The sequence below is a fragment of the Flavobacterium panici genome (assembly GCF_903819335.1).
GTDB lineage: Bacteria > Bacteroidota > Bacteroidia > Flavobacteriales > Flavobacteriaceae > Flavobacterium > Flavobacterium panici.
Genome location: NZ_CAIJDE010000039.1, coordinates 1 through 49,638, shown reverse-complemented (window position 1 = coordinate 49,638; position 49,638 = coordinate 1). Strand labels below are relative to the sequence as shown.

The following is a 49,638-nucleotide window of genomic DNA, read 5'->3' as shown; positions in this document are numbered from 1 at the left end:
TCTAAAGGAGGAACGAGAAATCGCACTAGATATTCCACACAGTAATTCTCCAATCTTTGGCGAGTTTCGCGTGCGATTTCTCGTTCCTCGAAATGACAAACCAAGTCAACTTGAAACCTGAAACCTGAAACAAAAAAACTAAACCTTAGAAGGAGGCAACCCAAACTGTTTCTTAAAAGCAAACGAAAAATGCGATAAATCCTCAAAACCTACTTCTAAATAAACTTCCGAAGGTGTTTTTCCTTTTTCTTTAATTTGATAATACGCTTCCTGTAATCTTTTCTGAATGAGCCATCGACTTGGGGAAAGATCAAAAATACGCTGGAAATCTCTTTTAAAAGTAGCCAGACTTCTTCCCGTTAAATAAGCAAAACGATCTAATTGAACATTAAAATGAAAATTCTTTTTCATAAATGCCTCCAAATCAATTTTTCCGGGTTCGTTGAAATCAAATAAAATATCTTTTAATTCCGGATTGCATTGCAGTAAAATCGTAATGGCTTCATTTACTTTTAAAGTCTGAAGATCTTCGGTAATAAGATGATCTTCGTTGATATACGGAATCAGCGAATTCATAAAGCTTTTCAATAACGGCACTTCTTTTAATTGTAAAACCATTTCCGTTTCCGGACTTTTAATTAAACTTGTTTTCTGATTGTATTGTATAGAGTAATCACGAAGTGCTTCCTGAGTCAGATAAATAGAAATAGACTGAAAAGCCGTATTCGGATCAGGTTGTTTGATGAATTTAATGAGCTGATTTCTTCGGATAAATCTAAAATCGCCTGGGTTAAAAACATATTCTTTATTCCCGTTATTTAAAGTCAGAATTCCCGAAATCTGAAAACTCAAAACATGTTGTGCAGCAAATTGCTCGCCTTCGCGATTTTGTGTGTAATAACAGGAATACGCAATAGGCGAGGTTTTCTGATTTATTTTTGAATCGTTCATATCACAAATTTATAAAAATTAAAGTTGGAGAATATTTTAAACACATAGAAACATAGATTATATTCTAAATAAGAGATTTTTAAAAAATCTAGATTTTCACACATAGTTTTGTGTTTTAAACAAAAAACTTAAAATAATTTTTCCCGCAGATTTAGCAGATCAAGCAGATTTTTTTTTATTTAATCTGTGTAATCTGCAAAATCTGCGAGAGAGTATCAAACTATGTTTGTTCAAAACAAGTGAAACGCCTTTATAGACAAAGAAAAACTATGTCCCTATGTGTTTCATTAACCATTGATAATGCTTATTTCTTACCAGTATACCATTTTCCCTGAGCTGAATCAAAAAAACTTCCAGAATCTTCATGATCTGTAGACAAACTTACATTCATCCATTTCTCCATTTCTTCCGTTCTGTTTTTATCAGCATTTTGTAAAATTCCAATTGCTTCACTTCCCAAAACAAGATGTACAGGCGGATTTGGATGTGAAGCCAGATCAACCATCACTTTAGCCGCTTTTTCAGGATCTCCAACCGGAACAAAATTTCCACCTTTAAAGAAATCGGTACGTTGTTTCACCATTTCATAGCCTTCAATATCTTCGGCATACGTCATCGATGCGCCTGCCCAATCCGTGCGGAATCCGCCTGGTTCAACGCTCGTAACCAAAATTCCAAGCGGAGCAACTTCTTTGGCCAAAGCCTCAGTAAATCCGCCTAAACCAAATTTCGCAGCCTGATACATTGTTAAACCCGGATTCCCAACACGTCCGCCAACAGAACTGATTTGTAAAATTCGGCCAAAACCTTGTTTACGCATAAAAGGCAGAACGGCGCGTGTAATTTCAATAGGCGCATATAAATTAGTTTCTAACTGACTTCTAACTTGTTCACTTGTATACGCTTCTGCAGCACCAATAATTCCGAATCCGGCATTGTTAACCAATACATCGATTCTTCCGAAATGCTCAACAGCTTTATTTACGGCCTGATGAACTTCATCATAATTGGTAACATCTAATTTTAAAGGCAGAATCTGATCCTGAAATTTTTCTTTTAAATCTTTTAACTGATTAATGTCTCGTGCAGTTGCTGCTACTTTGTCTCCGCTTTCTAAAACTGCTTCAGTAAGATTACGTCCTAATCCTCGAGAGCTTCCTGTAATAAACCATATTTTGTTCATTGTAATTGTGTTTTTAAGTTCATTACAAATTTACGGCGGGAATGAAGGTTATTATTTTGTTGAAAAGCTCAAATTTATTTGTTTTAAGGCTCAAAGGTGTTTTGCCGCGAAGACACAAAGGCGCTAAGTTTTATTTTTGCCACAGATTAAAAGGATTAATGGGATTTTTTTCACGCAGATTTAAAAAGATTTAAGCAGATGTGAGCAGATATTTTTTTAATAATCTGTCCAATCTGCTTAATCTGCGTGAAATAAAACTTAATGCCTTTGTGTCTTTGTGACAAAAAAAATTAACGTGCTGTATAAGTTACACTATATAATCTTCTAAACATTATATAAGTAACACTTACCATCACAAAAGCAATAATAGCATCAATAGTTGCAGGGAAACCTAATACAACTAGTTTTGAAAAGAAAGCGAAAATAATGTCAAAAAATACTCCGGCAAATACCCATTCTTTTAATCGTAATAATTTATTCGGAATTAATAATGTGATGACGCCTGAAACTTTCATTACACCAAGGATGTAAATAAAATGAGCCGGATAACCTAGAAGCTGTGTAATTTCCCAAACCAATTTGTTGGTTGTCAATTCAAAAAATCCGCTGGCACCAAACCATAAAGAAGTTAAAATAATTCCTGTCCAATAAATAATTTTTGTTGTTTTTGCATTCATGATTTTAAATTTTAAGTTGTTAAACAGGACAAATTTGCGGCAACAGCAATTGATTTCATATTCAAATTTTGGTGAAACGGACAAATTCAAATCCGAAATAGACAATCAATAAGTTCATTTGATTTTATAACTTTACAAAAGATTTTCAAACCCAATAGTCACCATTTAAAATGGAAGCCAAAACACTTTTAAAAGAACATATCGCCAAAACAGTTTCGCTGACAGAGGAAGAGTTTGATTATTTCTTTTCGCATTTCAAATCCTTATCTTTTAAAAAGGGTCAAACAATTATCAGCGCAGGCGATAAAGTCGATTGTGAGTATTTTGTGATTTCGGGTTGTTTAAAGGCTTTTTATATTAATGATGAAATTAAAATGTACATTTTACAGTTTGCGATGCCAACTTGGTGGACATCTGATTATAATGCACTTTATAACCAAACTCCGGCTGCTATAAATGTGGATTGCATTACGGATGCCGAAGTTCTTTGCCTTTCTAACAGTGACCGCGAAAAACTCTGCGCCGAATTTCATCAGGTGGAACATTTTTTTCGTTGGAGAACTAATAAAGGTTATATCGCTTCTCAAAAAAGACTTTTATCTTTTATGAATAATAATGTCAAAATACGTTACGAAGAACTTTTGGCTTTATATCCTCAATTATACAATTTAGTTCCAAAACATTTAATTGCAGCTTATTTAGGAGTTTCGAGAGAAACTTTGAGCCGACTTTATAATTCTTAGTTTTTTTAGCCCACGGATTTTACGGTTTTTTTTTGTTTTGCGCAGATTTTGTTTCTCGCAGATTTTACAGATTAGCAGATTATTTTATTTGATTTTACCGCTGTAAAAACATAGCCTGTGGTTTCAACCACGGGGATTTAGATTGTGTTTATATATTGCGTCCCTGTGGTTGAAACCACAGGCTATGTTTTTATTCGGTCTCTATAGAAAAACCTTTGCACCTCTGAACCTTTGCCTCTTTGAACCTCCAAAATAAGAATGTGATCTACATCACGTAACCAATTTCCATAGTCGCCGTTCCTTTGTACTGTACTTTTAAATACAACAAAAAATGGAAACAATAAATTTTGAAATCGTAAGCTCAAACAGCAGCGTAGAATGGACTGGTAGAAAAGTTACTGGTGCACATAATGGTACAATTGGTATCAAAAATGGTAATTTCATCTTTAATGATGGAAAAATAAAAGGAGGAAATGTTGTTATCGACACCACTTCCATTAAAATTCTGGATGTAACAGATCCGGCAACGAACACACAATTTGCAGGACACCTTGCATCTGATGATTTTTTCTCTATCGAAAAATTCCCAACAGCGACATTAGATATTTTAAGTGTAAAAGAAATATCAGGCACAACGTATCATCTTGAAGGAAACCTGACTATAAAAGATATCACACATCTTGTTGGGTTTGAAGCACAAGTAAACAATGACAACAATACTCTTTCATTAGGAGGTAAATTGATCATCGATCGTACCAAATACGATATCAAATTCCGTTCAGGAAATTTCTTCAAAGATTTAGGAGACACACTAATCTACAACGACTTTGAGCTAGATTTCAATATCACTGCCGAAGCTGTTTTTACAGGAGAATCTAAAAACTAATTATCATGCCTTACGTAAAAATCGAATTGACCCGCGAAGGAGTAACCCGCGGGCAAAAACAAGAATTAATCAGCGGTATTACCAACCTGATTACAGAAGTATTAAATAAAGATCCGCATTTGACTCACGTTGTGATTCAGGAAATTGAATTAGACGATTGGGGTTATGCAGGAGAACAAGTATCAGTATTAAGAGAAAAAGGCATTACAGCCGATAAAAAATAACATCATGAAAAAACAAACAATAATCGTTACCGGAGCAGCTTCTGGTATCGGAAAAGGAATCGCTAAATATTTCTTGGACAGAGGCGATAATGTGGTTATAAACTCCGTTACAGCATCTTCATTAGAAAAAACATTCAATGAATTTGGCGCAGGCGAAAATCTTGCCCTATTTGCCGGAGATGTAAGCGATAAAAGAACAGGAGAACAACTGGTAAAAATTGCTTTAGAAAAATTTGGTTCTGTAGACGTATTGGTTAATAATGCAGGGATTTTTGCAAGCAAACCATTTTTAGAAGTTGATGAAGTATATTTAGATACATTTTTAAAAACCAATCTAAAAGGAACTTATTTCACTACACAATCTGTGCTTCCGCAAATGCTGAAACAACAAGGCGGTGTTGTAATTAATATCGGAACACCATTAGTAAATCATGGTTTAGGCGGATGGCCGGCTTCGGCTCCAATTGCCAGTAAAGGTGCAATTCATGCTTTAACAATTCAGTTAGCAGCAGAATTTGGAAAACAAAACATTCGTTTCAATACCGTTGCTCCGGGTGTAATTCGTACGCCAATGCACGGAGATAACGCAGATCAAAGTGCCGGTTTGCATTTATTAAACAGAGTAGGAGAGATCGATGATGTTTCTGAAATGGTCTACACAGTTGCTAAAAGCAATTTTATTACCGGATCAATCATAAATGTTGATGGCGGAAAAGGTGCAGGACACAATTTAAATTAAGGTGAAAACTATATTATTAACTGCTTTTATGCTCTGGAGTTTTCAGGGCATAAAAGCTCAAAATACTAGTAAAATGGAAAATCAAATAGAAATTCAGGCTATTACCGATGCAATAGAAAACTATTATTTTAAAGGCATTTATGAAGGTGATGAATTATTGCTTGGCAGTATTTTTCAACCCGGGACATTCCTCTTTGGAGATATAAACGGACAACCGTATTTTAAAACCGTTGATTTGTATTTAGACGGCGTTAAAAACAGACAAAGTCCAAAGGATTCAGGAAAACCTTTTAAAGGTGAAATTCTGCATATAAGCGTTGTAAATTCTATCGCTGTAGCGGAATTAAATGTTAAAATGTACGACTTTAATTATAGGGATTTTTTATCTTTCCATAAGATTAATGGCAAATGGCTTATCGTCAATAAAATGTTGACTGATACCAATAAATAACTTAAATTTTGAAGCTATGTGGTACAATACAAAAGCTAAGGAACTGTTAGGAATTGACTATCCAATTTTGCAAGGCCCTTTTGGGGCTAATTTATCAACGGTAGAATTAACAGCGACGGTTTCAAATCTTGGTGGATTAGGCGGTTACGGTGCATACACTTTAAGTCCACAGGAAATTTACGAAGTAGATAAACAAATAAAAGCAGCTACAGATAAACCATATAACATTAATCTTTGGGTTTCAGATCATGATATTCCGGATGGAGGTTTAACCAATGAACAATTTGAAAAAACAAAAGCCCTTTTTAAACCGTATTATGACGAAGTTGGAATTCCGTTACCGGAAAAACCAGCGCCGTTTCAATCAAGATTTGAAAACCAGTTACAAGTTATTTTAGATGTTAAACCAAAGGTTTTTAGCTTTATGTTTGGCGTTCCTTCAGATGATGTTTTAGAGCAGTTTAGAAGATTAGGAATTGTTACTGTTGGTGCTGCTACAACACTTGATGAAGCCATTTTTCTGGAAAGTAAAGGAGTTGATATGATTATCGCTTCGGGTTTTGAAGCAGGCGGACACCGTCCTTCTTTTTTAACCAATGCCGAAGCATCTGTAACCGGAACTTTTGTTTTACTACAATTAATTCGAGAAAAAATAAAAACACCAATCATCGCAGCTGGCGGAATTGCCGACGGAAAAGGAGTTGCCGCAGCCTTAACATTAGGTGCAAGCGCAGCCCAAATAGGAACCGCTTTTTTAGCTGTCGATGAATCGAATGCATTGCCAATTCACAGAAAAATGTTATTTTCTGATGCTGCAAAATATACAACGCTTTCACGCGCATACACCGGAAGATTAGGTCGAGGCATTACAAGCCGAATTGCAAAAGATATAATTGGAAAAGAATCGAACATTCTGCCTTTTCCATTACAGACTACTTTTATTTCTCCGTTGAGAAAAGCTGCACTCGATCAGCAAAAATGGGATATGATATTATTTTGGGGAGGACAAATTTCGCCAATCTTAAAACATACCAAAGCAAAAGAATTGATGTATTCTTTGATTGAAGAAACTACGGCGCATTTTAATGGATTAAAGTCATAGTTCCTCGGAATGACAAACGGTACGGTAATTTCTGTTTCAATACAAACTCATTTCAAAAACGGAATGAGTTTTTTTATGCTTTTTCTACAGTAAAAAAACAGAATTAGTCAATTTTATTCTATTAAACGTATGAATTTCCATTATAAAACAAGGAATTATTAAAAATTATATCCTGATTTAATTGTTTGAAAATCAATTATTTGTATTTTGTATAAAATGTTTTTCAAATAAAATTCAAAAAAAATAATTTTAAACACTACTAATTTGGTAGAATTAATATATATTTGTATCACAGAAAAATTCTGAATGATACTTATCCAGAAAGACTGAGGGAGTAGGCCCTATGAAGTCTTAGCAACCTGTTACCAAATAAGGTGCTAAATCCTTCCCGTCTTGCGGGACAGATAAGAAAGATTGTCGCAAATCTGAATAAGATCATCATTGTTGAAATTATTTATTTTTTAAAATGAAAACCAAACTACATTTTTTACACGACAGTGACGAACTTTTGAATTCAATCTTCGAAGAATATAGTCTTGCTGGTTTCCGAATGCGAAAGCATTAAATTCTCTCTCATTTCTTTTTAAAAATCATTTGCTAAAAGCCTTTATAAATTGGCTTAAAGGAATTCTTTTGTCCCAATATTAAACGATAATAAAAATCATATCATCACCTTAAAATCAAAATAAAATGAAAAAAATACTATTAGGTTTTGCCTTATTTCTTGGAGTTGCACAAACTCAGGCGCAAGAAAATAATTTACAGTTAAAAGGAACTGTTGTCGATACAGTTGCGCAATATGTGTATTTGCAAAAATTCCACAATAAAATGTTTACCACTATAGATTCGGTAAAAGTGAAAGACGGAAGTTTTAGTTTTAAAACTAAAGTTAAAACGCCAGAATTATACGGATTAAGTGTAAACACTGATGATTCGCCATTGTATATTTTCCTTGAAAAAACGCCAATTACAGTAAAATTAAGCCCGAAGAAATATTATACAAGTTCTGTAGTTGAAGGTTCTGAATCTCAGAATTTATTCGATGCCTATAAAAAATCAAAAGATGTAGAAATCAGTAAGTTCATTACAGAAAATCCTAAATCTATTGTTTCGGCTTATGTATTGTACAGAAACTGGTCGTATAGATTAACGCCGGAACAAATCACTCAAAACATTGCTTTGCTGGATAAAAGTCTGCAAAGTACCACTTACGTGAAAGAACTAAAAGAACTGGTTACTGTTTTAGACGGATTAGCGGTTGGTAAAAAAGCCCCAGATTTTACTGCTAATGATCCGCAAGGTAAACCAGTTCGTCTTTCAGAAAACTTAAATGGATATACTTTAGTTGATTTTTGGGCTTCATGGTGCGGGCCTTGCCGTAGAGAAAATCCAAATATTGTAGCGGTTTACAAAGAATATCATGACAAAGGATTTAACATCGTAGGCGTTTCTTTAGATAAAAAGAAAGAAAACTGGATAAAAGGAATTCAGGATGATAATTTGACCTGGACTCATGTTTCTGATTTACTTTTTTGGAACAGTGCCATTGCTAAATTATATGGTGTAAGAGCGATTCCCGGAAATTATTTAGTGGATTCAAAAGGAATAATCGTTGCGAAAAACCTTCACGGAGAAGAATTACAGACTACACTTAAATCACTTTTAGGACAGGCAAATTAATTTTTTTAAACACATAGAAACATAGATTATATTCTAAATAAGAGATTTAAAAAAATCTAGATTTTCACACATAGTCCCGATAGCTATCGGGATTAGTTAAAACAAGTGAAACGCCTTTTACCACAAAGAAAAACTATGTTCCTATGTGTTTAAAAAAAACAATCAATAATAAATTTAGTTAATTAAAATGATAAAGGAAATGAATGCTATTGAGACAACAACAGAACCAATTGAATTGGAGTGTTACTTCTCTAAATTTAGAGAAAATACAATAGGAGTAGATCACCGTTTTAAATCCGTTTACGGAAATCAAAACCTGCTTTATGCAGATTGGGTTGCCAGCGGAAGATTATACGCTCCAATTGAGGATATTATGCTCCATAAAATTGGTCCAATGATTGCCAATACGCATTCACTTTCTAGTCAGACAGGAAAGACTTCAACGCACGCTTATCAATATGCGAGAGATATAATTAAGAAATCAGTAAACGCAAATACTTCTGATGTTTTGGTGACTACGGGAAGCGGAATGACTGCCGCTTTATCAAAACTGCAAAGAATAATGGCTTTGCGAACGAATGATGAAAATGATAAACCAGTTGTTTTTATCACGCACATGGAACATCATTCGAATCAGGTTTCGTGGTATGAAACTAATGCCGATGTTGTGATTTTACCACCAGATGAAAATAATTTAGTTGATCCCAAAATTCTTTCGGAAGAAATTAAAAAATATGCTCACAGAAGCTTAAAAATAGGTTCGTTTACGGCTTGTTCAAATGTTACGGGAATTATTACGCCTTATCATGAATTGGCTAAAATTATGCATCAAAACGACGGACTTTGTTTTGTTGATTTTGCAGCTTCGGCACCGTATGTCAAAATCGATATGCACCCAAAAGATCCGGAACAACAGTTAGATGCTATTTTCTTTTCTCCGCATAAATTTTTAGGAGGGCCGGGAACCTGTGGTATTTTGGTTTTTAATGAGAAATTGTATAAATCTGAATTTCCGGATAATCCGGGCGGCGGAAATGTAAAATGGACCAATCCTTTAGGCAGATATTGTTATAGCGAGGTCATAGAAGTTAGAGAAGATGGCGGGACACCAGGCTTTCTACAAGTAATAAGAGCTGCTTTAGCTTTAGAATTAAAAGATAAAATGGGAGTGGCAAACATCAAAAACAGAGAAAAAGAACTACTTGCTCTTTGTTTTTCAAGACTCCAAAAAATAAAAGGTTTGTCAATTTTAGGAGATTTAAAAACAGAAAGAATCGGCTGTGTTTCTTTTATAATCGAAGATATTCACTATAATTTAATCGTAAGGCTTTTAAATGACCGTTTCGGGATTCAGGTTCGCGGAGGCTGGTCATGTGCAAGTACTTATGCGCATTATTTGTTTAATATAAACGAAAAGAAATCAGCACAAATTACAAACGAACTTCTGGAGAGAAACCAAAGCAATAAACCAGGCTGGGTGCGTTTGTCGCTGCATCCAATTATGACAAATGATGAACTTAATTTTATTTGCTATGCAATTGAACAAGTATCTTTACATTATAAAAAATGGAAGAAAGATTACGAATATAATTCAGTAACAAATGAATTTGAAAATCCTGAAATTAAAGAAACTATAGCTGAAGAAGTAAATGAATGGTTTAAGTTGGATTGATTTTTTTAAACACATAGAAACATAGATTTTTTTAGTTTTTATAAAAGTTGATAAAAAGAAACTAGTTTCTAACACATAGTTATGTTTGTTTAAACAAGTGAAACGCCTTTTACCACAAAGAAAAACTATGTTTCTATGTGTTTAAAAAATTAAACAGCTATACTTTTGTATAATAAAGCAATAAAAATGAAAGCAATTGTATTACAGGAAAACCGGGAATTTCAATTAGAAAATGTAGAAATTCCGCAGCCCGAAGAACATCAGATTCAGGTAAACATTAAAGCTTCAGGTTTTAATCCGATTGATTATCAAATGACGGAAGACGGATCTGAAAGAAAGCTTTTGCACTCTCCAATTCTGGGTCGGGAGTTTTCAGGGATTGTGTCTGCAATTGGTAAAAGTGTAACTGATTTTAAAATTGGTGATGCTGTTTTCTGCGGATCAGGAAGTATGGGTTTTAACGGAACTTACGCAGAATATATTTGCGTTCCCGAAGCAATTGCAGTGCATAAACCTGCGAATATTTCTTTTGAAGAAGCTGCTGCAATTCCATCAGCAGGATTAACAGCTTTGCAAGCCTTTAAACGTATAAATGCCAGCTTTTCTGATTCCATATTAATTACAGGCGCTGCTGGCGGAGTTGGGAATATGTTTGTGAAACTGCTTCTGGCAAATGGCTTTCAAAATTTTGTAGTTACAGCCGGAAATGAAAGTAGTATTAACGCATTAATTGACCTTGGTGTAAAACCAAAACAAATCATCAATTATAAAAAAGAGGAAATATACGAAGCTGCACTTTCCTTAAACGGAAATAAAAGCTTTGATATTGCAGTTGATTTGGTTGGAAACAACGTGGCAGAAATTGCTGCAAAACTTTTAAAAACCAATGGAACTTATGTTGATGTAACCAATTTTTCTACTCAGGAATCGCGAGGAATTCTTTTTAGTAAAGGTGCGTCAATTTTAAACATCTCCAATTATGCCTACGGACTTGAAAAACGTTATGACTATTACAAAAACGGATTGAATGAGCTAAGGTTACTTTTGGATCGAGAAAAAATTACGCCACCTGCTATTTTAGTAGTCGGAGAATTAGAAATAAATACAGTAGAAAACGCCCATAGAATACTTCGTGAGAATAAAACGGAAGGAAAAAAGTTAATCATGAAAATTTAGATTTTTTTTCACGCAGATTCTGCTGATGTTTAACCGCAAAGTTTTTTGCCTCCCGCAGATTCTACAGATTTGGCAGATTGATTAATTTTTTTTGCAATAAATTCAGAAAAATAATCTGCTCAAATCTGCCAAATCTGCGTGAAAAAATCTTTTTAGTCCTTTTAATCTGTGGCAAGACTGGCGATAATCTGTACGGAGTTTCTAGTGCGATTCCTCGTTCCTCGGAATGACAAATTGGTCGTTTACACCAAGCAGAGAAGCTTTAAATCAAAGCAATCGTTATAGTAATCTACTATTTTGATAGGTTAATAAAAGTTTTAATGGTTTTTATACTAAAATTAAAATTATCTGTTTAAATTTGCAGCAACAATGAGAAATAATGGCCAGAAAATGAATAATTATTATAGCTGCAGCATGATGTGCTGGGATGCTTTATGATTGTTTGGCTTATATATAAATGATATTATTTATTTCAAAAAGCCTTTCAAATAATTATGAAAGGCTTTTTTGTTTTTAAACCTGAATTGAACAAATGATTGAATTAAAAAACGTTACCAAAACTTTTCATCAAAAGGACAGAATCGTTTCTGCTTTAGATGATGTCTCGCTAAAGGTGCCGCCCGGGAAAATTTTTGGTGTTATTGGAACTTCCGGAGCTGGAAAAAGTACACTGATTCGTTGTGTAAACCTTTTAGAAAGACCAACTTCTGGAGAAATTATTGTAGATGGAAAAGCTTTGATGCAATTATCAAATGCTGAATTGGCTACAGAAAGAAGACAAATAGGGATGATTTTTCAACACTTTAACCTGCTTTCTTCGAGAACAGTTTTTGATAATGTTGCTTTCCCGCTTGAATTGGTGGGAACTCCAAAAGCAGCAATTAAAACCCGTGTTTTAGAATTATTGCAATTAGTTGGTTTAGCCGAAAAAGCAAATGATTATCCGGCAAGTCTTTCCGGCGGACAAAAACAAAGAGTTGCGATTGCAAGAACTTTGGCAAATAATCCTAAAGTTTTATTGTGTGATGAAGCTACAAGCGCATTAGATCCAGCAACAACACGTTCAATTTTGAATTTATTGAAAGACATTAACCGTCGTTTAAATATTACCGTTTTATTGATTACACATCAAATGGAAGTCGTAAAATCTATTTGTGATGAAGTTGCGGTAATCAGCCACGGAAAATTAATTGAGCAGGGAAGTGTAGGCGAAATTTTTGCTGATCCAAAACATGAATTAACAAAAGAGTTTATTGCTTCTTCACTTCATTTGGAAATTCCAGACGTTTATCAGGAGAAATTACAAAAGGCAGATAACGGAAGCTTAAATCCGTTATTAAAGCTTGAAATGACCGGAAAATCGGTAAATGAACCTGTAATTTCAGAAGTTTCAAGATTATTTGATACCAACTTCAAAATTGTAAGCGCCCAAATGGATCAGGCCGGAGATGTAAACTTTGGCGTTATGCTGATCGAATTATCAGGGAAACGTGAGAACTACGACGCTGCCATTCAATATTTTATTTCAAAACACATTAAAACAGAAATCATAGGTTATGTCTGATTCTATTATCGCTTTATTATTAAATGGAACCTGGGAAACTATTGTTATGACTTTTGTGTCTGGCTTTTTTGGTTTCCTAATCGGACTTCCAACGGGAGTTTTACTTTTTCTTACCCGAAAAAATCAAATACTGGATCAGCCGGTTTTAAACAGAACTTTATCGGTTATTGTAAACGTTTTTCGTTCCATTCCGTTCATTATTTTAATCGTTTGGATGATTCCGTTTACACGTGCTATTGTTGGAACTTCTATTGGAGTAAGTGCTGCTTTAGTTCCGTTAAGTATTGGCGCGGCACCGTTTATCGCCCGTTTGGTTGAAAACAGTTTATTAGGCCTGCCATCGGGATTAATTGAAGCTGCAAGAGCTTTAGGAGCAACGCCTTTACAGATTGTATATAAAGTATTACTTCCAGAAGCTTTGCCATCATTAATAAACGCAGCATCGATTACTTTAATCACTCTTGTAGGTTATTCTGCTATGGGTGGAGCAGTTGGAGCAGGCGGTTTAGGACAAGTTGGTTATCAATACGGATATATTGGTTATGATGCCGTAACAATGAATTCGGTTTTGGCATTATTAGTCATTTTGGTTTTCCTGATTCAGTTTATTGGAGACAGATTATCAAAACATTTTGACCACAGATAAGTATCAATTAAAAAATTAGGAATTAAAAATTAAAAATAGATTTGTCATGAAAATAAATTTCTTGAAAACAGCCGGAATTTTAGCTTTATCATTGGTTTTAGCTAATTGCGGAAAAAGTAAAAACAACGATCCGCATTTTATAAAAGTTGGTGTAGCTTCCGGGCCAGAATTAAAAGTTGCAGAAGCAGCTAAAAAAGTAGCCAAAGAAAAATTTGGACTTGAGGTTGAATTGGTTTCTTTCAACGATTATGTGATTCCAAATGAGGCTTTAAGCCAGGGCGATATTGATGCAAATGCTTTTCAGCATAAACCTTATTTAGATGAGCAGTCTAAACAACGTGGTTATAAATTGGCTATTATCGGAAATACATTTGTTTATCCGATTGCCGCTTATTCTAAAAAAATAAAAAACCTTTCTGAATTGAAAAATGAAAGTACTATTATTATCCCAAATGATCCAACAAATGGCGGACGTTCGTTATTGCTTTTACAGAAAAACGGTTTATTAAAATTGAAAGATGGCGTTGGTTTATTACCTAAAGTAACAGATATAGTAAATAATCCTAAAAACTTAAAAATATTAGAGTTAGAAGCTCCTCAATTGCCTCGTGCTTTAGACGACGCTAATGTTTCGATTGCAATTATCAACAACACTTTTGCTTCTGCAGCAGGATTGGTCCCGTCTCGTGATGCCTTGTTTGTTGAAGATAAAGATTCTCCTTATGTAAATTTGGTGGTAAGTCGTGAAGACAATAAAAATGAAGAGAAGGTAAAACAGTTTTTACAGGCTTTTCAATCTCCTGAGGTTGAAGCTGCAGCGGAACGTGAGTTTAAGGGCGGCGCTGTGAAAGGATGGTAATTAATTGTAAATTATGAGTTGTTAATTGTGAATTGAACTTTCACAACTAATTATTTGATATAAAAAAGGCAGATGAAATTGTTTCATCTGCCTTTTTTATTTTATTGTGTTTTTGTTGTGGCTTCAAATCTTTCTTTTGAAGCTTATATAAGGCCCAATTGTCTCGCTTTATTAATAAGCTCCGTATCGCCGCCTTTTTCTAATAATAAATGGCTTTTAATATTTGCTTTTCGCTTTTCAATTGAACTCATTGAAAGCGGAATATGATTTGGAATATTAACGGTTTTAACGCCTTGAGATAAAAGAATTAAAATCTGACTATCGTATTCATCCCAATTTAAGTTTCTGTGCGTTAATTTCTTTTGAGATTTGATAATCTCGTCGCTGTAAATTATTTCCCCTTTTAGAATTTTTTGGCAGATAGCCGGAAAAGATTCAAAATTAACTTCACTTTTTGATATAAATCCGTCGGGAGCAATAGTTTTTATAATTCTGTTTACGATGAAGGCTTCGGTATGCATTGTCAGCAATAAAATTTTGCAGGAAGGAAGTGCTTTTCTAATGGTTATTGCCAAGTCAATACCATTAGCAATATTGAATTCTTCATAAGGCGGAAGATTAACATCCAGAATAGCAAAATCCAGTCTGGTGTTTTGTTTTTCAAGCAGCATTATCCTTTTATAGGCAGTCTCGCAATTGTATTCTTTTAGGAAGATGGGTTCAACTGTATCAAAGCAATCGTCAGACAGAAGGTTGACATAACTGTCTACCGTCATAGGATGATCATCAACAATTAAAATATTAAGTGACATTATCGTAAAATTTAAACAAAATTAAACAATCTTACGGATTTTCCGTAAAATATGCAACTTTTTTGGATGTTTTTTTGCAAAAACATAAAAATAACACACCATGAAAAGTAAAGTAATTCGTATTCTTTTTGCATCAATTTTAATGATGAATTTATCTTGTACAACTGATGATCTTGACAACCAAGATTTTAATTCATCCGAAAAAAAAAAGCTTAATAACCAAATCAGCAAAGATGAAACTGTTAACTCCAAAACAATTGACTCTTTAAAAATCAGTTATAATTTACAAGTGAGCGCTCCAGATGGAGATCCGCTAAATCCAAAAATTAAATAAAACATGTTCGACTCTATTCGCTGAAGACTATAATACTGATATTGAAGTATTATAGTCTTCTTTATTTATAATATATTTGAATTTAATTTATAAAGTATCATTTTGAGATTGAAGTCGAAAATATATATTCCAATACTTCTATTAGTAATAGTAATTTTATTAGTGTTTTATCATAGGAGAGATGAATTAAAAATTAGAAATCAAAATCAAAATACTTTTGATGCAGAATACTTTAATAAAATTTCAGGAACTGCAAAAGAGAAATATTTAGATTCGCTTGTCAATAATTTAAAGCATCTAAAAAATGACTCAGTTGTTAGAAATTTATATTTAAAAGCAGGAGAGGAATATTATTATTTAAATAATATAAAAAAATCACATTCCTCAAGCGTAACAGCTTTGAAATTATCAAGAGAAGAAAACGATAGTTCCAGAATTGCAAAATCCCTTTATTTTATAGGCGACTGCTATGAAAGTTCCCAAAAAGACAGTGCCTACTATTATTATCTGCAGGCTCAAAAAATTTATTTAAAAATTCACGACTACGACAAGTTAGGGCAAATGTATTTTAATAAAGCCTATGTTCTTTTTTATGATGGAAATTATGTAGAATGTGAGGTAGAATTAACCAAAGGTCTTGAATACTTAAAAGATTCAGATAATATAAAATTGCTTTATTCCTGTAATACCTTAATGGGAAATTGCTTAGAAAAGCTGTTTATGTACGATCAGGCTTTAAAATATCATCAACTGGCGTTGAGAAATTTAAAAGCAATGAAAAAAAATAATACAGATAGTGATGAAGTCAATAATTTCAATATTTCATCTGTAATTAATATTTGTAATTTATATGATTTAAAAGGCGATTATTCTAAATCAATTAAAGAATTAAAGCCTTTGCTGACTAAACATTTAAGAAAGAACTGGCCTCGGTTTTATGCTATTGTTTTATCTAACCTGGCTTATTCTAAAATGAAAAATAAAGAATATAAAAATGTTGAATCAATGTTTTTAGAGTCTTTAAAAATTGTTGACAGCTTAGGGTATACTTCTGACGTCATGTATAAAAAAATTCATTTAGGAGAATTTTACCTGACACAAAATGATTCTTTAAAATCCTTAAAAACTTTGCAGGAAGCTTATACCGTTTCTATCAAATTAAAAAATACCAACGAAACTTTAAACACATTAAAACTGCTAACCCGAATAGACAGCAGAAAGAGATTGTTTTATGCCAATCAATATATTGCTATAAGTGACAGCATTAACAGTATTCAAAGCAGAACCAAGAATAAATATGCCAGAATTGAATATGAAACAGTTAAGGTCGAAGATGAGAATAAAGTTTTGACTAAAAAGAACTTTTATATTTTAATTTTTTCTTTTGCCTTGTTTTTAGTCTTGTCGGCAATTTCGGTAGCTATTTATTTAAAGTATAAAAACAAAGAATTAAGATTTGTAAAACAGCAGCAAAGTGACAGCGATGAAATCTACCAGCTTTTGAGCGAACAGCAAAATATAATTAACGCCGCAAAAGAAGAAGAAAAGAATAAAATTGCAAGAGAACTTCACGACGGTGTAATGAATAAGGTATATGGTGTAAGAATGAATTTAGGATTTTTTAATTCTAAATCAGACGAAAAAACGATAGAAAAAAGAAAGCAGTATATATTTGAATTGCAGAATATCGAAAATGAAATCAGAACCATTTCGCATGATTTAAATCAGGACTCTTTTTTAGAAAGCAATGATTTCAATACGCTTTTATCCAATTTAATTAAAAGCCAAAATGAGATTAGTAAAACGCAGTTTAATTATTTTGTAGATGAGAGATTTGAGTGGGAGCAGGTTCAGAATATTTATAAAATAAACTTTTACCGCATTATTCAGGAAGCGCTTTTAAATATTCAAAAATATGCTCAAGCCTCAAAGGTTGATGTTAAAATAGATTTAATTGATAAAGATGTTTTGCAGTTATCCATTATAGATGACGGTGTTGGCTTTGATATCAATACAGTAAAAAGAGGAATTGGCTTATCTAATATAAAAGAGAGAACCAACTCTTTAAAAGGAAACTTCGAAGTAAAATCTAAACTGGGCGAAGGAACCGAAATCATAGTAACTTTTACTATTTAACTGAAAAATAGAGAGATAGAAAAATAAATCTTATTTTGTTGCTCTTCAGACTTTTAGGTGTGCTTTTTTGATTTATTGCAGACTAATTTTGCTTTGTTAATTTGACTAAAACAAATTAATGAAATTTTAGACTTTGCATTAAATTAAAAATATTTGTCATGAAAATATACAGCTTAATCTTTTTATTTTTTACAATTAGTTTTTTTGGAAATCCTGTAGAAATTAAAAATGATACTCCGCCGTTGAGTCCGGAAATGGAAAGACTTAATACTGAGCTTTTGGATGTGAAAGCGATGATTAAAAAAAATGCGGCTTATAATACAAAAATAGCCTTCTTTATTGATATGAGAATTAAATCGGGTAAAAACAGATTCTTTGTTTACGATTTAGAAAAAGATGAAATTGTAGACCAGGGTCTTGTAGCAAACGGTTTTGGTTCCGAAACGACAACCAGAGGGGAATTAAAATTTAGTAATGAACCCAATTCAAAATGTACATCTCTAGGAAAATATATTGTTGGTAAATCCTATAGAGGAATGTTTGGAAAATCTTATAAATTATCTGGTTTAGACGAAACAAACAGCAACGCAGCAAAAAGAGCTATTGTGCTGCATTCCTATTCAGCAGTTCCTAATGAAGAACAAGACTATTATATAGCAAACAGTCATGGCTGTCCAATGGTAAGCGAAGCCTTTTTTAAAAAATTAGAAAAGATAATAGACAGCTCTAAACCTAATATTATTTTACATATTTATTATTAATTAAAACATATTTAAATGGTTGAAAATTAGTCCGAATACGATTATATATTGAAAAGAGACAGCTTAAGACAGCTGTCTCTTTTTTGTTTATTATCATCTAAATTTTAACATAATTTCATGTTGTTTTTATTTGATTATTTGTTTTTAACATAATATGTTAAATTTTTTCTTTCTTCCGTTTTAGTAATTCTTTTCCCAACATCCAAATTAAAATCCTATATTTGTTTAAGAACAAATCCAAATTTAATCCTCATGCAAAATAACTTATTGAGTGGCTTAAAAGAGCACGAAAACAAATTACTAACCATATGGTCTCAACTTTTAATCGATGGTGGATCTGATGACGGAGCAGTAGAAGAAGAAGAGTCAAAAGAATTTGCTTCTCTGTTTTTAAAAGCTGCCGCTGCTGCTGAAGGTAAAATTCAGGATTCTCAGGAGTTTGAAAAAGTCGAGGATCTTATAGTTGGAATAGCTTCATCACGAGGAAAACGTGGATTTTCGCCAAGAGAAAATGCACAATATTTAATCACATTCAAAGAAGCAGCTTCTAAAATACTATCTGAATTAATAAAAGACCCGGAACAGCTTTTTGATGCAAACCTGCAGCTAAATGCAGCTTTGGATAATATGACTATTTTGACTTTTGAAGCTTTTATGCGAGGAAGAGAAGATATAATATCCAGACAAGTGGATGAAATCAGTGAAATCTCGACTCCGGTTATCACTGTTTGGGAAGGTGTAGTTGCCCTGCCGATTATTGGAACTTTAGATAGTTCGAGAACGCAGATTGTAATGGAAAATTTACTGCAGCAAATTGTAGATACAGGAAGTTCTATTGCTATTCTTGATATTTCGGGTGTTCCGGCGGTAGATTCTCTGGTGGCGCAGCATCTTATTAAAACTGTAAGTGCAACCCGATTAATGGGAGCTGAATGTATCATAAGCGGTATCCGTCCGGAAATTGCTCAGACAGTAGTACATTTAGGAATTGATCTTACGGGAATTATTACTAAAGCATCGCTTGCAAGTGCACTTAAAACGGCATTTGATATGTTGCAGCTTTCAGTTGTTAAAAGAAAAATAGTTTAAGATTTTATAAATTGATATGGAAAGAATTCCTATACTTAAAATGGGAGATTTTCTGCTTGTTACCATACAAGTAGATTTGTACGATCAACTTGCAGAAAATCTTGAATCAGACTTAATAAACACCATTAGTAAACATAGTTCAAAAGGTGTATTGATAGATATATCGGCGGTTTCTATTATCGATTCATTTATGGGGCGAATATTAGGAAACATAGCTGTAATGTCTAAAATAATGGATGCACAAACAGTCGTTGTAGGAATGCAGCCGGCTGTAGCTATTACACTGGTAGAATTAGGATTATCTTTAAACGGAGTTATAAGTGCCCTTAATGTTGAGAAGGGCATGGATCTACTGCGCTCGAAAATGCAAATAAGCGATAATGAAGAGCAGGATTATGACGACGATATCGAATAGTAAAGAAGAAGCACTTATCGTAAAAGAACAAGATGTAGTACCATTACGCAACCGGGTAAAAGAGTATGGCGTAAAAATTGGTATGAGCATTTTAAATCAAACTAAATTAATTACGGCAACCAGCGAACTTGTTCGTAACCTCCTTAAATATGGCGGCGGCGGTAAAGTCATTATAGAGTCGGTCAGTAATGGCCGTGACAATGGCGTACGCGTTACTTTTATTGATAATGGCCCCGGAATAGCCAATGTAGAACTGGCTATGAAAGACGGATACAGTACCGGTAAAAGCTTAGGCTTAGGATTACCGGGTACTAAAAGGCTTGTCAATGAGTTTGATATTAAAACAGAATTAGGAAACGGTACCACCGTAACTATAACAAAATGGAAAAATGGATAATACTTTTTCCACTTACAAGATAGACGATCGAAGTCTGATTGCTTTTATAAAAAGAGAAATACATAACCTGGCGCTTCAATTAGGATTTACGCCGCACAGAGCAGGAGAAACGGATATTATTGTAGCAGAATTAACTTCCAATCTTATTAAATATGCAAATGGCGGTGAATTGCTGTACAGGGCTAATATAGAGGAAGGGCAAAACGAAATTGAAATTTATTGCCTTGATAAGGGAATAGGATTTGAAAATGTGTCAAAAATAATGAATGACGGTTATTCGTCATCCAATACATTGGGACATGGTTTGGGCTCGATCAAAAGACTGAGCAACGATTTTCAAATTTATTCCATGAAAAACTGGGGTTGTGTACAGTACGTGAAAATTTGCGAAAAGCCGGATTTTCGTTTGTCGGATATACAAAAAGGTTTATACCATAAAGCCATAGCTTTAAATTATCCCGGTGAAAAAGTCTGCGGTGATGGTTATCATATTAAAAATCTTAAAAAAGGTTTTCAAATATTTGTAGGTGATGGTTTAGGTCATGGTGTAAATGCCCATGAAGCCGTGCAGCTTGCTGTTAAAGCATTCAAACAGTCGGTAGAATCTGATCCTGCGGAAATTCTTAGGGATATCCATTCAAAAGTAAAAAAAAGCCGAGGACTTGTTGCTACAGTAGCCACAGTAGATTATAGTTTAGAAACCTGGAATATTTGCGGTATTGGCAATATCAATACCCGAATTTACGACGGATTAGAAAACAAAACTTATACGCCTTATAATGGAATTATTGGACACAATATTCCGCGTACATTAAACAATTCGGTTGTTCCTTACAAAAAGCACCAAATTATTATCATGCATAGTGACGGACTGAGAACAAGATGGAATCTTAGCGATATGAATTCTATATTTAAACAAAGTCCAGGAATTATTGCATCAGCATTGCTTAAGGAAAATATTAGAGGTACAGATGATGCCACAATTCTTGTTGGTAAAATAATTTAGTTATGAAGGAAATCATAAAAATAAATCTGGATAACGAAATGGACTTAATACTGGCCCACAAACGCTGCATGAAAATTGCCGAAATGTGCGGTATGCCATCATCTTTCCAGACAAGATTTTCGACAGCAGTATCCGAAATAGCAAGATGCTCGATTGCAAAAGGTAAAAATTCTTTGCTTGTTTTGGGAATTAATGTTATTAAAGCAACTCAAAAAGAAATTATCGCAATCATAACAGATACTGTAGATTTAAAAAACTGCAATCCTGAAGCTTTTAATTATGCATCGAAAATTTCCGGAAATATAGAATACAGTTATTTAAACAATCAGTCTACAACGAGAATAAGCCAGCCGGTTGCTTCTCCGGGACTTCTTTCAGAAACTAAAATAAAGGGATTTATCGATTATTTTAAATACGAACCTCCTTTATCGCCTTACGATGAAATCAGAAAGAAAAATATTGAACTCATTGCGCTTTCAGAAAAACTGGCAGAAAGTGAAAACAAATACAAACAGCTCGCCAACACAATTCCTATTTTAATTTGTGTAATAAATGAGCGTAATAATGTTCTTTTAACCAATGAGTCATTAGAGCATTATCTGGAAGTTCCAATTCTTGCTTTCGACAAGAAAAACCTAAGTAATTTTATTCATCCTGATGATATTGACGGAATATTGGAAGGCTGGAAAATAGCAAAATCAAAGCGTTCTGAATTTTTAGGGGAAACCCGAATTAAATATGGTTTAAGTTATATCTGGCATTTAATTTCGATTATGCCAAACAAGGCAGAAGACGGGACTTTTAACAGCTGGCTAGTTTATTTTGTAGACATCAATGCTCAAAAAATGGTCGTAGAAACGCTGAAAGATAATACAGAATTAAAAGTAATTCAGCGTGAGTTAGAAAGTGCCAATTTAAAACTGGTTTTTAAAAATAAAGAATTAGAGCAGTTTGCCTATATTGCCAGCCACGATCTTCAGGAACCACTTCGTAAAATTATGATTATGCTTTCGCGCGCCGGGGAACATTTAAGTGAAGACCAAAGGAAATTATATTATTTTGATCGAATAACGATGGCGGCAGGAAGGCTCTCGAACCTGATTACTGATGTTCTCAATTATTCGAGAATTGACAATAAAAAACAAATATTTGAAGAAGTTGACCTTAATCAAACCCTTTCTGAAATATTAGGAGATTTAAGTCTGGTTATTGAGGAAAAAAATGCTATAATTGAGATTAAGTCTTTGCCGACAGTTTTAGGACTTGATACACAACTTCGCCAGTTATTTTATAATTTGGTCAACAATGCGCTTAAATTTAATACTGCTGTACCTGTAGTAACTATTTCAGCATCAAATATTAATGAAGATAACAACGTGTCTTCACCAGAAAATTATCATATAATTTCAATTGCCGATAACGGAATCGGAATGGACAGTCAATATTCTGGACGTATATTTGATATGTTTCAAAGATTACACGAACGCGATCAATATGGAGGAAATGGGATAGGACTAGCTTTGTGCCGCCGAATTATTGAAAACCATAACGGAGTAATCAATTTTACCAGTAAACCCGGAGAAGGAACAATCTTTTGGATTTATCTTCCCAAAAAATAAATAATAAAAAAGGCAATCAACAGATTGCCTTTTTTATTATGATAAAGAGAATTAATTATCCGTGAGCTGCAACTGAAACATCAGCCCATTCTTCCCATGTTTTTAATTTTTGCTCGTAGGTTTGTTTAGCAAATGGTAAAGCTATTTTTCCTAAAAATAAACGTAAAGGAGGATTTTCTGCTTCAACTAATTTAACGATTGCAGGAACTGTCGCGCTAACTTGTCCAAATGTGTCGGGATCGTGTCCGTCTGCAAGTGCTTTTTTGATTCCGTCGTAAGCAGGAATACTTTCGCTGTGGAATCCGTTACCCCAAATATCAGTAAAGTAACCATTTGGCTCTACTAATGAAACATTGATTCCGAATTGTTTTACTTCAGATGCTAAAGTTTCGCTTAAACCTTCAACAGCAAATTTTGAAGCATTATAAAGTCCGATAACTGGTAAAGTTGCGATTCCTAAAATAGAAGAAACCTGAATAATGTGTCCGCTTTTTTGGTTTCTCATAATTGGTAAAACAGCTTGTGTTAACCATAAAGTTCCAAAGAAATTAGTTTCGAATTGTGCTCTCGCTTCCGCTTCACTTGCTTCTTCAACAGCACCGTTTAAAGCGTAACCTGCATTATTGATCAAAATATCAATTGTTCCGAAATGATTTTTTACTTTCTCAACTATTGCAAATGAATCTTCGCGTTTATTTACGTCAAGTTTTAATGGTAAAATTGCGTCTCCGTATTTTGCTTTTAAATCGTTTAATGTATCGATATTTCTCGCTGTTGCAGCTACTTTATATCCTTTTTCTAAAAATGCTTCTGTCCAGGCTTTTCCAAATCCTTTTGATGCTCCTGAAATTAAAATTGTTTTTGACATGATTTCTTAAATTGTTAAATGTGAATTGTTAATTGTGAATGATCTTATTTTAATTGGTATTATATTTTTTGTTGATATTGTTATTTATAAAAATGACTGATCGGTCATATTTTTGATAAAAAAAATTAAATGCTGTTTTGGTCTATTAAATTTTTTAAGGTTTTAACAATGATTTCCATTTTATCATTGTTTCCGGACATTCTTGACATTAAATGTCCGCCTTCTAGCATTGCAAACATTACAGTTGCAAAATCTCCAGGTTTTAAATCAGTTTTAAATTCTCCGTTTGCTATTCCTTTTTCTACTAATCCAGAAAGCAATACTTGACCGGAACGAATAACAGTATTTACCTTTTCTTTTACTATTGGGTTTGTATCATCAGCTTCTGTTCCAAAATTCAAAAGAGGGCAGCCTCCAAAAACCGGTGGCTGCAACGGATTACTAAAAAAGTCTATATATGCAAACAACTGTTCTTTTGAAGTTTTGTATTTACTTATTGCTGTTTGAATTTTTGTGTTAAGCATTTTAATATTATGATCAACAGCCGCACAAGCTAAAACTTCCTTATTTTCAAAATGTACATACATGCTTCCTTTAGACAATTTGGTGGCTTCCATAATATCGCTCATAGAAGTAGCTGCAATTCCTTTTGTATTAAAAATAGGAGCGGCTTTTTCTATAATAAATTGTCTGGTTTCTTCACCTTTTGCCATGATAGCTTTTATTTAACGGTACAAATATATGACCGATTGGTCATATTTACAAACAAAAAGAAGATTATTTTTTAAAAAATTTCAAAATGTGCCTGTTTATGAGGGATTAGTAAGGGCTATAATTAATTTTTTGTGTTCAGGATATTGTGCAATTAAGGTATCTCGATCTCCTAAAAAGTAATTATCAGGATTAAAAGGAGGCGCCATTGATACGCCCATAAGGCTCCAGGAATCTTTACTTTTAATTCTGGAACCAATCCATGTTCCGCCCGGAATTACTTTCATTGGTTTTCCGCCTTTAGCAATATCATTACTAAAAATACAGATTTCTGATTTTGGCGTATGACCTTCCGGATATAATAAAAGCATTTCTACAGGCTTTCCCGCATAAAAATGATACAGCATATCTCCTGTAACTTTGTGCATAATAGAGCAGCGGGAATTATCCAGAAAATAATAGATCGCGCTGCAAGGAGTATTTTCGGCAGGTGGAATAGGGTAAGTATTAGCAAAATAACCGCCTTCGGTACTGTTTAACTGCAAATTAAGAAGTCTAATTATTTCAGATGCTGGTGACATAATTTTAATATTTAATTGGTTTGTTAGAAATAGTAAATCCCCGAAGATTTATACTAAAACTTCGAGGATTTGGGTTAGTAAGCCTTATACTCTGGTTCGGTTGATCGGGCTGATATCTGTTAATTCTTTTGTTGGATTAAATGGCGAACCAACGCTTTGCTGGAAATTAAAATAATTGTTTGGATCTACTTTCTTTTTAATTTCTAAAAGGCGTTTGTAATTGCTTCCGTAATATTGTTCGGTCCAGTTGTGCTGTAGAGGATCAATGTAGTTTACATAAGCCCCTGTAGCATTTCCAGCATCAGATAATCTTTCGAAAAATTCATACGCCCATTCTACATTTTTCAATGTATCTCCAGGTTTATCTAAATCCCAGATTGCTTTAACTTCCGGAATAAAACGGCTGTTCCTGTGTACGTATGCTGTAGCGTCTGAGGCAACATTTTCGATTGCACCTCCGGCATGTGTCCAAACGGCAAAACTTTCCGCAGACGGAGCTTTACTCATCGATTCTATAATAACCTTTGCTACTTTATTATTCATTCCGCCTTCTGGAAGAACCGTAGAACGGATGTAGGAACTTCTTCCGGCAACTCTTGTCGTGTAACCGTTATAAAATTCCCAGGCCGGAAGTGTCATATTAAACAAATCGGCATTAATTGGTTTTAGTTTTAAAAGTCCCTGAAGATGTTCAATTCCTTCGGCGCCGTCACCATTAAAAACCGGAGTTAAACCCAGCACTTTTACATTGGTCACTTTGTCGATTAGGTCTTTTTGATTTCCCATAAAACCATAAACGGCCATTGCGTCTGGAACATCTTCAACCCATTCGTTGTAATAACCTAAAACATCTTCGGCCATTTCTAACGGATATCGAATTTGCCCCACTAACATTTTTTTGCTTAAAGGTTTACGAACTCTCATTTCCATTTCGACTACAATTCCAAAGTTTCCGCCACCGCCGCCAGAACAAGCCCAGAAAAGATCAATATCTTCTGCAGATGTACTGTGCAGACCAATATGACGTAATTCACCGTCTGGAGTAACGATTTTTAAACTTTCAAGATTATCAATACTCATTCCGTAGGAACGTGAAACAAAACTATAACCACCGCCAAGCATAAATCCCGGAGGCGCAACAGTAGGGCAGCCGCCGCCAACAGGAATTAATCCTGTATTAGTTAACTGCATGAACTTGTAAACATCGTACCATATTACGCCCATTTCTGCCGTAACGGTTTCTTTTTTAGGATCGAATGTAATTCTGTTTAAATTTTTCATTGCAATTACAACACCGCCTTCATTCAGGCAATAACCGGCAGCACTGTGTCCGCCGCCTTTTATGGAAAAAGGAAGATCGTTTGTAATGGCAAATTTTAAACCCAGTCTCACATCTTCAACTACGGCCGGAAAAATGATTAAACGCGGTCTGAACTGAATTCGGCCGTTATCAATTTTTATAACATCTTCATATTCTGAATCGCCGGGCTGAAGCACATAACCGCTCAGCTCACGAACTAATTCCTGAATTGCTGTTTCTATCATGATTTTTAGTTTTTGGGATTAATTTTTTATCTGGTAAGCGAATACACTTTTGATTGATATTTTATGTAAGAATCAAAAATGTACGTGTTGTCAATCATTCCGGCTGTTGCAGGAAAAAAATCTTCGTGCTTTTTGCTTGTCAGATAATCATCGTACGCTTTTTTACTTTCGTAGATAATAGAAACCGCAACATCAAAATTTCTAACAGAAACATTTCGTTTAATGTCGGTTAATCCTCCAGTTGAAAACTGCTGAATTCCCGGATGTCCTGATAAATATTCTACACAGATATCCGTAAATTTTTTAATGTTTTCCGGAGATTTATCTTTTAGAGAGAAATACAAGTCATGAAACATACTTTGCGGATAGTTTCCATCGGCACCAATAGTTTGCGGTTCTGAAGAATTTCCTCCAATAATAAGATTGGTTACATAATAATCCATAACACGTCTTGTTGTGCCCGGAACCCATCTGTTTACATCAATTACGAACTGATTATGTGCAGAATCATTTCCGTTATAGACATTAAAAGCATCTTCGTTTGCAAAAAGCTGATGCATGGCAATGTCATAATTAAGATCATTTTCAGGACGGATCATATCATCGGCTCGAACGCCAATCCAGAAAGAAATCATTCCAACAGATTCAGAAAGATATTGTCTTGCTTCGGCCATATAGGCTTCTACAATACCTTGCGTATTACTTGTACCCAGATTGAAGTACGTGCTGTGCAGCAACATGGGTGCGTTATTTGAATTTTCCATTTGAATTTCTTTTAAATGTTTTTAGTTGATTTTCTTCAGAAATTATTATTGCTGAAGGCGAAGTGTTGCTACTGAAATATGAGGCCATTTAATTTCGACAACGCTTCCATCTGGGGCAAAAACGGGGAAATCAAGGATTACGGTTTGTGTATACTGCAATTGAAGGAACTCTGAACCATCTGGATTTTCAACAGTTTCTATCCAAAAAATTGCAGAAAGACTGTTTGCATTGGCATTTACATTTACAAACGGAATGTTTGTAATACCGCCAACCGGAGCAGTTGCGCCCGGAGTTGCAACGCCATCAATAGGGTTTGCATCTAAAAAGATTACAACAGTTTTAGTAATGTTTTGTCCTTTAATGGCATTTTCCAAAAGAATATTCGGATTCATAATTACTTCTTTTGCAATTCCCGGAGGCGGAACTGCATTTACCAATTGTGATAAATACGTTTCGCTTGTGTCATTTACTCTTTTTCCGTTTACAATAAAAAACGGAGTAGGATCTGCCACTTCAAATTGTGGCGGGCCGTTTACGGTAAAAAAAGTTCCCTGTGCTAAAATTGAATCTCCGTGCGGAATTGAACCTAATCTGGCGATACTTGGCTGTACCGCAGGATCAGTACCACTTGGAAGATTTAAGAATAATCCCGTTTCTAAATGGATTCCGTTTTGACCGCTTGGCAGGTTAACATCATCTACCTGCTGTAAATAATGTAGCCCCTGAAAAGCGATATCAGATTGTGCATTTCCACGGTTGATAATATCACCTCCAATTGAATTGAAAGTAAAAGTTTCTGCCGTTGAATTTAATATGATTTTGAATTTATCAGCCGGAGGCGGACCCGGTTTTGCCTGATTCATATTTGGAACTTCAATGATATTGAATCCCGGACCAACCCAGGTTCCAACTAATGAATTTAATACACCAAGATCAGCTGATGGAATTTCTACAGCTTCGGCTTTAAATTTTGACTTAAGCCCCTTATTAACTGTTTTTGTTTCTAGCTTTTCTAAACCTGACAGGTTCAGGTTTGCTAACGGATTGTTGTTTTGTTGTGATGCCATTTTATTTTTTTGAATTGATTTTGTTTTTGATAGGGTATAGAATTATTTTAAGGGTTAAAGTGCTTTTCGGCTAAATCCCTGAATCTGAAATAATACTTCAGTGGTCATGAAAACATTTGGCGGCGTGCTGAAATCGCTTAGAAATAAATCGCCGTAAGTTTTTACAAATTCAGTAAATATGGGACCGTTTACATGTTTAAAAAACGCATCCTGATTTTCATAAACTTCCCAAAAAATAACCTGACCCTGTGGCGGAGTCGGTAGGCTTTTTTGGTTGAAATCCGGAACGTGAACCATATACAATAATGTTTCCGGTTCGTTTTCCTGAACATCTTTTGCCAGTTGAATTAAAGCTGTTTTTGCTTTTTCTTCATTTCCGGGCAAAATGGTCCATTTTGCTTCAAGTGGGTAATACATAGTTTTGTTGTTTAGTTGTTAGTTATATTGACATTGAATTGCAATTAAAATTGAAATCGCCATTGTCATTACCATTGAAATTTCCATTTTTATACTTCTACATATTCAAATGTTGGCCCTGCACATTCGCCATTTTCTAGCGGAATGTTTAGTAATTCCAGTGCTTTGTATTTAAGTTCATACATCACTGTAATTCCTTTAATAAGAAGTTCAGGTTCACCGCTCACTGCATCGTTAATTCCGTTTAGGAGCTGTACATATACTTTGTTGAAGTCTTTTGCTTTTTCCAGTAATTCAGGATTTTTTTCATAATCTTTCATTTTTGGATTTGCTTTCATATTATAAACAGATGACCAGCTTACCGTAAAAGGTTTTCCTGTTGGAATACTTTTTACAGGCATTTGAAAATTGGTATCATTTGCGCTGTACATTCTTCCAAAACAGATTTCCTGAAATTTGAAATAGTGTGCATATTCAATATCTTCTCCAAATAAAACCTGCTCTGTTGCAATAGTTCCGTCGATACCTTCACCTTGACCTACGATTTCTCCAATCGCTTCTTCGGCATCTTCATACGTTACGACTTTTGTAATTTTACCACCGCTTCCATAATAATGTTCGGCAGTAATTTGACGGCTTGGATCTCCAATGAAAATTCCATTCTTTGTTGTTTTCTTTGCTTCTTCATTTAAACGAAGTAAACCGTAACGAATCGCTTCATAAAATTGCCCAATACTATCAAAGTTTTTGGTAATAGGCGCTTTAGGATCTGAAGGTCTTTCGATTGTAGAAAACTCATCTAATGCTTCTCTGGAGAATTTTAAAAGATGAACTTCAAACGGAGGAGAACCTTTCGGAACTTCCGGAACAATGCCGCCAGGAAGCGGAGTAGGGTAGTTTGGAATAATTTCTTTTACATTAAAAAGTTTATCACCTTTTTTAATTGTTTTTGGATCTGTAATAGCGTTCAGAATATTGGATACCAAAACCATGTGCAGCATTTCTTCAACTACGACACTTCTAATAAGCGCTGCCGCCTCTACATTGCTTCCTTCTTTAATAGTGTAAAGTCCGCATAAATAAGGCGGAATCGTTGAAAGCTCTAATTTTAAAGCGGTTCTAAGACAATCCTGAAGATGTTTCAAATCTTTGATGTAATTTTTTACATCTCTTTTAGACATTTTCAACGACATTCCTTTTGCACTTTTAGCTGTTATTGCCGGTGCAACACTGAGTTCATTATCAGCAATAAAGGCATTATCTGTCGCAACTGAGTAAACCTCTTCGTTAATATCCAGATCAGCAATTGGTTTAATTAGCTTTTGACGATTTGGATTGTTCTTTTGAAATAATTTATTTTCCATAATAGTTATTGTTCAAGTTGTTGAAGGATAGCTTCTGCCGCTTTAAAAGTTAGGGCAGACATAGTTAGAGTTGGGTTTGATGTTCCTAGAGTCGGCATATTTCCACAGCCTACTAAGTACAAATTTTCGTGGTCCCACGTACGCATATTGGCATCGACTACAGAATCTTCTTTTGAAAATCCCATTCTGTGCGTTCCTACAATGTGTCCTGCGCCAGCAAAAGTGTAGCCTTTGCCTTTGTAAGTCACATAATCAGCATCCGAAGCCGGATTGTAAGATGTAAAATCTTCAATATCACATTGGCTGAATAATTGCTCAGAAACAATTCCTGATGCTTCAAAAGCTTTCAGCATGTATTCTGTTGCTTTATAATGAATTACAGGTCTGTAATTGCCAATATTATCTTTGTATTGAGGATCAATCGTTACACGGTTATCAGGATCTGGAGCCTGTTCGCATTCAAAGTGTGTAAAGAATTGTCTCGTAACCAGATTTTCGATTTTATCACGAAGCTCTTTACCAATAATACCTTCATTTACAGCATTAATAACATCTGTTGCAGGTGAACCAGTTGGCCATGCCCAGCCCCAGTTGTCTAACGGTAAAATCCATGCAGCGTGATTTTTACGAAATTCTCCATCTCTAAAAGTTGGAATGTTAGAAGTAGAACCCGGACCACGATACGGATAAATAGGATCTTTTGATAATCCCCATCTTAAAACCGTCATGTGATCCATTAAATTACGTCCCACCTGGTCACTGCTGTTTGCTGCTCCTGATGCTAATAATAATTTAGCATTTTCAATTGCGCTGCAGGCCATTACATATAAAGTTCCTTTTGCAGTATGTGTTTCATATTCTGATGAACTTCCTTTGATATACGTTTTGTATTCAACACCGTTAATCCAGTTTGAAGTTTCGTTGATTAACAATCTTGAAGCAACAGCTTGTGTTTTTACGACAAGATTTCCCATGTCGCATTTCCTGAATGTTTTTAAGGCGTTGTATTTTGCCTGAACCGGACAAATAGGTACACAGCTTGCATTTCCTTCGCAGCGCTGGCCTGTATATTGATCCCAGTTTGAACCAACCGGATCATATTCTCCAGGTTGAATTTTGATAATGTCCAATTTTTTTGAACCGGGATTCCATTCCACTCCGCCAATATTGTAATCAAGATTTGGGATTGAATTTCTTCCTTGCGGTGTACTGATACAAGTCAACGTATAGTCTTTACCATTAAGTTTAATGCTATTGTTCTTATCAATTACCTTTTTCATTACACCGTCAAGGTAACTCGTTGGAATACCTTTCATTGGAAACACATAATCTTTACCAAAAATGTTTTTTTGTTCGATAGGATAATGCTGATCATCTACATTTCCAGAAACACCAATTTCGTTTTCGGCCATTTGATAATAACGGGACATATCATCATACTTAATTGGCCAGTCTACACCAACGCCGTATTTAGATTTCATTACAAAATCATTTGGCAGCATTCTAAGTGTAGTTCCAAGCCAGTGCAGCGTTGTTCCGCCCGGAGCTCTTGTATTGTCACTAGCAAAAGGAAGCGGTCCCATTTGTACCAAATATCCTTTTGTTGAAGGTCTGTCTTTTGGGATTTTTTGAATATCAAGAACATCAATTGAAGGAGCATCTTTTATATTCGGATAAGGCGAATTCGGGACTTTTGCAGAAGCATTATAAAACGTATTAAGATAATCCTGATAGTTTTTATAATTAGCATCCTGATCCATTGCTATCCCTGCAGAAAGACCTGCTTCGAGCATTAAAACTTTCTTACCTGCATTGGTAAGAACCTTTGCTATTATTGATCCGGCAATACCAGAACCAACAATTACTACATCATAATTATTTTCCATTTGATTACCTTTTTGTTATGAATTTTTTACTGTAAGCGGACGTTCTGCCCATGAGCCGTAACCAGGTTGTTTTGCTCCCGGCGGATGTGTATGCGCAGCATTCCACATAAGTCCCTGAATATAAGAAGCTGATGATACTACATCGTTGCCCCAATTTCCGGTATACCAAAGGATAATGATGTTTTTTGCCAATCCATTATAAGCTGATGCAGCCATAAATTGTGAAGCTAAAGCAGCTTCAATGTTTTTTTTGGATTTGTCATTTAACAGCACATGCACATCAAGAAAGAAATAATCGATGTCTTGTTTGTCTGTGTTTTTCTGGATCGTGTTGTAGTAGGTTTCCAGCATTCCAGTTGCTTTGAGTTCAGTTTTACTGAAACCGGTTAGAAGCGCCGAAACCTCTAAAAAGAGTTTTGTGTGGGAATTAGGTTCCATGGTGTTAGTTTTTTGGGAATTAAAGGGTTAAACATTTTTTGTTAATTGGTTTTTGATGTAACATGTTTAAGTCCAATATGCTAACGTTGTACCTTGAGTATAGATGCGATGATACCTCCAGAAGTAAAGTCAAGCTTATACAATTGGCTGTTTCCGCAAGTTTTGAAGCGCAAGTATTAGTAGCGTTACTTTGCTCCGACACAGTAGTATTAGTTTTGATATTGAGCCTTGTTTTTTCTACTAAAATTACTGGAGATATAAAAAGGCTATTGATAAATTGACACAGGAGTAAGATTTTATGTCACAAAAGAGATAATTTTTGGTACTAAAACTTTTATAATGTTAGATTAGTTGTTAAAAGTTTGAAAAATTAACATTAGCTTAAAGATTATAACATACTGAAATTGAGTTTTCTATACGGTTATAATTGTTATAGGCTGGGAAATGAGTTTATTTGCTGTGTTAATAAGGATAAAAAAGAGGCTGTCTCAAAAGTCGAAACAGCCTCTTTTATTTTAAATGTTCCATGTTCCGTAGGAACATTTCATTGGTAGAAAATTATATTGTTACAATGGTTTACGTTCCGTGGGAACGTTTGATTTGGACATTGTTTTTTTATAATCTGACCTATCAAACGTTCCTATGGAACGCAAATATGGCTGATCTTTATTTTTTTCTACCTACGAAACATTCCTATGGAATGATAAATCGGATATCAAAAATTGACCAATTAAGTCTCTAAAAACTAACAAAATATTTATAGCAAAAGAGCTGCCTCGACTTTAGAGGCAGCTCTTTATTATTTGAGAATTTATTTATTCTGAGAATAAAATCCAGATTAAAGTTTATTCGTTTTGGTATCAACAATTTTACTTACTCTAAATACTAAAAAGATAGTAAGTAACATAATTCCAGAAGCCGTCATGGCTAGAATATCATAATGTTCTAACGGTGCATAACTGTCTTTTTGATAAATGATTAATCCGGCAATTACAGCGCCAAAACCTCCGGCCATTTGCTGTAAAGACGAGTTAATACTCATAAACGCACCACGATCCTGCGGATCTGGAATGGCAGACGTTAAAGTCGTTGACGGAACCATTCTGCTCATAATCGTTGCCATCATAAAAACGTTGATAAGCAATACAATATAGAATGGAGTTGGGCCAAAATGAGAATAAATATTGATTAGAATCACAGCAGATACAGTAGCAAATGCAAAGATTTTAAATTTATTTACCCTGTCACTCAACTTACCAATAAAAGGCATTGTAATTAAAGTTGCAATTCCGGTAATCATGAATAATAAAGGTAACTGTTCGTTAGTTACTTTAAGGTTGTTGATGGCAAACGCACTACCAAAAGGCATCATCATAAAACCTCCAATAGAAAGCAGGGCAGTAGCTAAAAATCCAACCTGATAATTCTTTTTAGAAATAGTATGTACCAAATGTTTCAAGGCTGTTTTCTCTTGTTTTAAATGTAAATGCTCCGTAACAGGTTTTAATTTTACATATAAAATCATTGTGATAATAGCCGCCATTGCTGCGATCCATAAAAACGGAACGTGCCATCCCCAGGCATTTGCAATGTATAAACCAATTGGGATTCCAAGAACCTGACTAACGCCAAATCCCATTTGAATAAATCCCATTACTTTTCCTCTTTGCTTCAGGCTGAATAAATCAGCAACAATAGCAAGAGAGATTGAACCAATTACACCGCCAAATAATCCGGTGAAAACGCGTGCTGCAACCAACAGAAAAAAGTTAGGGGCAAGGGCACAAAATAAAGTTCCGATTGTAAATCCGATGTAAAAGAAAAGTAACAATTTTTTTCGGTCAAATTTATCTGCAAAACCAGCCGTAAGCAATCCGGAAATCCCGGCACTAAAAGCATAAGCAGAAACGGCAATACCAAATTGAGAAGCCGTAATATTTAAGGTTTTAATCATAATATCCCCAAGTGGCGACATTACCATAAAATCAAGCACAACCGTAAATTGTGTCATGGCTAAAAGAAATATAACCAGTTTTTGATAGCCATTAAAACCGGTTTCGATAGTTTGTTTTTCGTTCATATAATTATTGTAGTTCTTTGCAGTCAAAATTGTGAAAATTCAATAAGTCAATAATTTGAGCTGCATTTAGTTTTTCGCTTATAATTCTCAATACGCAATCAATATCTTCCTGGTCAATAGACCATTGCAATATAGATTTGTTTGCGTTTAAAAACGTTGCGATTTTGTTTTTACTTGTCTCTGTTTTTATATTAGTGGCGAATATCAATACATTCATAACATAAAATTTAAGGTGTTAATGCCTTTATCACGAGTCTAAAAGCTTCTTGTTGTATTTCATTTGTTAATTGAAATGGAGTGGTACCTCCAAGTCCTTTACCTTTTTCATGAAAACGAAGTAAATTGTACAACGGGCCATAAGCAATACTCCAGAATACCTCCTTTGATACTGGTACTATTTCTTTTCTTTCAATTGCCCGATGCAAAAACTTTGTCATGATTTCTTTGAGTTCCATCAAACTTTCGTTAACGATATGTTCGCCATAATTTGAATTTTGCAGAATTTCCCAGCAGGCAATTTTATCAGTGTTTTTCAGCATAAACTCTGATCGGTTTTCCCATTGCTTGGCGAGACCTTCTACAAAAGGCATATCTGGCGAGAAATCTTTAAGCGAACTTTTAAAGAAGTAAGTGCCCATTTCAGTTCCAATTTTTTTAATCAGATCTTCCTTGTCGGCATAATAAATGTAAAGTGTCGCTACAGAAATCCCGCACTCTTTCGCAAGTTTGTTCATTGTAAAGCCTTCGATGCCATACTTTACAATCATTTCTATAGTTTTCTCTTTAACTAATTCTTCTTTATTAATATCTCTTGTTCTCAAAATGAAAAGGATTTATTGAATTGACTCTGCAAATATATAATAATAAATGAACGTTTATTCATTTATGAAAAATTTTTTTCAAAAAACTTTAAAAAGGGCAAAAGTTGGTTCCCAATATAATTTTACTATTTTTACTCTTAGCAGCTATCATACTCAATATTATTTGGTATGAATATTGAATTGTTTTATTAACCTAATTATTTAAAAATGAGAAAAAACAACGATTTTGGTTTGTTAATACTTCGTATTACAATTGGATTTTTAATGCTTTTGCATGGTATTTCAAAATTTAAAGGCGGTTTAGATTTCATAAGCGGAATGCTTGTTGAAAAAGGACTTCCGGGTTTCTTTGCTTATGGTGTTATCATAGGCGAAATTTTGGCACCAATCTTAATTATAATTGGTTTTAGAACCAGAATTGCTGCTTTAATATTTGCTTTCAACTGTTTCGTTGCAGTTTTAATGGCACACAGTCAGGATATTTTTAAATTAAGCGATCACGGAGGTTGGGAATTAGACCTTCTGGGGTTATATTTCTTTACGGCAATTGCATTGTTTTTTACCGGAGGAGGAAAATTTGCAGCTTCAAAAAGCAATAAATGGGATTAAAAACTCATTAAAATATAAAATTATAAAGCGGCCGTCGAGCCGCTTTTTTTATGATTTTATTAGTAAGAAAGTCAGTAAAATCAGCGGGTGATAATAATATGAATTCTAATGTTATTCTAATGTAGCGACGAAAATTTAGTTTTAACTTGCACCCTGAAATTATTTTTTTGCAATGCTTAATAAAATTAAAAATAGCCTTTTATGTAAATGCCTTCAGGCGTTACTAATCGGCTATTTTTTAATGAGCAGTATTAATGTCTCAGCAACTTTTAGCCGAATTATAAAAGAAAATACAGAAACTCATTCTGTGAAAGGAATAGCCTGCAATCTTTTAAAGAAAATCTTTAAGTGCGACGGTATTCCCGAAGAACTTGATGACTACGAAACAAAAGATACTAAAACCACAAAACTTGCAAAAGGAATTGTGTTATTAGAATATCTCGTTCCTCTGGATGCGTCTGTACCGGGATTTTATTTTCAAAATAATCTTAAAGGAAAAAATTATATAGACAATCCAATTTTCTCATTTGGATTTCACGGCAAGATTCATTTGCCGCCTCCACGATTTGTAATATAAGTGTTTAGTTTTGATTGGATTATGATAGTTTTTGTAATCCTAAATGCGATATTTTTCGTAAATTAACATCTATTAATCTTGTATTTATATATAAATCCATGACACCTTTAAAACGTTTTTACAACTTACTCGCGTTAGACAAACGTGACGTATACCAAATTATATTTTATGCCGCTTTTGCAGGTTTGGTAAACCTTTCCCTGCCTTTAGGAATTCAGGCCATTATTAATTTTATTCAAAGCGGACAGCTTAGTGTTTCCTGGATTGTACTGGTTTTTCTGGTAACAATTGGAGTTGGCTTTGGCGGAATTTTAACCATTCTGCAGCTGCGAATCGTAGAAAATCTGCAGCAGCGAATTTTTGTGCGTTCGTCTTTTGAGTTTGCTTACAGACTGCCTTTAATTAAGTTTAAAGAAATGTATTCGGAATACGCGCCGGAAAAAGCCAACCGATTTTTCGATACTCTTATGGTTCAAAAAGGAACAGCAAAACTTTTACTGGACTTTTGTACAGCCTTTCTTCAGGTTGGTTTGGGGATCATTTTACTGGTTTTGTATCATTCCTTTTTTACAGTAATTGGACTTTTATTTATCGTTATTCTGTATGTCATTTTTAAATTTTCTTATAAAGATGGTTTAGAAACAAGTCTTAACGAATCAAAGTTTAAATATAAAGTGGCGGCCTGGCTTCAGGAAATTGCCCGTAACCGTGAAAGTTTCCGCAGAAAAGGTGGCTTCGATTATGCTTTAGACAGAAATGACGGTTATGTGAGTCATTATGTCAATTACCGCGAAAAGCACTTTCAGGTAATGAAAAAACAATACATTCAGCTTACTATTTTTAAGGTAATTGTTACAGCTGCTCTTTTGTCGATTGGTGGTTTTCTGGTAATTCACCATCAAATGAACATTGGGCAGTTTGTGGCAGCTGAAATTGTAATTGTATTGCTGATCAATTCTGTAGAAAAAATAATCTTCGGGTTAGAATCTTTTTATGATGTATTGACTTCTTTAGAAAAAATTGGTCAGGTAACGGATATGGAAATTGCCTGTATTCCAAAAACTTCTGCTGTAACCGAAACAGGAATTACAATCGAGACCGAAAGTATTGCTTACAATTATCCGGAACACAGCAAAAAATCACTTAAAAATATTAACCTGAAAATAAATCAGGGTGAAAAGATCATTTTAAGAGGAACAAATGGTGCCGGAAAAAGTACTTTATTACGCTTACTTGCCGGACTGCTTGAACCAGAAGGCGGCGCAATGTATGTGACCGATAATTTCATGAACCGTTTAGACGAAGACAGTTACAGAGCACAATCAGGAACGCTTTTACAAGGCGATACGCTTTTTGAAGGAACGATTAAGGAAAATATTCTTTTTGGAAATGAAACCATTAATAATGACGATTTAAAATGGGCTTTAGATAATGTGTGTTTAACGCCTTATATTAAAACTTTCCCGAACGGACTGGAACATCAGATTCATCCGGGCGGACGCGAACTTTCTGCTTCAGATGTGCAAAAGATTCTATTGGCAAGAAGTATTGTGACCAAACCTAATATATTATTCCTTGAAGATCCGGTTGATAAAATGGACGAACTGACGTCGGGTAAAATTGTTGACTTTTTACTTGCCGAAGAAAATGACTGGACGGTAATTGTTACTTCTAAAAATGATGTCTGGAAGAACAAATGCAGCCGTATGATTACGATTGATGATGGAAAAATTATTAACGACATAAAGCTTTAATCATGCTTAATATATCTAAAGATAATAACGTACTTATAACGCCGGGCAAATACAAATCGATTACTGCAGTTGCCCGCAGACCGCACTATAAAATTTTAAACCGAGTAATTGTTGGATTTTTAATTTTTTGCATTGCCTGCCTTTTTCTTCCGTGGACACAAAATATTTCGGGAAGTGGTTCTGTTACAACATTAAAACCAGATCAAAGACCGCAGACTGTTCATAATGCGATTGCCGGAAGAATCGAAAAATGGTATGTGCAGGAAGGTGATTATGTAAAAAAAGGAGATACGATTTTGTTTATTTCTGAAACCAAAGAAGATTATTTAGATCCCAATTTAGTTGGAAATACAAAAGATCAGGTTGATGCCAAAAAAATGGCTGTAGAATCGTATGCTGATAAAGTAAGTTCGCTTAACGTTCAGGCGCAGTCGCTTAATACGGAAAGAGAATTAAAACTGCAGCAAGCTCAAAATAAAATCAAACAAGCCCAGCTGAAAATTAAAAGTGACAGCATGGATCTTGAAGCGGTAAAAATGCAGTTAAGAATCGCAAAAACACAATTTGACCGTTCAACAGCATTAAATAAAGAAGGTTTAAAACCGCTTACAGATGTAGAACAAAAACGTTTAAAACTGCAAGAATCTGAAGCGTATATTATTACACAGCAAAATAAACTTTTGAGCAGTAAAAACGAATTGATAAATGCAAGAGTAGAAATAAACCGAATTACGGCTGAATATGCTGAAAAAATATCAAAATCAAGAAGCGATAAATTCACTGCTTTAAGCACGCAATATGATACAAAAGCTCAGGTAAATAAACTGGAAAATCAATATGTAAACTACAGTATTAGAAATGGTTTGTATTACATAACAGCTCCGCAAAGCGGATATGTAAACCGTGCTTTACTGGCCGGGCTTGGAGAAACAATTAAAGAAGGAACGCCAATTATCAGCATTATGCCGGCAAGTTATGATATTGCTGTAGAAACGTATGTAGATCCTATCGATCTTCCGTTAGTGCATCGCGGTGCAAAAGTTCGTGTTTGGTTTGACGGATGGCCGAGAATTGTATTTTCTGGATGGCCTGGACTGTCTTACGGAACTTTTGGCGGACGAGTTGTGGCGATTGAAAATTTTATTAGTGCCAATGGAAAATACAGGGTTTTGATTTCGCCAGATGGAAACAAAGATGAAAAATGGCCGAAAGAATTAAGTATTGGAGCAGGAGCGCAGAGTATTGCTTTATTAGAAACCGTTTCGGTTTGGTATGAAATATGGCGAAACTTAAACGGATTTCCGCCAAATTATTATAAGTCAGATGAAAAGGAGGCAAAAAATGGGAAAGACAAAAAATAAATTTAAAACTATAGTTCGACTGTTTTCTTTTTTGTTTTTATTTGGTTTTTCTGCTTATAGTCAGGATTTTAATAAGGAAGAATTGAGTTACAGCGAATATTTAGGATATGTAAAAAAATACCATCCGCTGGTAAAACAGGCCAATCTTGAAATTAGCAATGCGCAAGCAGCGTTGATGCTAGCGCGCGGTGGTTTTGACCCTAAAATTGAAGTCGATTACAACAAAAAAGAGTTTAAAGGAACTGAATATTATTCGATTTTAAACAGCAGTTTTAAAATTCCGACTTGGTACGGAATCGAAATCAAAGCCGGATTTGACGATACAGACGGACAATATTATAATCCGCAGAATCGTACACCGGATAACGGATTAACTTCTTTGGGAGTCAGCGTGGCGCTTGGTCAGGGAATGTTTATCAACCAAAGAATGGCAGATGTTCGCGAAGGAAAATTGCAGTTAAAACTAAGTGATGCTCAGCGAAAACTGAGAGCGATTGAGGTTTTGTATAAAGCAAGTGAAGCGTATTTTGAATGGAGAAAAAGCTACAATGAAGCGGAACTTTATAAACGATATCTGGGTTTTGCAAGCACACGTTTTACAGGTGTAAAAAAACTGATTGAACTTGGTGATTCTCCAGCAATTGACAGCGTTGAAGCCGGAATTACAGTTAGAAACCGGGAATTAAATGTTGAAAACGCGAATCTAAAATTAGCTAAAGCGAAATTGTATTTGTCTAATTATTTATGGCTTGAAAATGTGCCTGTTGAATTGGGAGATATGGTGAAACCGGAAGAAAATTTAATTTTGACTTTAGAAGAAACGCTGAAAACAGATGCGATGATGGTCAATGTTGAAACTTTAGATTCGCATCCTAAAATTCAGGCTTTAGAAACTAAAATGTCGATGCTCGAAGTTAACAGACAATTGAAAGCCAATTCGCTTCTTCCCAAATTAAATGTAGGCTACAATTATATTTCTGAACCTTCTTATTTTGATTCTTTTAATGCCGATGATTATAAGTTTAATATCGATTTCAGCATTCCGATTTTTTTAAGAAAGGAGCGGGGAAGCCTGAAAATGGCAAAACTGAAAATTCAGGATTTAAAATTTGATATTGAACAGCAGAGACTGGAACTGAAAAACAAAATAAAAGCACAGCAAACTGAAATCGCTTCTTTAAAAAGGCAGAAAAATGTTATCGACAATTTGGTAAAAGATTATGTAACAATGCTGAATTCTGAAGAGAAATTATTTTCCTTCGGCGAAAGCTCTATCTTTTTGCTTAATTCGAGAGAGAATAATTTGGTAAGCGCAAAACTGTCTCAAATTAGTATTGAAAATCAGTTTTACATTTCAAATGCTGAGTTGTATAAAATATTGGCTAATCCCGATTAATTTGAATTTTCTAAAATGTTATACATTAATCATTGAGTGAAAAACTAAAACTTAGCTTTTTATTTTTTGACAATCATGTTATCATTCCGTAGGAATGTTTCGTCGGTAGAAAAATAATGCCCAACGACATTTTACGTTCCGTAGGAACGTTTGAGATGTTAGATTATTGAAAAAAAAATGTCAAAATCAAACGTTCCTATGGAACGTAAACAATGACAACAATATAATTTTTTCTACCAATGAAATGTTCCTACGGAACAAAGACATAAAATAAAAAGGGATTGTTTCGACTTTTGACACAATCCCTTTTTATTTTTTAATTAAAATTTACTGGCAAATTCTTTCGCAAAATCTTCCAGTTTTATTTTCCCGTCAACAGAAGCATTGCTTGATAAGAAATGTTCAATGATTTTTCCGCTTCTTAAACCAGTCCCCATTTCGGCATAAAGTTTAGCAATTTCTTCCGGAATTCCGGCTTGTGTCATTCCGCCAAGAGCTTGTTCATCTGTAAATTCTACCCATGGTAATTCTGGTTTTGCAATTGCAGCACCCAAAACTTTTGCAGCGTCACCCGGAGTACGAACATCGCTAATAATATATCGGATATTTTTTCCTGCCGGAGTATGCTGCAATTCTTCTGCGACAGCCTGAGCAATATCTACCGGATGCACAAACGGAATTTTTATATCTGATGGATAATTAGAACCAATAATTCCCGCTCCCTGAATCATCGGAACATCATTAAAAAAATTAGTGAAGAAGAAACCTGCTCTTAAAAAAGTTACAGAAGTATTCAACTCCTTATATATTTCTTCAATTTTATGAAGTCCTGCAATTGGGCCAGTTCCGTTTGGTAAATGAGCGCCAATACTGCTTAACATAACGACTCTTTTTACTTGTGCTTCTTCAATTGCTTTTGCAAAAGATTTACCAGCATTTTCAGTATTTGCAATAACATTTGCTCCGCCTAAATTTGGAGGTGTCATGGCAAAAATAGCATCTGCACCTTTTAATGTTTCCAATAAAAATGCTGCATCGCTTACAGAACCTACTGCAGTTTTTGCGCCCAGATTTTCGATTGCTGTTTTTCTGTCGGCATTACTGCTTATTACGGTTACGTCGTGACCTGCAGCGACAAGTTTTGTAGTTAATGGTTTTCCTATGTTCCCTAAAGAACCTGTTACTATAATTTTCATATATATAATTTTTTTTATTACAGTTACAAAGGTATCTTTGTACTTACTTTTATACAAGTACTTACCCTATAGTATGTATCATGACAGCAATTAAAGAATCATCGACAATTCAGGAAAATAAGCAGTATGCACTGGAAAAATGCCCGGTTACGTTTGTAATGGAAAAAATAGGCGGTTACTGGAAACCTATTATTCTTTGGCATTTATCAAGCGGAATGAAACGTTACAGCGAATTAAAAAGAGAAATTCCTGCTATTACAGAAAAAATGCTCATTCAGCATTTAAAACAATTAGAAGCCGATGGTCTTGTGATTCGGGAAGCAAAACCTGTAGTTCCTCCTTTTGTAACCTACAGACTCAGCAATGCCGGGGAAGGTTTATTGCCTGTTATTCAAGCAATGGCAGATTGGGCTTTTAAGGTTAAAGATGGGGAGTTTTTGTAGGTTCAAAGGTTCAAAGTAACAAAGGTTTTAGAAAAAATCTTAGCATCTTAGTATCTCAGAAGCTGCCTTTGTACCTTTGTCCCTCTGTACCTTTGCACCTAAAATCACTTAACAACTGTCGCTTCCAATTCTACTTTAACGGTTTCAAAAAGGCTTTTTACTTCCATTAAGGTTGTGGCTTGCTGAATGTTGTGTTTTGCAATCCATTCCTGCAGGATATTGAAGTGAGGCCAAAGCTCGGAAGTTGCAGTTGTGTAAATCGTTAATGTCACGATGCCGCTGCATTCGTAACCTGCTTCTGTGATTACTTGTTCCAGATTTTGGATCGCCAGTTTTAACTGTGATTCCATGTTTTCATTGCTTGAAATTCCTTCGGCGTTTATTGCGGTCTGCCCGGAAATATACAATGTTCCCTGCGGATTTTTTACTTCAACTGCCTGATTATAACTACGCTCGTTTTGCCATTTCCACGGATTGATAACTCTTTTTTCCATTTGATTTCCTTTTTTAGTTTGCGCCAATATTGGCATTGTTGCGATTAATAATAATCCTAAAAGTTTTGTTGTTGTTTTCACGATTACAGTTTAAAATTTATACTGCAAAATTGAAAATAACTTATGGAAACAGGTCTTGACATTTGTCACGATTATAATGTGCGAAATGTCACATTTACGAAGATAAACGGCTTAAGGTTTCGCGAGAGACGCCTAAATAAGAAGCGATAAGACTTTTAGGAACGCGCTGAAAAAGAGATGGATATTGTTTTAAAAGCTGTTCGTAGCGTTCTTTTGGGTTAGAAGTCATCCAGTAAAGAATACGACGCTGTGAGGCAAGGAACCCAAAGTTAGCTTTCTCCAGAAGAAAGCGAAGCATTTTAGGGGAATTATCACATAGATCTTTATAATCATCGAGGGTAAAACAAAGCACTTCTGTATCTTCAAGACATTCTAAAGACATAGTTGCTTTGGTTTGAGTGAAAAAAGCATAATAATCGCTTTCCCACCAATCTTCCATTGCAAAGGATGCAATATGCTGTTTTAGGGATTCATCGGTGTAAACCAATTTTAAAAGCCCTGAAATTATAAAATAAGCATATTTTACATCATCGCCTTCTTGAATTAAAAATTGATGTTTTTTGAATTTCTTAGTGATAAAATGCTGACTGATAAATGAAAATTCTTCATCTGTCAGCTTTATTATTTTTTCGATATGTTCCCGAAGTTTTTCCTGCATGATATGGTCAAAGATATTTAAAATTTTCGATGATCAAAAAGGGTAAAATAAATCAGATAGCCATATTCAAATTAAACCGGATTGAAATCCAGCCCTACAATGAATCATCCCTTCGGGATTTTACATTCTGGGTGTTAATGCGATCTATAATTTTCAGCATCAAAATAAAGAGCCGGAGGCTCGATTTATATTGTAGGGCTGGATTTTAATCCAGTTTGGGTTATGATATTTTAGGTGTACAATGAAATTAAACCGAATTGAAATCCCGCGTTACAATGATATTAAACCAGATTGAAATCAAACATATCGTTAAACCGGATTGAAATCCGGCCCTACAATATAAATCATTCCTTGGGAATTTTAAAATTGGGATTTAAATACGATCGATATTTTGCGGCATCAAAATAAAGAGCCGAAGGCTCGATTTATATTGTAGGGCTGGATTTTAATCCAGTTCATATTGTAGATCCGGTTTCAATTCATTTTTGCGGAATATAAATATTAAACGTAGCACCTTCCATAGGTTTTGCAGTCGCGTTAATAATGCCATTATGATTTTCGACAATCTTTTTTACGATGGCAAGACCAATTCCTGTTCCGTCATAAATATCCCTGCTGTGCAAGCGCTGGAAAACGCCGAATATTTTTTCGCTGTGTTCCGGTTCAAAACCAATTCCGTTGTCTTTAAAACTTATGTGGCAATAATTTTCTTCTGATGATAATTTATCATTTTGTAATTCTTCACCGCTGACGATTCGGCTTTTGATTTCAATTTGAAGCGGAATTTCCTTTTGAGAAAATTTCAAGGCATTGTTTACCAGATTTTCGATAAGCTGAATAAACAAAAATGGAATGATATTTATTTTGCCGTGAAGATCCGTAATAATCGAAGCATTTTTTTCCTTAATATTTTCCCGAAGCGCTTCTTTTACATTTTCAATAATGATATTAAGATCCGTATTTTCATAAATACGATCTGTAATATTCGTTCGGGAAAAAGTCAATAGATCATTGATTAATTCCCGCATTCGGTTGGTGGAATATAAGATTCGTTCAAATTTTGCCTGTCCATCCGGGCTTAAATTTGGATATTCTTTTGCCAGGATAATGTTTGTAAAAGTTTGAATTTTACGCAGCGGTTCCTGTAAATCGTGACTTGAAATATGAGTAAAAGCATCAAGTTCCGTATTTTTCTTTTTTAACTCGGTAGCATATTTTTCTATGGCAATATATTGCGCTGCCAGTTCTTCATTTGCTTTTGTGATTTTGGCATTAAGCGCAGTGGCTTCTTCTTCTCTAAGGCGTAATTCCCTGTTTTTCTTATACAATTCGGTAAAAACCATCACTTTTGCCTGAAGGATTTCTGCAGATAAAGGTTTAATCATATAATCAACAGCACCAGACTGATATCCTTTAAAAATATAATCCGTAGTGTTCATATTTGCCGTCAAGAAAATGATAGGCACATGTTTAAGTTTGTCGCTTTGACGAATGAGTTCGGCAGTTTCGAATCCATCCATAAGCGGCATTTGCACATCCATAAGAATTATTGCAAAATCCTGACTTTTGAGCAGAATTCGCAGCGCATCTTTCCCGGAAGTTGCTTCTACAAATTCATATCCCTTATCTGCAAGTATGACCTGAAGTGAAAGTAGGTTTTCCTTCTTGTCGTCGACAATTAATATTTTAACCGGATATTCTTCTATGGGGTTCTGGCCTTTCATAATAGGGGAATTATTTTAACCACACTCTCATTAAAGAGGATAATTGTTCAACATTAACCGGTTTTGTAATATAATCTGAGGCGCCGGATTCGATACAGCGCTGTCTGTCACCTTTCATTGCTTTTGCTGTTACGGCAATGATAGTTAAGTCTTTATGTTTTATATTTTTTCTAATGATTTTCATGGTTTCATAACCGTCTAATTCCGGCATCATGATATCCATTAAAACAATATCAATTTTTAGATTCTGACTCAAAATATCAATCGCTTCGTGGCCGCTTTCTGCGCTGATAACATCTAAACCAAAACGTTCTAAAGCAGTTGTAAGTGCAAATAAATTTCGAACATCATCATCTACTAAAAGTACTTTTTTATTGATTAAGACATCTTCTTTTAAATAATACGTTTCGATTCTGTCTTTCATACTTTCCGGCAGATCTTTGTGTATACGATGCATAAACAAGGCAGTCTGATCTACTAATTCATCGATAGATGTGGCACTTTTTGTAATAATGCTGTGTGCAAAACGACTGAGTTTAGCACGCTGTTTTTTATTGACATCGCCCGCAGAATGCACGATTATAGCCGTTTCCTGTCCGCTGATATTATTTTCCAGATCGCTGATTAAATCCAAACCATCAGCATCAGGAAGCATTAAGTCTAATATAATACAATCGAATGATTTTTCCTGTATCAATTTTACAGCATCTTTTGCCGTTAAAGCAGTTGATACCGAAATGTCTTCGCCTTCAACAGCTTCAACAATTCGTTCCAGTTCAAATTCATTATCATCCACTACAAGAAGATTTTTTTCTTTCTTGTCTTTAAAATCCTGAATATCATTAAAAAGAGAAGTCAATAATTCGTTTTTGACCGGTTTAAGGAAAAAGTTTCTTGCACCGCGTTTTAAACCTTTGTTTCTTTCATCTTCTCCCGAAATAATATAAACCGGAATATGACGAAGCGTGAAATCTGTTTTTAATCGGTCTAGAATTTTCCAGCCGCTGGTGTCCGGCATATTTAAATCCATTGTAATGGCGTGCGGCTGAAATTGATTGATATAATCCACCACATCATTTCCGCGTGTCGTTACAATCGCTTTTATGCCATGCTGATGTGCTCTTTCCAGTAATATTTTAGCAAAGGTGACATTGTCTTCGGCAATTAAAAGAATTTTGTCATTTGGTTTAATATCAGTTCTGTCGTCGCCAACCTCATCTACAAAATATAAATCCATATCAGATTTTTTGAAACTTGCAGACGGAAGTGATTTTAAACGGCTTTTTCCGGCGTGAAGAACATTGGTTTCTTCATTTACATTAATGTCTTCCAATTCTGGAATATAAACGAATTTCAATGGTAAAAACAAGGTAAATTTACTTCCAATATTGGTATCACTTTCCAGTTCGATGCTTCCGCCTAATAAATCAGAAAGCCCGCGGCTGATGGATAATCCTAAACCGGTTCCTCCATATTTACGGCTTGTAGAACCTTCTGCCTGTTGGAAAGCTTCAAAAATGATGTTTTGTTTTTCTTTGGAAATTCCAATTCCGGTGTCTGAAATTTCAAAAGCAACAACAGCTTCAGCATTTTCCAGACTTGCGTTTTTCGTTTTCCAGTTATTATCTGCTTTGTAAATATTTAATCTTACGCCTCCTTTTTCAGTAAACTTGAATGAATTAGAAAGCAGGTTTTTAAGAATCTGATTCAATCTTTGCGAATCGGTTTCCATAACTTCAGGAAGATTATGATCCATCATAATTTCAAAATTAAGATGTTTCGCCTGAGAAATAGGGTTGAAGGTCGACTCCACAAATCGGCTGATTTCTGCAAAACTAATTGGGTTGTAATCCACAGAAATATAACCGGATTCAATTTTAGAAAGATCCAGAATATCGTTAATTAACTGAATTAAGTCATCTCCGCAAGAGTTGATTGTTTTAGCAAACTGAATTTGTTTTTCGGATAAGTTTCCGTCGCGGTTGGCAATTAATTCGTTGGCGAGAATCTGCAAACTGTTTAACGGTGTTCTTAACTCGTGCGACATATTCGCCAGGAATTCAGATTTGTATTTTGATGTCAAAGTAAGCTGATCTGCTTTTTCTTCCAAAGCTTTACGGGCAACCTCAACTTCCTGATTTTTCAGCTCAACCTCTTCTTTTTGATTGGCTAATAAAATAGCTTTTTCTTCCAGCTCTTCGTTGGTATTTTTTAAGACTTCCTGCTGGCTTTTCAGCTCGCTTGCCAATGATTGTGATTGTACCAATAATTCCTCTGTTCTTGAATTTGATTCAATAGTATTCAATACGATACCAATACTTTCTGTTAATCCTTCAAGGAAATCTAAGTGTGTCTGACTAAAGGTATCAAGCGAAGCCAATTCAATAACTGCTTTAAGTCTTCCTTCAAATAAAACCGGAAGAATAATTACATCTTTTGGTTTGGCATCTCCTAAACCAGAATTGATCCTGATGTAATCTTTTGGAACATTACTTAAAATAATTCGTTCTTTTTCTACAGCAACCTGCCCTATAAGACCTTCGCCCATAGCGTAGGAGGTAGGTGAATTTTTTCGTTTAATGTAAGCGTAAGAGGCAATTAAGTTTAGTTTTGAATCCATGAATTCTTCGCCTTCTTCCAGAATATAGAAAAGTCCGTGCTGTGCAGTAACTACCGCGGCAAGCTCAGAAAGGATTTTCATGGTAACAGATTTAAGCTCTTTCTGTCCTTGAAGCATTTGGGTAAACTTAGCCAAATTCGATTTCAGCCAGTCTTGTTCCTGATTACGTAAAGTGGTTGCTTTTAGGTTTGAAATCATTTGGTTGATAGTATCTTTAAGAGCTTCAACTTCACCTTTTGCTTCAACACCAATTGTTCGCGTTAAATCTCCCTGCGTTACCGCCGATGCTACCTCAGAAATAGCACGTACCTGAGTGGTAAGGTTCGCCGCTAACTGATTTACGTTTTCGGTTAAGTTTTTCCAAGTTCCAGATGCTCCGGGAACGTTTGCTTGCCCTCCCAGTTTCCCTTCGGCACCTACTTCACGGGCAACTGTTGTTACCTGATCTGAGAAAGTGGCAAGCGTATCAATCATCTCATTAATAGTATCCGTAAGCTGTGCTACTTCACCTTTTGCATCAATAGATAATTTTTGTTTTAAGTTTCCTTTTGCTACGGATGTTACGACTTTAGCAATTCCACGAACCTGACCTGTTAAGTTGGATGCCATTACGTTAACCGAGTCTGTTAAATCTTTCCAAGTTCCGGCAACACCTTTTACTTCAGACTGTCCGCCTAGTTTTCCTTCGGTACCAACCTCACGCGCCACACGCGTAACCTCAGATGCAAATGAATTTAATTGTTCCACCATCGTATTGAAGGTGTTTTTTAAATCTAAGATTTCTCCTTTTACGTCAACGGTAATTTGTTTGGAAAGGTCACCATTTGCAACGGCTTTGGTTACATCGGCAATGTTACGAACCTGACCTGTTAAGTTCGATGCCATTTGATTAACGGAATCCGTTAAATCTTTCCAGGTTCCGGCAACTCCGGGAACAAACGCTTGTCCGCCCAGTTTTCCGTCGGTACCAACCTCACGCGCCACACGAGTTACCTCTGATGCAAAGGCACGAAGCTGATCCACCATGGTATTTACGGTTTCTTTTAATTGCAGAATCTCT

The 49,638-nt window shown here is 34.8% G+C and carries 48 protein-coding genes and 1 riboswitch; of the genes, 26 read left to right on the top strand and 22 right to left on the bottom strand.

The annotated features are described in order from the left end of the window. Nucleotides 1–138: 138 nt before the first annotated feature. The 3 genes from FLAPXU55_RS10245 to FLAPXU55_RS10235 form a co-directional block, all read right to left on the bottom strand. A complete protein-coding gene (locus FLAPXU55_RS10245; RefSeq protein ID WP_180857565.1) occupies nucleotides 139–951 on the bottom strand; it encodes a helix-turn-helix domain-containing protein in 813 nt (270 codons plus the stop codon). Nucleotides 952–1,255: 304 nt separating this feature from the next. Next, nucleotides 1,256–2,134 carry an oxidoreductase gene (locus tag FLAPXU55_RS10240; RefSeq protein WP_180857564.1) on the bottom strand — a complete coding sequence of 293 codons (879 nt, stop codon included), beginning with the start codon at nucleotides 2,132–2,134 and terminating at the stop codon, nucleotides 1,256–1,258. Between the two features lie 290 nt (nucleotides 2,135–2,424). Beyond that, complete coding sequence (locus tag FLAPXU55_RS10235; protein ID WP_180857563.1) at nucleotides 2,425–2,811, bottom strand: DoxX family protein; 387 nt, start codon at nucleotides 2,809–2,811, stop codon at nucleotides 2,425–2,427. Nucleotides 2,812–2,981: 170 nt separating this feature from the next. Here FLAPXU55_RS10235 and FLAPXU55_RS10230 point away from each other — a divergent pair, with 170 nt between their 5' ends. The 12 genes from FLAPXU55_RS10230 (at nucleotide 2,982) to metQ (ending at nucleotide 14,553) form a co-directional block, all read left to right on the top strand. Beyond that, nucleotides 2,982–3,554: a Crp/Fnr family transcriptional regulator gene (locus FLAPXU55_RS10230; protein ID WP_053472756.1), complete on the top strand. Its 573-nt coding sequence runs from the start codon at nucleotides 2,982–2,984 to the stop codon at nucleotides 3,552–3,554. 331 nt (nucleotides 3,555–3,885) lie between these two features. Next, nucleotides 3,886–4,440: a YceI family protein gene (locus FLAPXU55_RS10225; protein ID WP_180857562.1), complete on the top strand. Its 555-nt coding sequence runs from the start codon at nucleotides 3,886–3,888 to the stop codon at nucleotides 4,438–4,440. Nucleotides 4,441–4,445: 5 nt separating this feature from the next. Beyond that, complete coding sequence (locus tag FLAPXU55_RS10220) at nucleotides 4,446–4,664, top strand: tautomerase family protein (protein WP_012025971.1); 219 nt, start codon at nucleotides 4,446–4,448, stop codon at nucleotides 4,662–4,664. Between the two features lie 4 nt (nucleotides 4,665–4,668). Beyond that, on the top strand, nucleotides 4,669–5,403 hold the full coding sequence (locus FLAPXU55_RS10215) for an SDR family NAD(P)-dependent oxidoreductase (RefSeq protein ID WP_180857561.1): 735 nt from the start codon (nucleotides 4,669–4,671) through the stop codon (nucleotides 5,401–5,403). Between the two features lie 73 nt (nucleotides 5,404–5,476). Beyond that, complete coding sequence (locus FLAPXU55_RS10210; protein WP_235992022.1) at nucleotides 5,477–5,854, top strand: nuclear transport factor 2 family protein; 378 nt, start codon at nucleotides 5,477–5,479, stop codon at nucleotides 5,852–5,854. 16 nt (nucleotides 5,855–5,870) lie between these two features. Then, nucleotides 5,871–6,956, top strand: coding sequence for an NAD(P)H-dependent flavin oxidoreductase (locus tag FLAPXU55_RS10205; protein ID WP_180857559.1), 1,086 nt, complete (start codon nucleotides 5,871–5,873; stop codon nucleotides 6,954–6,956). A 310-nt stretch (nucleotides 6,957–7,266) separates the two neighbouring features. Then, nucleotides 7,267–7,367: riboswitch (SAM riboswitch) on the top strand. Between the two features lie 279 nt (nucleotides 7,368–7,646). After that, nucleotides 7,647–8,636 (top strand): TlpA disulfide reductase family protein, encoded by a 990-nt coding sequence (locus tag FLAPXU55_RS10200; protein ID WP_180857558.1) that lies wholly within the window; start codon nucleotides 7,647–7,649, stop codon nucleotides 8,634–8,636. Nucleotides 8,637–8,835: 199 nt separating this feature from the next. Then, complete coding sequence (locus FLAPXU55_RS10195; protein ID WP_235992021.1) at nucleotides 8,836–10,308, top strand: aminotransferase class V-fold PLP-dependent enzyme; 1,473 nt, start codon at nucleotides 8,836–8,838, stop codon at nucleotides 10,306–10,308. Between the two features lie 186 nt (nucleotides 10,309–10,494). Then, on the top strand, nucleotides 10,495–11,484 hold the full coding sequence (locus FLAPXU55_RS10190) for an NADP-dependent oxidoreductase (protein WP_180857556.1): 990 nt from the start codon (nucleotides 10,495–10,497) through the stop codon (nucleotides 11,482–11,484). Nucleotides 11,485–12,016: 532 nt separating this feature from the next. After that, nucleotides 12,017–13,048 (top strand): methionine ABC transporter ATP-binding protein MetN, encoded by a 1,032-nt coding sequence (metN, locus tag FLAPXU55_RS10185; protein WP_180857555.1) that lies wholly within the window; start codon nucleotides 12,017–12,019, stop codon nucleotides 13,046–13,048. Continuing rightward, nucleotides 13,041–13,694: a methionine ABC transporter permease MetI gene (locus FLAPXU55_RS10180; protein ID WP_053472747.1), complete on the top strand. Its 654-nt coding sequence runs from the start codon at nucleotides 13,041–13,043 to the stop codon at nucleotides 13,692–13,694. Before metN ends, FLAPXU55_RS10180 begins: the two co-directional genes overlap by 8 nt. 46 nt (nucleotides 13,695–13,740) lie before the next feature. Then, a complete protein-coding gene (metQ, locus tag FLAPXU55_RS10175) occupies nucleotides 13,741–14,553 on the top strand; it encodes a methionine ABC transporter substrate-binding lipoprotein MetQ (protein ID WP_180857554.1) in 813 nt (270 codons plus the stop codon). A gap of 143 nt (nucleotides 14,554–14,696) precedes the next feature. On the opposite strand, the gene FLAPXU55_RS10170 is transcribed toward metQ, so the two are convergent. Further along, complete coding sequence (locus tag FLAPXU55_RS10170; RefSeq protein WP_180857553.1) at nucleotides 14,697–15,365, bottom strand: response regulator; 669 nt, start codon at nucleotides 15,363–15,365, stop codon at nucleotides 14,697–14,699. 100 nt (nucleotides 15,366–15,465) lie between these two features. Between FLAPXU55_RS10170 and FLAPXU55_RS10165 the strand changes: the two genes are divergently transcribed. The 8 genes from FLAPXU55_RS10165 (at nucleotide 15,466) to FLAPXU55_RS10130 (ending at nucleotide 23,122) form a co-directional block, all read left to right on the top strand. After that, the gene (locus FLAPXU55_RS10165; protein WP_053472744.1) at nucleotides 15,466–15,699 is read left to right on the top strand and encodes a hypothetical protein; all 234 of its coding nucleotides are present in this window, start codon (nucleotides 15,466–15,468) and stop codon (nucleotides 15,697–15,699) included. 108 nt (nucleotides 15,700–15,807) lie between these two features. Beyond that, entirely contained in the window at nucleotides 15,808–17,835 is a 2,028-nt protein-coding gene (locus tag FLAPXU55_RS10160) for a tetratricopeptide repeat-containing sensor histidine kinase (RefSeq protein WP_180857552.1), read from the top strand. A gap of 158 nt (nucleotides 17,836–17,993) precedes the next feature. Further along, nucleotides 17,994–18,596, top strand: coding sequence for a murein L,D-transpeptidase catalytic domain-containing protein (locus FLAPXU55_RS10155; RefSeq protein WP_180857551.1), 603 nt, complete (start codon nucleotides 17,994–17,996; stop codon nucleotides 18,594–18,596). Between the two features lie 252 nt (nucleotides 18,597–18,848). Further along, nucleotides 18,849–19,685: an STAS domain-containing protein gene (locus FLAPXU55_RS10150; protein WP_053472741.1), complete on the top strand. Its 837-nt coding sequence runs from the start codon at nucleotides 18,849–18,851 to the stop codon at nucleotides 19,683–19,685. A 16-nt stretch (nucleotides 19,686–19,701) separates the two neighbouring features. After that, nucleotides 19,702–20,100 carry an STAS domain-containing protein gene (locus tag FLAPXU55_RS10145; RefSeq protein WP_053472740.1) on the top strand — a complete coding sequence of 133 codons (399 nt, stop codon included), beginning with the start codon at nucleotides 19,702–19,704 and terminating at the stop codon, nucleotides 20,098–20,100. Further along, nucleotides 20,081–20,497, top strand: coding sequence for an anti-sigma regulatory factor (locus FLAPXU55_RS10140; RefSeq protein ID WP_053472739.1), 417 nt, complete (start codon nucleotides 20,081–20,083; stop codon nucleotides 20,495–20,497). Before FLAPXU55_RS10145 ends, FLAPXU55_RS10140 begins: the two co-directional genes overlap by 20 nt. Next, entirely contained in the window at nucleotides 20,490–21,503 is a 1,014-nt protein-coding gene (locus FLAPXU55_RS10135; RefSeq protein ID WP_053472738.1) for a SpoIIE family protein phosphatase, read from the top strand. Before FLAPXU55_RS10140 ends, FLAPXU55_RS10135 begins: the two co-directional genes overlap by 8 nt. Before the next feature lie 2 nt (nucleotides 21,504–21,505). After that, nucleotides 21,506–23,122, top strand: a complete 1,617-nt coding sequence (locus FLAPXU55_RS10130; protein WP_180857550.1) for a sensor histidine kinase — start codon at nucleotides 21,506–21,508, stop codon at nucleotides 23,120–23,122. A 55-nt stretch (nucleotides 23,123–23,177) separates the two neighbouring features. Here FLAPXU55_RS10130 and FLAPXU55_RS10125 read toward each other — a convergent pair whose 3' ends face one another. The 13 genes from FLAPXU55_RS10125 to FLAPXU55_RS10065 form a co-directional block, all read right to left on the bottom strand. Next, nucleotides 23,178–23,990: an SDR family NAD(P)-dependent oxidoreductase gene (locus FLAPXU55_RS10125; RefSeq protein WP_180857549.1), complete on the bottom strand. Its 813-nt coding sequence runs from the start codon at nucleotides 23,988–23,990 to the stop codon at nucleotides 23,178–23,180. A 125-nt stretch (nucleotides 23,991–24,115) separates the two neighbouring features. Further along, nucleotides 24,116–24,703, bottom strand: coding sequence for a TetR/AcrR family transcriptional regulator (locus tag FLAPXU55_RS10120; protein WP_053472735.1), 588 nt, complete (start codon nucleotides 24,701–24,703; stop codon nucleotides 24,116–24,118). A gap of 96 nt (nucleotides 24,704–24,799) precedes the next feature. Beyond that, nucleotides 24,800–25,282, bottom strand: a complete 483-nt coding sequence (locus tag FLAPXU55_RS10115; RefSeq protein WP_053472734.1) for a cupin domain-containing protein — start codon at nucleotides 25,280–25,282, stop codon at nucleotides 24,800–24,802. An 84-nt stretch (nucleotides 25,283–25,366) separates the two neighbouring features. Then, nucleotides 25,367–26,827, bottom strand: a complete 1,461-nt coding sequence (locus tag FLAPXU55_RS10110; RefSeq protein WP_180857548.1) for an FAD-binding oxidoreductase — start codon at nucleotides 26,825–26,827, stop codon at nucleotides 25,367–25,369. Nucleotides 26,828–26,853: 26 nt separating this feature from the next. Beyond that, nucleotides 26,854–27,591 (bottom strand): Dabb family protein, encoded by a 738-nt coding sequence (locus FLAPXU55_RS10105; RefSeq protein ID WP_180857547.1) that lies wholly within the window; start codon nucleotides 27,589–27,591, stop codon nucleotides 26,854–26,856. A 45-nt stretch (nucleotides 27,592–27,636) separates the two neighbouring features. Then, entirely contained in the window at nucleotides 27,637–28,659 is a 1,023-nt protein-coding gene (locus FLAPXU55_RS10100; RefSeq protein ID WP_180857546.1) for a heme-binding protein, read from the bottom strand. Between the two features lie 54 nt (nucleotides 28,660–28,713). Next, entirely contained in the window at nucleotides 28,714–29,076 is a 363-nt protein-coding gene (locus tag FLAPXU55_RS10095) for a putative quinol monooxygenase (RefSeq protein WP_053472730.1), read from the bottom strand. A gap of 89 nt (nucleotides 29,077–29,165) precedes the next feature. Beyond that, nucleotides 29,166–30,440: a ferritin-like domain-containing protein gene (locus tag FLAPXU55_RS10090; RefSeq protein WP_180857545.1), complete on the bottom strand. Its 1,275-nt coding sequence runs from the start codon at nucleotides 30,438–30,440 to the stop codon at nucleotides 29,166–29,168. A 5-nt stretch (nucleotides 30,441–30,445) separates the two neighbouring features. Then, on the bottom strand, nucleotides 30,446–32,326 hold the full coding sequence (locus FLAPXU55_RS10085; RefSeq protein WP_180857544.1) for a GMC family oxidoreductase: 1,881 nt from the start codon (nucleotides 32,324–32,326) through the stop codon (nucleotides 30,446–30,448). A 15-nt stretch (nucleotides 32,327–32,341) separates the two neighbouring features. Continuing rightward, nucleotides 32,342–32,764 carry a sugar dehydrogenase complex small subunit gene (locus FLAPXU55_RS10080; RefSeq protein WP_053472727.1) on the bottom strand — a complete coding sequence of 141 codons (423 nt, stop codon included), beginning with the start codon at nucleotides 32,762–32,764 and terminating at the stop codon, nucleotides 32,342–32,344. Between the two features lie 838 nt (nucleotides 32,765–33,602). Further along, on the bottom strand, nucleotides 33,603–34,844 hold the full coding sequence (locus FLAPXU55_RS10075; RefSeq protein ID WP_180857543.1) for an MFS transporter: 1,242 nt from the start codon (nucleotides 34,842–34,844) through the stop codon (nucleotides 33,603–33,605). A 4-nt stretch (nucleotides 34,845–34,848) separates the two neighbouring features. Further along, nucleotides 34,849–35,061 (bottom strand): hypothetical protein, encoded by a 213-nt coding sequence (locus tag FLAPXU55_RS10070; RefSeq protein ID WP_053472725.1) that lies wholly within the window; start codon nucleotides 35,059–35,061, stop codon nucleotides 34,849–34,851. Between the two features lie 10 nt (nucleotides 35,062–35,071). Then, nucleotides 35,072–35,665: a TetR/AcrR family transcriptional regulator gene (locus FLAPXU55_RS10065; RefSeq protein ID WP_053472771.1), complete on the bottom strand. Its 594-nt coding sequence runs from the start codon at nucleotides 35,663–35,665 to the stop codon at nucleotides 35,072–35,074. A 207-nt stretch (nucleotides 35,666–35,872) separates the two neighbouring features. On the opposite strand from FLAPXU55_RS10065, the gene FLAPXU55_RS10060 reads away from it, so the two are divergent. From FLAPXU55_RS10060 to FLAPXU55_RS10040, 5 genes are all read left to right on the top strand, one after another. Then, nucleotides 35,873–36,274: a DoxX family protein gene (locus FLAPXU55_RS10060; protein ID WP_053472724.1), complete on the top strand. Its 402-nt coding sequence runs from the start codon at nucleotides 35,873–35,875 to the stop codon at nucleotides 36,272–36,274. A gap of 241 nt (nucleotides 36,275–36,515) precedes the next feature. Beyond that, nucleotides 36,516–36,851, top strand: coding sequence for a hypothetical protein (locus FLAPXU55_RS10055; RefSeq protein WP_235992020.1), 336 nt, complete (start codon nucleotides 36,516–36,518; stop codon nucleotides 36,849–36,851). Nucleotides 36,852–36,949: 98 nt separating this feature from the next. Next, nucleotides 36,950–38,605 (top strand): peptidase domain-containing ABC transporter, encoded by a 1,656-nt coding sequence (locus FLAPXU55_RS10050; protein ID WP_053472723.1) that lies wholly within the window; start codon nucleotides 36,950–36,952, stop codon nucleotides 38,603–38,605. 2 nt (nucleotides 38,606–38,607) lie between these two features. Continuing rightward, entirely contained in the window at nucleotides 38,608–39,966 is a 1,359-nt protein-coding gene (locus FLAPXU55_RS10045; RefSeq protein ID WP_180857541.1) for an HlyD family secretion protein, read from the top strand. Beyond that, the gene (locus FLAPXU55_RS10040) at nucleotides 39,947–41,362 is read left to right on the top strand and encodes a TolC family protein (RefSeq protein WP_180857540.1); all 1,416 of its coding nucleotides are present in this window, start codon (nucleotides 39,947–39,949) and stop codon (nucleotides 41,360–41,362) included. The genes FLAPXU55_RS10045 and FLAPXU55_RS10040 overlap by 20 nt, the downstream gene beginning before the upstream one ends. Before the next feature lie 320 nt (nucleotides 41,363–41,682). On the opposite strand, the gene FLAPXU55_RS10035 is transcribed toward FLAPXU55_RS10040, so the two are convergent. Then, entirely contained in the window at nucleotides 41,683–42,558 is an 876-nt protein-coding gene (locus FLAPXU55_RS10035) for an NmrA family NAD(P)-binding protein (protein ID WP_180857539.1), read from the bottom strand. An 80-nt stretch (nucleotides 42,559–42,638) separates the two neighbouring features. Here FLAPXU55_RS10035 and FLAPXU55_RS10030 point away from each other — a divergent pair, with 80 nt between their 5' ends. Next, nucleotides 42,639–43,001, top strand: a complete 363-nt coding sequence (locus FLAPXU55_RS10030; RefSeq protein ID WP_180857538.1) for a winged helix-turn-helix transcriptional regulator — start codon at nucleotides 42,639–42,641, stop codon at nucleotides 42,999–43,001. A 104-nt stretch (nucleotides 43,002–43,105) separates the two neighbouring features. On the opposite strand, the gene FLAPXU55_RS10025 is transcribed toward FLAPXU55_RS10030, so the two are convergent. The 4 genes from FLAPXU55_RS10025 to FLAPXU55_RS10010 all read right to left on the bottom strand — a co-directional run. After that, nucleotides 43,106–43,495, bottom strand: coding sequence for a RidA family protein (locus FLAPXU55_RS10025; RefSeq protein ID WP_180857566.1), 390 nt, complete (start codon nucleotides 43,493–43,495; stop codon nucleotides 43,106–43,108). A gap of 175 nt (nucleotides 43,496–43,670) precedes the next feature. Next, complete coding sequence (locus FLAPXU55_RS10020; RefSeq protein WP_180857537.1) at nucleotides 43,671–44,234, bottom strand: Crp/Fnr family transcriptional regulator; 564 nt, start codon at nucleotides 44,232–44,234, stop codon at nucleotides 43,671–43,673. 479 nt (nucleotides 44,235–44,713) lie between these two features. Continuing rightward, nucleotides 44,714–45,958 (bottom strand): sensor histidine kinase, encoded by a 1,245-nt coding sequence (locus tag FLAPXU55_RS10015; protein ID WP_180857536.1) that lies wholly within the window; start codon nucleotides 45,956–45,958, stop codon nucleotides 44,714–44,716. 10 nt (nucleotides 45,959–45,968) lie between these two features. Further along, nucleotides 45,969–49,638, bottom strand: a 3,670-nt coding sequence (locus FLAPXU55_RS10010) for a response regulator (protein WP_180857535.1), incomplete at its 5' end; no start/stop codon positions are given.

Bases quoted from the DNA above. Each gene is read 5' to 3' on its own strand.
- FLAPXU55_RS10230 (WP_053472756.1), top strand. From the start codon at position 2,982: ATGGAAGCCAAAACACTTTTAAAAGAACATATCGCCAAAACAGTTTCG.
- FLAPXU55_RS10135 (WP_053472738.1), top strand. From the start codon at position 20,490: ATGGATAATACTTTTTCCACTTACAAGATAGACGATCGAAGTCTGATT.
- FLAPXU55_RS10180 (WP_053472747.1), top strand. From the start codon at position 13,041: ATGTCTGATTCTATTATCGCTTTATTATTAAATGGAACCTGGGAAACT.
- FLAPXU55_RS10025 (WP_180857566.1), bottom strand. From the start codon at position 43,495: ATGGAAAAAAGAGTTATCAATCCGTGGAAATGGCAAAACGAGCGTAGT.
- FLAPXU55_RS10115 (WP_053472734.1), bottom strand. From the start codon at position 25,282: ATGTCACCAGCATCTGAAATAATTAGACTTCTTAATTTGCAGTTAAAC.
- FLAPXU55_RS10190 (WP_180857556.1), top strand. From the start codon at position 10,495: ATGAAAGCAATTGTATTACAGGAAAACCGGGAATTTCAATTAGAAAAT.
- FLAPXU55_RS10060 (WP_053472724.1), top strand. From the start codon at position 35,873: ATGAGAAAAAACAACGATTTTGGTTTGTTAATACTTCGTATTACAATT.
- FLAPXU55_RS10050 (WP_053472723.1), top strand. From the start codon at position 36,950: ATGACACCTTTAAAACGTTTTTACAACTTACTCGCGTTAGACAAACGT.
- FLAPXU55_RS10020 (WP_180857537.1), bottom strand. From the start codon at position 44,234: ATGCAGGAAAAACTTCGGGAACATATCGAAAAAATAATAAAGCTGACA.
- FLAPXU55_RS10210 (WP_235992022.1), top strand. From the start codon at position 5,477: ATGGAAAATCAAATAGAAATTCAGGCTATTACCGATGCAATAGAAAAC.
- FLAPXU55_RS10075 (WP_180857543.1), bottom strand. From the start codon at position 34,844: ATGAACGAAAAACAAACTATCGAAACCGGTTTTAATGGCTATCAAAAA.
- FLAPXU55_RS10235 (WP_180857563.1), bottom strand. From the start codon at position 2,811: ATGAATGCAAAAACAACAAAAATTATTTATTGGACAGGAATTATTTTA.
- FLAPXU55_RS10045 (WP_180857541.1), top strand. From the start codon at position 38,608: ATGCTTAATATATCTAAAGATAATAACGTACTTATAACGCCGGGCAAA.
- FLAPXU55_RS10155 (WP_180857551.1), top strand. From the start codon at position 17,994: ATGAAAATATACAGCTTAATCTTTTTATTTTTTACAATTAGTTTTTTT.
- FLAPXU55_RS10200 (WP_180857558.1), top strand. From the start codon at position 7,647: ATGAAAAAAATACTATTAGGTTTTGCCTTATTTCTTGGAGTTGCACAA.
- FLAPXU55_RS10125 (WP_180857549.1), bottom strand. From the start codon at position 23,990: ATGTCAAAAACAATTTTAATTTCAGGAGCATCAAAAGGATTTGGAAAA.
- metQ (WP_180857554.1), top strand. From the start codon at position 13,741: ATGAAAATAAATTTCTTGAAAACAGCCGGAATTTTAGCTTTATCATTG.
- FLAPXU55_RS10120 (WP_053472735.1), bottom strand. From the start codon at position 24,703: ATGGCAAAAGGTGAAGAAACCAGACAATTTATTATAGAAAAAGCCGCT.
- FLAPXU55_RS10225 (WP_180857562.1), top strand. From the start codon at position 3,886: ATGGAAACAATAAATTTTGAAATCGTAAGCTCAAACAGCAGCGTAGAA.
- FLAPXU55_RS10145 (WP_053472740.1), top strand. From the start codon at position 19,702: ATGGAAAGAATTCCTATACTTAAAATGGGAGATTTTCTGCTTGTTACC.
- FLAPXU55_RS10055 (WP_235992020.1), top strand. From the start codon at position 36,516: ATGAGCAGTATTAATGTCTCAGCAACTTTTAGCCGAATTATAAAAGAA.
- FLAPXU55_RS10095 (WP_053472730.1), bottom strand. From the start codon at position 29,076: ATGTATTACCCACTTGAAGCAAAATGGACCATTTTGCCCGGAAATGAA.
- FLAPXU55_RS10220 (WP_012025971.1), top strand. From the start codon at position 4,446: ATGCCTTACGTAAAAATCGAATTGACCCGCGAAGGAGTAACCCGCGGG.
- FLAPXU55_RS10035 (WP_180857539.1), bottom strand. From the start codon at position 42,558: ATGAAAATTATAGTAACAGGTTCTTTAGGGAACATAGGAAAACCATTA.
- FLAPXU55_RS10110 (WP_180857548.1), bottom strand. From the start codon at position 26,827: ATGATAGAAACAGCAATTCAGGAATTAGTTCGTGAGCTGAGCGGTTAT.
- FLAPXU55_RS10205 (WP_180857559.1), top strand. From the start codon at position 5,871: ATGTGGTACAATACAAAAGCTAAGGAACTGTTAGGAATTGACTATCCA.
- FLAPXU55_RS10100 (WP_180857546.1), bottom strand. From the start codon at position 28,659: ATGGCATCACAACAAAACAACAATCCGTTAGCAAACCTGAACCTGTCA.
- metN (WP_180857555.1), top strand. From the start codon at position 12,017: ATGATTGAATTAAAAAACGTTACCAAAACTTTTCATCAAAAGGACAGA.
- FLAPXU55_RS10090 (WP_180857545.1), bottom strand. From the start codon at position 30,440: ATGGAAAATAAATTATTTCAAAAGAACAATCCAAATCGTCAAAAGCTA.
- FLAPXU55_RS10140 (WP_053472739.1), top strand. From the start codon at position 20,081: ATGACGACGATATCGAATAGTAAAGAAGAAGCACTTATCGTAAAAGAA.
- FLAPXU55_RS10105 (WP_180857547.1), bottom strand. From the start codon at position 27,591: ATGGAAAATTCAAATAACGCACCCATGTTGCTGCACAGCACGTACTTC.
- FLAPXU55_RS10130 (WP_180857550.1), top strand. From the start codon at position 21,506: ATGAAGGAAATCATAAAAATAAATCTGGATAACGAAATGGACTTAATA.
- FLAPXU55_RS10215 (WP_180857561.1), top strand. From the start codon at position 4,669: ATGAAAAAACAAACAATAATCGTTACCGGAGCAGCTTCTGGTATCGGA.
- FLAPXU55_RS10070 (WP_053472725.1), bottom strand. From the start codon at position 35,061: ATGAATGTATTGATATTCGCCACTAATATAAAAACAGAGACAAGTAAA.
- FLAPXU55_RS10240 (WP_180857564.1), bottom strand. From the start codon at position 2,134: ATGAACAAAATATGGTTTATTACAGGAAGCTCTCGAGGATTAGGACGT.
- FLAPXU55_RS10030 (WP_180857538.1), top strand. From the start codon at position 42,639: ATGACAGCAATTAAAGAATCATCGACAATTCAGGAAAATAAGCAGTAT.
- FLAPXU55_RS10245 (WP_180857565.1), bottom strand. From the start codon at position 951: ATGAACGATTCAAAAATAAATCAGAAAACCTCGCCTATTGCGTATTCC.
- FLAPXU55_RS10150 (WP_053472741.1), top strand. From the start codon at position 18,849: ATGCAAAATAACTTATTGAGTGGCTTAAAAGAGCACGAAAACAAATTA.
- FLAPXU55_RS10165 (WP_053472744.1), top strand. From the start codon at position 15,466: ATGAAAAGTAAAGTAATTCGTATTCTTTTTGCATCAATTTTAATGATG.
- FLAPXU55_RS10170 (WP_180857553.1), bottom strand. From the start codon at position 15,365: ATGTCACTTAATATTTTAATTGTTGATGATCATCCTATGACGGTAGAC.
- FLAPXU55_RS10085 (WP_180857544.1), bottom strand. From the start codon at position 32,326: ATGGAAAATAATTATGATGTAGTAATTGTTGGTTCTGGTATTGCCGGA.
- FLAPXU55_RS10080 (WP_053472727.1), bottom strand. From the start codon at position 32,764: ATGGAACCTAATTCCCACACAAAACTCTTTTTAGAGGTTTCGGCGCTT.
- FLAPXU55_RS10040 (WP_180857540.1), top strand. From the start codon at position 39,947: ATGGGAAAGACAAAAAATAAATTTAAAACTATAGTTCGACTGTTTTCT.
- FLAPXU55_RS10015 (WP_180857536.1), bottom strand. From the start codon at position 45,958: ATGAAAGGCCAGAACCCCATAGAAGAATATCCGGTTAAAATATTAATT.
- FLAPXU55_RS10195 (WP_235992021.1), top strand. From the start codon at position 8,836: ATGAATGCTATTGAGACAACAACAGAACCAATTGAATTGGAGTGTTAC.